61 protein-coding genes (2 of these 61 running past the window's edge) are annotated in these 54,264 nt (G+C 69.1%); 23 read left to right on the top strand and 38 right to left on the bottom strand.

The features are described from left to right. From thrC to C463_RS13460, 4 genes are all read right to left on the bottom strand, one after another. Window positions 1-1,103 carry the 5' portion of a threonine synthase gene (thrC, locus tag C463_RS13475; protein ID WP_008444675.1) on the bottom strand. Its footprint begins 181 nt before the window's first position, so the window shows 1,103 of its 1,284 coding nt (coding positions 1-1,103); it begins with the start codon at window positions 1,101-1,103; its stop codon lies beyond the left edge, outside the window. 79 nt (window positions 1,104-1,182) lie between these two features. Further along, window positions 1,183-1,398 carry a DUF7569 family protein gene (locus tag C463_RS13470; protein WP_008444674.1) on the bottom strand — a complete coding sequence of 72 codons (216 nt, stop codon included), beginning with the start codon at window positions 1,396-1,398 and terminating at the stop codon, window positions 1,183-1,185. 76 nt (window positions 1,399-1,474) lie between these two features. After that, entirely contained in the window at window positions 1,475-2,152 is a 678-nt protein-coding gene (upp, locus tag C463_RS13465; protein ID WP_008444673.1) for a uracil phosphoribosyltransferase, read from the bottom strand. A gap of 93 nt (window positions 2,153-2,245) precedes the next feature. After that, window positions 2,246-2,485, bottom strand: a complete 240-nt coding sequence (locus C463_RS13460; protein ID WP_008444672.1) for a hypothetical protein — start codon at window positions 2,483-2,485, stop codon at window positions 2,246-2,248. 58 nt (window positions 2,486-2,543) lie between these two features. On the opposite strand from C463_RS13460, the gene C463_RS13455 reads away from it, so the two are divergent. Beyond that, complete coding sequence (locus C463_RS13455; RefSeq protein ID WP_008444671.1) at window positions 2,544-2,870, top strand: hypothetical protein; 327 nt, start codon at window positions 2,544-2,546, stop codon at window positions 2,868-2,870. Window positions 2,871-2,943: 73 nt separating this feature from the next. Continuing rightward, window positions 2,944-3,183, top strand: coding sequence for a hypothetical protein (locus C463_RS13450; protein WP_008444670.1), 240 nt, complete (start codon window positions 2,944-2,946; stop codon window positions 3,181-3,183). Window positions 3,184-3,234: 51 nt separating this feature from the next. Here C463_RS13450 and C463_RS13445 read toward each other — a convergent pair whose 3' ends face one another. Then, window positions 3,235-4,545, bottom strand: coding sequence for a CobW family GTP-binding protein (locus C463_RS13445; protein ID WP_008444669.1), 1,311 nt, complete (start codon window positions 4,543-4,545; stop codon window positions 3,235-3,237). Window positions 4,546-4,662: 117 nt separating this feature from the next. On the opposite strand from C463_RS13445, the gene C463_RS13440 reads away from it, so the two are divergent. The 4 genes from C463_RS13440 (at window position 4,663) to C463_RS13425 (ending at window position 8,427) form a co-directional block, all read left to right on the top strand. Continuing rightward, window positions 4,663-4,872: a hypothetical protein gene (locus C463_RS13440; RefSeq protein WP_008444668.1), complete on the top strand. Its 210-nt coding sequence runs from the start codon at window positions 4,663-4,665 to the stop codon at window positions 4,870-4,872. 149 nt (window positions 4,873-5,021) lie between these two features. Beyond that, window positions 5,022-5,318, top strand: a complete 297-nt coding sequence (locus C463_RS13435) for a hypothetical protein (RefSeq protein ID WP_008444667.1) — start codon at window positions 5,022-5,024, stop codon at window positions 5,316-5,318. 28 nt (window positions 5,319-5,346) lie between these two features. After that, entirely contained in the window at window positions 5,347-6,300 is a 954-nt protein-coding gene (locus C463_RS13430) for an ArsA family ATPase (RefSeq protein ID WP_008444666.1), read from the top strand. A gap of 240 nt (window positions 6,301-6,540) precedes the next feature. Further along, entirely contained in the window at window positions 6,541-8,427 is a 1,887-nt protein-coding gene (locus tag C463_RS13425) for a carbon starvation CstA family protein (RefSeq protein WP_008444664.1), read from the top strand. Window positions 8,428-8,475: 48 nt separating this feature from the next. Here C463_RS13425 and C463_RS13420 read toward each other — a convergent pair whose 3' ends face one another. Continuing rightward, window positions 8,476-9,108, bottom strand: a complete 633-nt coding sequence (locus C463_RS13420) for a hypothetical protein (protein ID WP_008444661.1) — start codon at window positions 9,106-9,108, stop codon at window positions 8,476-8,478. Continuing rightward, entirely contained in the window at window positions 9,101-9,484 is a 384-nt protein-coding gene (locus C463_RS13415) for a cupin domain-containing protein (RefSeq protein WP_008444658.1), read from the bottom strand. The genes C463_RS13420 and C463_RS13415 overlap by 8 nt, the downstream gene beginning before the upstream one ends. Window positions 9,485-9,696: 212 nt before the next feature. On the opposite strand from C463_RS13415, the gene C463_RS13410 reads away from it, so the two are divergent. The 4 genes from C463_RS13410 (at window position 9,697) to C463_RS13395 (ending at window position 11,537) form a co-directional block, all read left to right on the top strand. Continuing rightward, window positions 9,697-9,957 (top strand): hypothetical protein, encoded by a 261-nt coding sequence (locus tag C463_RS13410; RefSeq protein WP_008444648.1) that lies wholly within the window; start codon window positions 9,697-9,699, stop codon window positions 9,955-9,957. Window positions 9,958-10,070: 113 nt separating this feature from the next. Beyond that, window positions 10,071-10,757 (top strand): DUF5828 family protein, encoded by a 687-nt coding sequence (locus C463_RS13405; protein ID WP_008444647.1) that lies wholly within the window; start codon window positions 10,071-10,073, stop codon window positions 10,755-10,757. A 111-nt stretch (window positions 10,758-10,868) separates the two neighbouring features. Beyond that, window positions 10,869-11,108, top strand: coding sequence for a hypothetical protein (locus C463_RS13400; RefSeq protein ID WP_008444644.1), 240 nt, complete (start codon window positions 10,869-10,871; stop codon window positions 11,106-11,108). 54 nt (window positions 11,109-11,162) lie between these two features. Further along, the gene (locus tag C463_RS13395; RefSeq protein WP_008444642.1) at window positions 11,163-11,537 is read left to right on the top strand and encodes a helix-turn-helix domain-containing protein; all 375 of its coding nucleotides are present in this window, start codon (window positions 11,163-11,165) and stop codon (window positions 11,535-11,537) included. Window positions 11,538-11,559: 22 nt separating this feature from the next. On the opposite strand, the gene C463_RS13390 is transcribed toward C463_RS13395, so the two are convergent. The 5 genes from C463_RS13390 to C463_RS13365 form a co-directional block, all read right to left on the bottom strand. Continuing rightward, a complete protein-coding gene (locus C463_RS13390; RefSeq protein ID WP_008444640.1) occupies window positions 11,560-13,707 on the bottom strand; it encodes a S9 family peptidase in 2,148 nt (715 codons plus the stop codon). A 97-nt stretch (window positions 13,708-13,804) separates the two neighbouring features. Continuing rightward, the gene (locus C463_RS13385; protein ID WP_008444639.1) at window positions 13,805-14,398 is read right to left on the bottom strand and encodes an IMP cyclohydrolase; all 594 of its coding nucleotides are present in this window, start codon (window positions 14,396-14,398) and stop codon (window positions 13,805-13,807) included. Window positions 14,399-14,739: 341 nt separating this feature from the next. Beyond that, window positions 14,740-15,333: a KEOPS complex subunit Cgi121 gene (gene cgi121 / locus C463_RS13375; RefSeq protein WP_008444637.1), complete on the bottom strand. Its 594-nt coding sequence runs from the start codon at window positions 15,331-15,333 to the stop codon at window positions 14,740-14,742. Then, window positions 15,330-17,804, bottom strand: coding sequence for an ATP-dependent DNA helicase (locus C463_RS13370; RefSeq protein ID WP_008444635.1), 2,475 nt, complete (start codon window positions 17,802-17,804; stop codon window positions 15,330-15,332). The genes cgi121 and C463_RS13370 overlap by 4 nt, the downstream gene beginning before the upstream one ends. Before the next feature lie 481 nt (window positions 17,805-18,285). Beyond that, a complete protein-coding gene (locus tag C463_RS13365) occupies window positions 18,286-18,963 on the bottom strand; it encodes a class I SAM-dependent methyltransferase (protein ID WP_008444634.1) in 678 nt (225 codons plus the stop codon). 66 nt (window positions 18,964-19,029) lie between these two features. Between C463_RS13365 and C463_RS13360 the strand changes: the two genes are divergently transcribed. Then, complete coding sequence (locus C463_RS13360) at window positions 19,030-19,473, top strand: hypothetical protein (protein WP_008444633.1); 444 nt, start codon at window positions 19,030-19,032, stop codon at window positions 19,471-19,473. A 58-nt stretch (window positions 19,474-19,531) separates the two neighbouring features. On the opposite strand, the gene C463_RS13355 is transcribed toward C463_RS13360, so the two are convergent. Then, window positions 19,532-20,107 (bottom strand): magnesium transporter, encoded by a 576-nt coding sequence (locus C463_RS13355; RefSeq protein ID WP_008444632.1) that lies wholly within the window; start codon window positions 20,105-20,107, stop codon window positions 19,532-19,534. Next, on the bottom strand, window positions 20,104-20,676 hold the full coding sequence (locus C463_RS13350) for a magnesium transporter (protein WP_008444631.1): 573 nt from the start codon (window positions 20,674-20,676) through the stop codon (window positions 20,104-20,106). The genes C463_RS13355 and C463_RS13350 overlap by 4 nt, the downstream gene beginning before the upstream one ends. Window positions 20,677-20,952: 276 nt before the next feature. Here C463_RS13350 and C463_RS13345 point away from each other — a divergent pair, with 276 nt between their 5' ends. Further along, window positions 20,953-21,531, top strand: a complete 579-nt coding sequence (locus C463_RS13345; protein ID WP_008444630.1) for a DUF7090 family protein — start codon at window positions 20,953-20,955, stop codon at window positions 21,529-21,531. Between the two features lie 55 nt (window positions 21,532-21,586). Here C463_RS13345 and C463_RS13340 read toward each other — a convergent pair whose 3' ends face one another. Together C463_RS13340 and C463_RS20325 are read right to left on the bottom strand one after the other, a co-directional pair. After that, window positions 21,587-22,459 (bottom strand): DUF7089 family protein, encoded by an 873-nt coding sequence (locus tag C463_RS13340; protein WP_008444629.1) that lies wholly within the window; start codon window positions 22,457-22,459, stop codon window positions 21,587-21,589. Beyond that, complete coding sequence (locus tag C463_RS20325) at window positions 22,459-22,548, bottom strand: hypothetical protein (protein WP_449271967.1); 90 nt, start codon at window positions 22,546-22,548, stop codon at window positions 22,459-22,461. Before C463_RS20325 ends, C463_RS13340 begins: the two co-directional genes overlap by 1 nt. 89 nt (window positions 22,549-22,637) lie before the next feature. Here C463_RS20325 and C463_RS13335 point away from each other — a divergent pair, with 89 nt between their 5' ends. Beyond that, on the top strand, window positions 22,638-23,117 hold the full coding sequence (locus tag C463_RS13335; protein WP_008444627.1) for a hypothetical protein: 480 nt from the start codon (window positions 22,638-22,640) through the stop codon (window positions 23,115-23,117). 13 nt (window positions 23,118-23,130) lie between these two features. On the opposite strand, the gene C463_RS13330 is transcribed toward C463_RS13335, so the two are convergent. The 7 genes from C463_RS13330 to C463_RS13295 form a co-directional block, all read right to left on the bottom strand. Continuing rightward, on the bottom strand, window positions 23,131-23,766 hold the full coding sequence (locus C463_RS13330) for an SOUL family heme-binding protein (protein WP_008444624.1): 636 nt from the start codon (window positions 23,764-23,766) through the stop codon (window positions 23,131-23,133). Window positions 23,767-23,929: 163 nt separating this feature from the next. Continuing rightward, on the bottom strand, window positions 23,930-25,111 hold the full coding sequence (locus C463_RS13325; RefSeq protein ID WP_008444622.1) for an aspartate kinase: 1,182 nt from the start codon (window positions 25,109-25,111) through the stop codon (window positions 23,930-23,932). Between the two features lie 366 nt (window positions 25,112-25,477). Further along, on the bottom strand, window positions 25,478-26,170 hold the full coding sequence (locus tag C463_RS13315; RefSeq protein ID WP_008444620.1) for an OapC/ArvC family zinc-ribbon domain-containing protein: 693 nt from the start codon (window positions 26,168-26,170) through the stop codon (window positions 25,478-25,480). After that, the gene (locus tag C463_RS13310; RefSeq protein ID WP_008444619.1) at window positions 26,171-26,584 is read right to left on the bottom strand and encodes a DUF2073 domain-containing protein; all 414 of its coding nucleotides are present in this window, start codon (window positions 26,582-26,584) and stop codon (window positions 26,171-26,173) included. It abuts the gene before it with no gap. Beyond that, window positions 26,584-27,225 carry an Era-like GTP-binding protein gene (locus C463_RS13305; RefSeq protein ID WP_004599231.1) on the bottom strand — a complete coding sequence of 214 codons (642 nt, stop codon included), beginning with the start codon at window positions 27,223-27,225 and terminating at the stop codon, window positions 26,584-26,586. Before C463_RS13305 ends, C463_RS13310 begins: the two co-directional genes overlap by 1 nt. 257 nt (window positions 27,226-27,482) lie before the next feature. Further along, entirely contained in the window at window positions 27,483-27,920 is a 438-nt protein-coding gene (locus tag C463_RS13300) for a DoxX family protein (RefSeq protein WP_008444618.1), read from the bottom strand. Then, window positions 27,921-28,997 (bottom strand): WD40/YVTN/BNR-like repeat-containing protein, encoded by a 1,077-nt coding sequence (locus C463_RS13295; protein WP_008444617.1) that lies wholly within the window; start codon window positions 28,995-28,997, stop codon window positions 27,921-27,923. It abuts the gene before it with no gap. A gap of 79 nt (window positions 28,998-29,076) precedes the next feature. Here C463_RS13295 and C463_RS13290 point away from each other — a divergent pair, with 79 nt between their 5' ends. Further along, a complete protein-coding gene (locus C463_RS13290; RefSeq protein ID WP_008444616.1) occupies window positions 29,077-30,084 on the top strand; it encodes a TatD family hydrolase in 1,008 nt (335 codons plus the stop codon). Window positions 30,085-30,107: 23 nt separating this feature from the next. On the opposite strand, the gene C463_RS13285 is transcribed toward C463_RS13290, so the two are convergent. From C463_RS13285 to C463_RS13275, 3 genes are all read right to left on the bottom strand, one after another. Then, window positions 30,108-30,923 carry a hypothetical protein gene (locus tag C463_RS13285; RefSeq protein ID WP_049905928.1) on the bottom strand — a complete coding sequence of 272 codons (816 nt, stop codon included), beginning with the start codon at window positions 30,921-30,923 and terminating at the stop codon, window positions 30,108-30,110. Between the two features lie 162 nt (window positions 30,924-31,085). Next, window positions 31,086-32,024, bottom strand: coding sequence for a fumarylacetoacetate hydrolase family protein (locus C463_RS13280; RefSeq protein ID WP_008444612.1), 939 nt, complete (start codon window positions 32,022-32,024; stop codon window positions 31,086-31,088). A 99-nt stretch (window positions 32,025-32,123) separates the two neighbouring features. After that, window positions 32,124-33,479 (bottom strand): amidohydrolase family protein, encoded by a 1,356-nt coding sequence (locus tag C463_RS13275; RefSeq protein WP_008444609.1) that lies wholly within the window; start codon window positions 33,477-33,479, stop codon window positions 32,124-32,126. 110 nt (window positions 33,480-33,589) lie between these two features. Here C463_RS13275 and C463_RS13270 point away from each other — a divergent pair, with 110 nt between their 5' ends. Then, window positions 33,590-34,285, top strand: coding sequence for a TetR/AcrR family transcriptional regulator (locus C463_RS13270; RefSeq protein ID WP_008444608.1), 696 nt, complete (start codon window positions 33,590-33,592; stop codon window positions 34,283-34,285). A 145-nt stretch (window positions 34,286-34,430) separates the two neighbouring features. On the opposite strand, the gene C463_RS13265 is transcribed toward C463_RS13270, so the two are convergent. Genes C463_RS13265 through C463_RS13255 form a run of 3 tightly spaced genes read right to left on the bottom strand, consistent with a single transcriptional unit; the run spans window position 34,431 to window position 37,221 of the window. Continuing rightward, the gene (locus tag C463_RS13265) at window positions 34,431-34,817 is read right to left on the bottom strand and encodes a hypothetical protein (protein ID WP_008444607.1); all 387 of its coding nucleotides are present in this window, start codon (window positions 34,815-34,817) and stop codon (window positions 34,431-34,433) included. Continuing rightward, complete coding sequence (locus tag C463_RS13260) at window positions 34,814-35,896, bottom strand: thiolase C-terminal domain-containing protein (protein WP_008444605.1); 1,083 nt, start codon at window positions 35,894-35,896, stop codon at window positions 34,814-34,816. Before C463_RS13260 ends, C463_RS13265 begins: the two co-directional genes overlap by 4 nt. Beyond that, entirely contained in the window at window positions 35,896-37,221 is a 1,326-nt protein-coding gene (locus C463_RS13255; RefSeq protein ID WP_008444604.1) for a CaiB/BaiF CoA transferase family protein, read from the bottom strand. Before C463_RS13255 ends, C463_RS13260 begins: the two co-directional genes overlap by 1 nt. A gap of 904 nt (window positions 37,222-38,125) precedes the next feature. Between C463_RS13255 and C463_RS13250 the strand changes: the two genes are divergently transcribed. Next, the gene (locus C463_RS13250; RefSeq protein ID WP_008444603.1) at window positions 38,126-39,883 is read left to right on the top strand and encodes a Cdc6/Cdc18 family protein; all 1,758 of its coding nucleotides are present in this window, start codon (window positions 38,126-38,128) and stop codon (window positions 39,881-39,883) included. A gap of 44 nt (window positions 39,884-39,927) precedes the next feature. Here C463_RS13250 and C463_RS13245 read toward each other — a convergent pair whose 3' ends face one another. Beyond that, window positions 39,928-40,902, bottom strand: a complete 975-nt coding sequence (locus C463_RS13245) for a S26 family signal peptidase (RefSeq protein WP_008444602.1) — start codon at window positions 40,900-40,902, stop codon at window positions 39,928-39,930. A 132-nt stretch (window positions 40,903-41,034) separates the two neighbouring features. On the opposite strand from C463_RS13245, the gene C463_RS13240 reads away from it, so the two are divergent. Further along, a complete protein-coding gene (locus C463_RS13240; protein WP_008444601.1) occupies window positions 41,035-42,741 on the top strand; it encodes a DNA-directed DNA polymerase II small subunit in 1,707 nt (568 codons plus the stop codon). Between the two features lie 18 nt (window positions 42,742-42,759). On the opposite strand, the gene C463_RS13235 is transcribed toward C463_RS13240, so the two are convergent. The 4 genes from C463_RS13235 to C463_RS13220 form a co-directional block, all read right to left on the bottom strand. Continuing rightward, complete coding sequence (locus tag C463_RS13235; RefSeq protein ID WP_008444600.1) at window positions 42,760-43,392, bottom strand: IMPACT family protein; 633 nt, start codon at window positions 43,390-43,392, stop codon at window positions 42,760-42,762. Then, the gene (locus tag C463_RS13230) at window positions 43,389-43,883 is read right to left on the bottom strand and encodes a hypothetical protein (RefSeq protein ID WP_008444597.1); all 495 of its coding nucleotides are present in this window, start codon (window positions 43,881-43,883) and stop codon (window positions 43,389-43,391) included. The genes C463_RS13235 and C463_RS13230 overlap by 4 nt, the downstream gene beginning before the upstream one ends. A gap of 12 nt (window positions 43,884-43,895) precedes the next feature. After that, a complete protein-coding gene (gene pspAB, locus C463_RS13225; protein ID WP_008444596.1) occupies window positions 43,896-44,501 on the bottom strand; it encodes a PspA-associated protein PspAB in 606 nt (201 codons plus the stop codon). 63 nt (window positions 44,502-44,564) lie between these two features. Then, window positions 44,565-45,470: an MBL fold metallo-hydrolase gene (locus C463_RS13220; protein WP_008444595.1), complete on the bottom strand. Its 906-nt coding sequence runs from the start codon at window positions 45,468-45,470 to the stop codon at window positions 44,565-44,567. A gap of 92 nt (window positions 45,471-45,562) precedes the next feature. Here C463_RS13220 and C463_RS13215 point away from each other — a divergent pair, with 92 nt between their 5' ends. Together C463_RS13215 and C463_RS13210 are read left to right on the top strand one after the other, a co-directional pair. Further along, the gene (locus C463_RS13215) at window positions 45,563-46,507 is read left to right on the top strand and encodes an NAD(P)H-binding protein (RefSeq protein WP_049905926.1); all 945 of its coding nucleotides are present in this window, start codon (window positions 45,563-45,565) and stop codon (window positions 46,505-46,507) included. Beyond that, complete coding sequence (locus C463_RS13210; protein WP_008444585.1) at window positions 46,504-47,184, top strand: DUF7530 family protein; 681 nt, start codon at window positions 46,504-46,506, stop codon at window positions 47,182-47,184. The genes C463_RS13215 and C463_RS13210 overlap by 4 nt, the downstream gene beginning before the upstream one ends. A gap of 116 nt (window positions 47,185-47,300) precedes the next feature. Here C463_RS13210 and C463_RS19035 read toward each other — a convergent pair whose 3' ends face one another. Continuing rightward, on the bottom strand, window positions 47,301-47,468 hold the full coding sequence (locus C463_RS19035) for a DUF5786 family protein (RefSeq protein WP_006629189.1): 168 nt from the start codon (window positions 47,466-47,468) through the stop codon (window positions 47,301-47,303). 125 nt (window positions 47,469-47,593) lie between these two features. On the opposite strand from C463_RS19035, the gene C463_RS13205 reads away from it, so the two are divergent. Next, a complete protein-coding gene (locus C463_RS13205) occupies window positions 47,594-48,643 on the top strand; it encodes a DUF5784 family protein (protein WP_008444582.1) in 1,050 nt (349 codons plus the stop codon). 107 nt (window positions 48,644-48,750) lie between these two features. Here the strand turns inward: C463_RS13205 and C463_RS13200 are convergent, their stop codons facing one another. Further along, window positions 48,751-49,035: a DUF5789 family protein gene (locus C463_RS13200; RefSeq protein ID WP_008444580.1), complete on the bottom strand. Its 285-nt coding sequence runs from the start codon at window positions 49,033-49,035 to the stop codon at window positions 48,751-48,753. Window positions 49,036-49,182: 147 nt separating this feature from the next. Between C463_RS13200 and C463_RS13195 the strand changes: the two genes are divergently transcribed. From C463_RS13195 to hemB, 3 genes are all read left to right on the top strand, one after another. Continuing rightward, window positions 49,183-50,082 carry a PHP domain-containing protein gene (locus C463_RS13195; protein ID WP_008444579.1) on the top strand — a complete coding sequence of 300 codons (900 nt, stop codon included), beginning with the start codon at window positions 49,183-49,185 and terminating at the stop codon, window positions 50,080-50,082. A gap of 25 nt (window positions 50,083-50,107) precedes the next feature. Then, window positions 50,108-50,272, top strand: a complete 165-nt coding sequence (locus C463_RS19280) for a DUF6757 family protein (protein ID WP_006114727.1) — start codon at window positions 50,108-50,110, stop codon at window positions 50,270-50,272. 84 nt (window positions 50,273-50,356) lie between these two features. Further along, entirely contained in the window at window positions 50,357-51,337 is a 981-nt protein-coding gene (gene hemB, locus C463_RS13190; protein ID WP_008444578.1) for a porphobilinogen synthase, read from the top strand. A gap of 511 nt (window positions 51,338-51,848) precedes the next feature. On the opposite strand, the gene C463_RS13185 is transcribed toward hemB, so the two are convergent. Together C463_RS13185 and C463_RS13180 are read right to left on the bottom strand one after the other, a co-directional pair. After that, on the bottom strand, window positions 51,849-54,119 hold the full coding sequence (locus C463_RS13185; protein WP_008444577.1) for a TRAP transporter permease: 2,271 nt from the start codon (window positions 54,117-54,119) through the stop codon (window positions 51,849-51,851). A 50-nt stretch (window positions 54,120-54,169) separates the two neighbouring features. Beyond that, window positions 54,170-54,264, bottom strand: partial view of a TAXI family TRAP transporter solute-binding subunit gene (locus C463_RS13180; protein ID WP_008444576.1) — the 3' portion only. Its footprint extends 949 nt past the window's final position; 95 of the gene's 1,044 nt are visible here — the last part of the coding sequence; the start codon falls outside the window, past its right edge; it ends in the stop codon at window positions 54,170-54,172.

The raw sequence follows: 54,264 nt of genomic DNA, 5'->3' as shown, positions 1-54,264 counted from the left end.
GCGGAGGCGGGCTCGACGCCGACCCCCTCGCTGGCGAGGTGGCGCTGCGCGGCGGTGATCTCCGGGTCGCTCACGGCGACGGCGGTGCCGCCGGTGTTGCGGATCCCGGGGATGGCCTTCGGCGCGTTGACCGGGTTCCCGATGCGGATTGCGGTCGCGCGCGTCTCGACCTGCTCCCAGCGCCGGATCTCGTCGTTCCCTTCCTCGACCGCTTCGACCATCGGCGCGGCGCCCTCGGCCTGAACGCCGGTGAGCTTGGGGACATCGTCGACGTCGAGCGCGCCCGACTGGACGAGTTCGCGGAACCCCTTGTACAGCGCCGAGGTGTTGCCCGCGTTGCCGACCGGGAGGACGATCCGGTCCGGGAACGTCCCGTGGTCGGCGCGGAACTCCTCGAGGATCTCGAAGCCGATCGTCTTCTGTCCCTCGAGGCGGAAGGGGTTCAGCGAGTTGAGGAGGTACGCCTCGCCGCGGGCGGCCAGCTCCTGAACGATGTCGAGGCAGGCGTCGAAGTTGCCGTCGACTTCCAAGATGCGCGCGCCGTGGAGGCTCGCCTGCGCGACCTTGCCGGCCGCGACCTTCCCGGCGGGGAGGAGGACGAGCGTCTCCATCCCGCCGCGGCCGCCGTACGCGGCGAGCGCGGCCGAGGTGTTGCCCGTCGAGGCGCACGCGAGCGCACCGACGCCCAACTCCTCCGCGACCCGGACGCCGACGGTCATCCCGCGGTCCTTGAACGAGCCGGTGGGGTTCATTCCCTCGTGTTTGATCCGGAGCGCGTCGACGCCCACCGACTCCTCGATGCGCGGGACGCGGTGGAGCGGCGTGTCGCCCTCTGGGAGCGTGACGCCGATGTCGAAGGGGAGCGCCTCGCGGTAGCGCCAGACGCCGCGGTCCGGCCCCTCCGAGGGCGCGCCCGCGCCGAACTCGTCGAACGTCGGCGGGTCGGCGTACCGGACTTCGAGTAGGCCGTCGCACTCGTCGCAGGTGTACCGGACGTCCTCGAACGGGGCGAACGTCTCGTCGCACGCGATGCACGCGAGCCACGTCCCGTCGTCGGCGCAGTCGGGCGCCGCCGGGGCCGGGGCGTCGATGGCGAAGTCCATTACGTCGGCGTCGGTGCCGGCGCGGCTTAAGACGGCCGGTCGGAACGGACGTTGCCGGCCAGAGCGAAGGTGTTCGGCCTCAGTCGACGATGATCTCGGAGTCCGTGTCGCCCTCGTCTCCGCCGGAGCCGAGGCGGTCCTGATAGCGCTGGATCCAGTCGGCGAAGCAGTCGGGGCAGAGCCGCTGCGTGTCGATGTTCGCCCGATCGACGCTCAGTCGGACGGTGCGCGCGAGCGCGTCCGTCGTGGGGTCGCCGCAGGCGTCGCAGGGCTCGGTCGTCGGCGCGTCGCTCATGTCGTACCGGTCGCGTCGCCGGCTCTTAAAAGTACGTCGGCGGACCGGGGAGCGGCGGCGCGGGCGACGAGGGGCCTCAGACCGTCCGGAACGCCCGGTCGCCGGCGTCGCCGAGGCCGGGGACGATGAACCCGTCGTCGTCGAGGTGGTCGTCGATGGCGACCGTCAGGAGGTCCGCCTCGGGGACGGCCTCGCTCACGCGGACGAGGCCGGCGGGCGCGGAGACGGCGGAGAGGACGAACAGGTCCTCGAAGTCGTCGGCCTCGGCGAGGACGTGGTCGAGGACGGCGGCCATCGTCGACCCGGTGGCGAGCATCGGGTCGGCGACGATGACCGTGTCTTCGGGCCGTATCTCGGGGAGCTTCACGTAGTCGATGGTGATGGGGAACTCGCCGTCCTCGGTCATCCCGGCCGCCTCGTCGCGGCCGGCGGAGATGACGCCCTGCTTCGCGCGGGGGAACGCCTTCAGGAGGCCCTCGACGAACGGGGTCGCGGCGCGGAGGACGTTGATGATCACCACGTCGTCGAGCCCCTTCACGCGCTCGCCGGTCGTCTCCGCGAGGGGAGTCTCGACCGGCACGTACTCCGCCTCCATCGCGCCGTCGATGATCTCGTAGCCGCAGATGCGGCCGAGCTTCACCAACCCCTTCCGGAACGCCACCTGCTCCGTCTCGACGTCGCGCAGCCGCGAGAGGGTGTCCGTCGCCAGCGCGTGCGTGATGAGGTACGCGTCGTCGCGGTCTTCGATCGTCATTGGTCGGAATCGCGCCCGGAACGGTATTAAAACGTGGCGTATCCGTGACTCGGCGAGCGGCGATCGATCGCCCGGGTCGTCGCGGGCCGACTCCTACCGGAGCGCGACGACGTACGTCACGGCGAAGAGGATCACGGCGAGCGTCGCGACGTTTCGGAGCGACAGCGTCGCCGTGCCGACGTAGTCGAGCCCCCAGACGACCATCCAGGCGAACCACGCCGAGAGCACGGCGTTCATCGCGAGCAGCACCTTGGGGTCGCCCGAGGAGCGCTCGACGCCCTCGCGGATCCCGCCCTCGTCGCCCCCGCCGTCGGCGCTCTCCTCGGCGCTCATACGCCGACTGGCGGGTGTGCGCCACTTAGCTCTTGTCCGTCGCACACGTACGGCGGGCATGCTCGACCCGCCCCGCCTCCGCAACCGCCGCGGCGAGCCGATCGACCCGGTCCCGTTCATCGTGACCGCGGGGGTGGGGTTCGCGCTGATCTTCTCGTTCGGACCGATATACGGGCTCGCGTACGGGCTGTCGCTGCCGGCCGCGCTGGGCGCGTCGGCGCTCGGGTTCGGCGGGGTGGCCCTGGTCGCGCACCGGCAGCTCGTCCGGTCCGCGCCCCCGGCCGACGCCGGCCCGCTTCCGGCTGACGTCCGGTTCGAGCGGCTGTTGTACGCCGGAATCGCGCTGGGGGCCGCGTTCCTCGCGCTCACGCTGCCGCTGCTGTGAGCCGCCGCCGCGGCTGTGCGAACTGTTCGCACGACACCGAGAGACTAAGATGATCGATGGGGATCGTTACGGTATGGGCATCTTCGACACGGTGACCGACGCGCTGGCGGGCTCGACGGGGACGGCGCCGAGCACCGCCGGGGAGGACGGCTCCGAGGGGGCGTACTGGTGCGACGACTGCGCCGTCCGCGTCCGCGATGTCGACGTCGACGACGAGGGGCTCGACCGCGACGCCGACGGGACGCCGACGTGTCCCGACTGCGGCGACGCGATGCGCTTCGAGCGGGCGACCGGGGGCGGCTGCGCCTGTTGAGGCGTCTGGCGCCCGGGCCGCCCGCGGCCGACGTCCTCGCCGCGCCTCGGGTCAGGGCTCCCGCAGCGCGACCTCGCTCCCCTGCTCGGTCGGGAACGGGGCGGGGTCGACGTCGGCCGGGTCGTCGCCGAGGCCCGGGTCGCCGAACGCGTCGAGTTCGGCGTCGGTCAGCAGGGCGTCGTCGAGCCGTGAGACGAGTGATTCCTCGTCGAAGTCGGTACCGATGACGACGTACTCCGTTCGGCGGTCGCCCCGCTCGTCGTCCCAGTCGAGGTCGGGGCGGTTCGACCGGAGCATGTCCCGCTCGACCGCCGGGACGCTCGCGATCCACGGGCCGAGCGCGGTGACGCGGACCGAGCGGCCCGCCTGCCCGACCTGCTGGCGCTGGTCCGTGCCAGCGACCCACAGCGTCCCCTTCGAGCGGACCACGCCCGGCGGGAGGTCGCGGAGGACGGCGGCGATCCGTTCGGGGTGGAACGGCCGGCGGCGGCGGTAGGTGAAGGAGGTGACGCCGTACACCTCGTCCGGGTGGCGATGGTCGTGGTCTCCGTCGTGGTCACCGTGACCTCCCCCGTGTTCGCCGGTTCCGGCGTCATCGTCGCGTTCGTGGGCCTCGCCGTCGCCGCGGTCGGCCTCGGCGAGCGCGCGCTTCCAACCGGGGAGGTCGCCGAGTTCGCGCTCGTCGAACAGCCCGACATCGAGGAGGCGGTCGGGGTCGACCGCGGAGAACTCCGTGACGACCGTTTCCGCGTCGGGCTGGAGCGCGCCGACGAGGTCGACCGCCTCGTCGATCTCCGCATCGGTACAGAGGTCCGCCTTGTTACACACCACGAGGTTCGAGACTTCGACCTGCTCGACGAGGAGGTCCGAAAGCGGGCGGTCGGCGTCCTCGCCTGCGGCGCCCGCGTCCGGGTCGACGCGCCGCTCCGGCGTCTCGTCGCCCGCGAACGCGTCGAGGAACTGCCGCGTGTCGATCACGGTCACCAGCGCGTCGACGCGGTAGCGGGCCGCCGCTCGCGACTCGGTCGTGAACAGCCGGGCGACCGGCGCCGGCTCGGAGATGCCCGACGACTCGACGACCAAGGCGTCGAACGAGCGGTTCTCGGCGAGCCGAACGACCGCCGACTCCAGGTCGTCCTGGAGCTCACAGCAGATACAGCCGTTCGACAGCTCCGTGACGCCGTCGACGCCGACCTCGGACTCCTCGGCGATCAGCTCCGCGTCGACGTTGACGTCGCCCATGTCGTTGACGAGGACCGCGAGGTCGCGGTCGCCGGCGTTCCGGAGCAGGTGGTTCAGGAGAGTCGTCTTGCCCGCACCGAGCCCGCCCGAGAGCACGGTCACCGGGATGCGGTCGTCCATACGGTTCGGATCGGACACGACGCTATTCAACCCCCGGCACGCGGGAGGCGGCGGGCGCCGGGAGGCGGCTCGGACCGAGCCGATACGTTGATAGGCTGTGGTCGTCGAACCCTCGACATGGTTCTGTCCGCCTCTGCCGTGTCGCTCGTCAGCATCACGGTGACGGTGCTGATGGTCGCCGCGATGCTGTACCTGGTCTGGGGAACGATCGGCAGCGACATCCACGGTCCGAGTCCCGGCAACGAAGACCGACCGGAACTGGACGACGCCGACGACGCCGAGACCGACGACGCGTCGAGCGAACTCCCGGAAGGAAGCTCCGCCTGAGGTTTCGGGCTCGGGTCCGACGATCCGACCGCGAGTCGACGCCTCGGCGGCTCGACTGCGGTTCGGGGCCTCGACGGTTCGGCGCGGATCTGCGCTGCGACGGCTCGACCGCGACAGCTTTTAACCCGGAAGGGTTGTCATGAAGGACGATGACAGTAGCCGATCGGATCGAACGGTTCCGGGCGGTGTTCGAGGAGTGGGCCCGAGGCCTGTACCACGGGATGATAACCCACCCGGCCTACGAGAAGATCGAGAAAGAGGCCGAGGACACCGAAGACGAGTTCATGCTGGCGTGTTTCCCGGACGCCTTCGGGATCCCGTCGCCCGTGTCGTACTACACCGCCGAGCTGCTTCCGTACCTCGAAGACGAGTTCGAGGCGTGGGAGCGCCGGCTGTGGGACCGCGAGAGCCTCATCGAGCGGAAGGGCCAGCAGTACCACTTCTGATGACCGAACGTCGACTCTCCGCCGACTGATGGAGCCGTTCGTCTTCTTCGGCGGCAAGGGCGGGGTCGGGAAGACAACCGTCTCGTGCGCGTACGCCCACCGCTGCGCGCGAGACGGGGTCGAGACGCTCGTCGTCTCCACCGACCCGGCCCACTCCGTGTCGGACGTGTTCGACCAGCAGTTCGGCGACGAGCCGGAGCCGGTCGAGGGCGTCGACGGGTTGGACGCGCTGGAGATCGACCCCGAAGACGAGATGCAGCGGCACCTCGACGAGATCCGCCAGTCGCTCTCCGAGCAGGTGTCGGCGGCGATGGTGTCGGAGGTCAACCGCCAACTGGAGATGTCCCACGGGACGCCCGGCGCGTACGAAGCGGCGCTGTTCGACGCGTTCGTCGAGGTGATGCGCACCGAGAGCGAGCCGTACGACCGCGTCGTCTTCGACACCGCGCCGACGGGTTCGACGCTGCGGCTGCTCGGGCTCCCGGAGTTCCTCGGCGACTGGATCGACCGGCTGCTGTACAAGCGCGAGCAGTCGATCGACCTGTTCGAGAAGGCCGCGATCGGGGACATGGAGCCGCGGCGCCTGCTGGAGGGCGACCCCGTGATCGAGCGCCTTCAGGAGCGCAAGGAGTTCTTCGAGTACGCCGGGGAGACGATGCGGTCCGACGCCGCCTTCTTCCTGGTGTTCAACCCCGACCAGCTATCCGTCAACGAGACGGCCCGCGCCATCGAGGCGTTCACCGAGCGCGACCTCCAAGTGCGGGGGCTCGTGGCGAACAAGCTCACGCCGACGCCCGACGACGACGAAACGGGGCGCGGCGCGCGCTACCTCCGGGAGAAGGTCGAGACCGAGCGCGACCGACTCGCGCAGGTCCGCGAGGGGTTCGAACCGCCGCTCGTCGCGGAGATCGAGTCGCGCACGACGGAGGTCCGCGGAGACGTGCTCGCCGACGTCGCCGCCTCCCTCGACGTCGAGCCCTGACTCGGCGAACCGAGAACCCCGGCCGGAACGGGGAGACGACCCCGGCGGCGTCGCCGAAGGCCGAGCGCGGGCGAGAGGAGTCGGAGGAGGTTTGTAGTGAATTTCACCTATCAACAGGAGTAATAAACTTCGTTTCGACGGCCTGCTCGGTGGGGATTTTCTACATTAACGAACATCGTCATGAACGAAGGTAACGTTTAAGTTTGACATAGTGAACCAGTATCACGAGGCAGGGAACTTATGACAAGTGTAATTTGGATCGTCGTCGCCGTGCTCAGTACGTTCACCGTGGGATACATGGGGTACTCGCGGTACCTCTCTCGGTTCGTCGACCTCGACGACGACCGGGAGACGCCGGCACACAAGTACGAGGACGGACAGGAGTACGTACCGGCGAAGAAGCCGGTGCTACTGGGGCATCACTTCTCGAGTATCGCGGGCGGCGCGCCGATCGTCGGTCCGATCACCGCGGGGGCCATCTGGGGATGGGTCCCGGCGCTGCTGTGGGTCGCCATCGGCAATCCGCTGATGGGCGCGGTCCACGACTTCATCTCGCTGTCGGGCTCGATGCGACACGAGGGGAAGTCGATCGGCTTCATGATCGGCGAGTACGTCGGCGAGCGCGGCAAGAACATGCTGCTGTGGTTCGCGTTCCTCACCATCATCCTCGTGGTGGCGGTGTTCGCCCTGGTCGTCGGGATCGTGTTGAACGCGTTCCCGTCGGCCGCGACCGCGAGCCTCGTGTACATCGCGCTGGCGTTCGGGTTCGGAGTCTACCTCTACCAGCTCGACGGCCCGTTCCTGCCGGGGACGGTCGTGTTCGTCGCCGGCGTGTTCGCGGGCGTCTGGCTCGGGATCCAGTACCCGATCGCGCTGTTCCCGGCGGTGGAGTCCGGGGCGTTCCCCGAGGGGACCATCGTCCTCTTGGAGTTCCTCGGTAACGGCGCGTGGCTGCCCGGGGCGGTGGTGAGCGCTGACGCCATCCTCCAGCCGAACGTCGCCGCGTGGGTGCCCGTCATCCTCGTGTACGCGACGCTCGCGAGCGCGCTCCCGGTGTGGGTACTGCTCCAGCCGCGCGACTACCTGTCGTCGTTCCTGCTGTACTCGGGCGTCGGCGGCGCGCTGCTCGCGATCATCGTCGGGACGCTGCTCGGTACCTCGGCCCAGCCGCTGACGATCGACTCGTCGATCGGCGCGTACATGGGCTTCTTCGGCAGCGACCTGGCGATCGGGGAACGCGGGATCACCCCGCTGTTCCCGCTGCTCTTCGTGACGATCGCCTGCGGGACGATCAGCGGGTTCCACTCGCTCGTGTCGTCGGGGACGACCGCCAAACAGCTGAACAAGGAGAGCGACGCCCGCCTCATCGGCTACGGCGGGATGCTCGGCGAGGGGCTGCTCGCGTCCGTCGCCATCTCCACGCTCGCGGTGGCCGGGGCGACCACGGCGGCCGCGGGCGGCGGCATCGGCGGCGCGCTGCCGAACTTCGCGACCGGCGGCGGGATCATCCTCACCAGCCTCGGGATTCCGCAGAGCTTCGGCGCGCCGTTCATGGCGCTCGTGCTGGTGAGCTTCCTGCTCACCTCGACCGACACCGCGGCGCGGCTCGGTCGGTACATGATGGAGGAGATCGTCGGCACCCGCGGGAGCGGGACGACGACCGGCTTCTCCGCCGACCTCGGCAGCATCGCCAAGGGGCGGTACACGAACCCGGTCATTCAAATATCCATCGCGTACCTGCTCGTCATCTCCGGCGAGTGGGTGACGCTGTGGGCGCTGTTCGGCGGCGCGAACCAGTTGCTCGCGGCGCTGGCGCTGCTCGCCGGCACCGTCTGGCTCGCGAACTGGGACGAGTCCAAGCAGCTCGCCTCCACGGGCGTCCCGATGACGGTCATGGTGACGATCACCGTCCTCGGGCTGTCGTGGGTGGCGCTGTGGGATAACTTCTACCAGAAGCTCATCCTCGGGAACGTGTCCGGACTCAGCGGGCAGATATCGGCGGTGGTCCAGATGGGGCTCGCGTTCGTCCTCATCTACCTGGCGCTATCGCTGGTGCGGATCGGCTACGACAACATCACGACCGTGCGGAGCAGTAGCGGAGCGGCCGCGGAACCGAGCGACGACTGACCGACGGGAGTCGGATCGGTGCGGATTTTTTCGAGTGACGGCCGACGCTCAGCGCCAGAAGCGCTTCGCGAACCGGGAGAAGAACCCCTCGTCCGGCCGGTCGACTCGTTCCCACAGGCGAAACGCGGCCGCGGTGTCGGCGTTCTCGCTGGCGACGAGCGACTCGCGGTCGGGCGCGACGACGACGAGGTTCACCTCGTAGTGGCCGTAGTAGCCGAACTTCAGCAGGGTTCGGTCGCGGAACCCCGCGACGAAGTCGGCGACCCCGTCGGGAATCCGGTCGGCGACGACGACGACGGTGACGTCCGTGCCGTAGTGTTCCTCGTGGGCCTCGACGCGGTCGTCGGCCACGTCGTGCGCGAACTCGACGAGTCGCTCCATCTCGGCGGCGCTCGGGGTCGAGACGCGGCGGACGAACACGTGCTCCCGCATGTCGTGGTCCGCGTAGCTCAGCGCCGGGTGGAGGAACTGCTTCTGGTTTCTGACCCGCATCTCGGCGGTCATCTCGAACCGCTCGCCGTCGACGACGACGTCGCGGTCGAGGTCGTAGCTGTACATCAGCCGGTCGGAGACGCGGTCGAGGTACTCGTCGTCGTAGTCGGGGACGGCCTCGCGGACCTCCGCCGGCAGCTCTCCGGGGTCGCGGCGGGCGCCCTCCCCGGGCTCGGCGTTCTCACTCATCGCCGTCGGGGTCGTACGCGGCGGCGTCCCCCGAGGCCGGCGGGGCGCCGATGGCGAGCACCGTCACCGCTCCGTCGGCGTCCGCGGGGTTGTACGCGCGCTGCGGGCTCTCGGGGTCGACCACGAACAGGTCGTCGACCGGGACCTCGTAGGTGCGCTCAGGCGTCTCGACCGCGAGCGTCCCGTCGAGGACGTAGAACGCCTCCTCCTGGGTCTCGTGGTAGTGGTACGCGAGCGGTAGCTGCTCGCCGGGCTCGGCGCGGAAGCGGTTTATCGCGGCGGCGTCGAGGCCGCCGGGGTCGGACAGCTTCCGGCACTCACACGGTCGGTCCGGCTCCGGCTCGACCGAGTCGACGTCGACGACGCGGTATCCCATGCTAACGAATTCCACGGGGTGAGTAAAAGGGCGTCGGGAGCGGCACCGACGGCCACCGGAGCGTCACGCCGCGCCAAGACGTGTGGGACGGCGCGCCGAAACGGGGACGAGACGACGTCCTCGGCGGCGCTCGCCCGCGTTCCGAAACGGCGTCGAGCGGAACCGAGGCGCGGATTTAAGGAGCAGAACGTCGTAGTGAGGCGTGAGAGAGCATGACAGACGAGTCGAACCAGCCGGATGGGACCGACGGCGGCGTCGAGGCGGAGGCGTGCGGTCGCTGTTCGATGTCGACCGTCGTCGGCGCGGTAGCGAAGGACCAGTCCCCCGAGGAGCGGGCCGAGCGCGACCCGTTCGCGGGCGAGCGGATCGAGGTCGACGAGTCGTCGTTCAGACGGGTCTCCCCGTCGGTGGCCCTCGGCAACCTCAAAGAGCAGCTCGACGCGGTGGCGCGGCGGATCGCGTACGGGGAGTGACCGACGCGCGCGCCCGGTAGCTCAGCCCGCGCGTCCGGCGGCGGGACCGCGCTCGGGCCGTCACGTCAGTTCGGGGAGACTTATACGCGTTCGTGTCGTAACGTGGGCAAGCGATGGAAGAGAGCATCTCCGGCTTCAAGGTGCGCGGGGACTGGGGCGACGTCGTCGAACACGGCGAGCGGATCGCCCTGGCGCTCCGCGAGGTCGGCGTCGACGGCGACGCCTACTACGAGTTCGACGAGTGGCGTCCCAAGACCCACGAGCGCATCGACGAGGACGTCTCGGAGAAGACCGCGGCGCAGGCCTCCGTCGACGAGGGCGAGGGCGAGCGCGCGGGGGAATCGCCGGGCGACGACCTCCAGACGGCCGGCGAGAAGCTCACGGAGTCCTACGAGAAGGTCGAGGAGAACGACACGGAGAGCGCCCGCGAGAGCTGGGGGGAGTCGATCGAACACGTCGCCCGCGCGGCCGACTCGGCCAGCCGGAAGGCGCTCCGCAAGGTGGAAGACGCCGTCTACCGGAACGTGATGACCCAGATGGCGCCGTACTACTTCGACAACGAACTCGTCAGCGCCAACATCCAGGAGGTCGCCCGCGCCGAGGACGGCGAGACGTTCGTCTTCGAGGTGAACGTCAACGACGACGAACTGAAAGGCGAGGTCTCCGAGGTCCTCGACGACTACGAGTCCGAGATCGACCGCTGGCACGTCGAGACCGAGAAGCGGACGGACGAGGTCGCGGCCGCCGAGGGCGTCGAGCCGCCCGCCGAGGAGGGCGGCCCTGACTCGACGACGACGTGAACGGGCGCGAGTCCGCCGACATCGCCCGGCGAACCGGCCGCGCCGAGGGCGCGGCGTCGCGGGCGGAGACACATCGGTCGGCTTTAACTCGCCGACCGTCGAATCACACCCATGAGCGAGGTACTCCGAGTCGAGGCGGGCGAACTGTCCGTCGACGAACTCATCGACGCGCTCAACGACGGGCAGCGGATCCTCGTCGACGTCGAGGTCGCCGGCGCGAGCCACGAGGTCGCCCTCCGCTACGACGGGGAGACGTACCACTGCGACACGCCGACGAACCTCCATCGGCACGCGGACGAGTCGGGGATGCGGGGCTGTATCGACCAGATGGGGTACGCGACCGAGGAGTGACGCCGTCGACCGCGGAAACCGACATTTAACCTCGCCGCGCGCGAACCGGGTCCCATGAGCGATTCCGAAATCGAGGACCTCGTCGGCGACACCTCTCCCTCTTTCGAGCACGTCCTCTCCTGCGTCTTCGGCGTGCGCGACCACGAGAGCCGGGCGTACCTCGAACTGCTCGAATACCCGGGCAGCACCGTCGCCGAACTCGCGGATGCGCTCGACCGTGACCGGTCGAACGTGAACCGGTCGCTGTCGACGCTCCGGGAGAAGGGACTCGTCGAGCGCCGGCGGCGGCTGCTCGACTCCGGCGGCTACGTCTACCAGTACACCGCGATTCCGGTCCCGGAGGCCAAGCGCCGCCTCCACGACGCCCTCGACGAGTGGGTGGCGGACGTCCACGACGCCATCGACGGGTTCGATCCCGACGAGCGCTGAGCCCGTTCGGGGGGGGAGAGCCTTACTTCTCGGACTCGTCGTCGGACTCCTCGCCAGCGGTCAGCCCGTCGTCCTCGGGGCGGTCGAGCGCGCGGTCGGCGTCGTGATACTCGGAGTAGCCGTCGAACCAGCGGGCGATCCGCTCGATGCGGTCGACGACGTGGGCGGGCTCGCCGGACCGGGAGAGCTCGTGCCCCTCGCGGGGGTACCTGACGAACCGCGTGTCGACGCCGTTCTTGCGGAGGATCCGGTGGTACAGCTCCGCCGTACAGATCGGGGTCCGCGTGTCGTCCTCGGAGTGGATCAGGAGCGTGGGCGTGTCGACCGCGTCGGCGTGGCCGGTCGGCGACTGCTCCCACAGCCACTCCGGCTCCTCGGACGGGACCGTGTCGAAGTCGCCCTCGACGAGCTTGTAGGCGGCGTCGGTCGAGCCGTAGAAGCCGGTGAGGTCGTAGACGCCGCGCTGGGAGACGGCCGCGCGGAAGTAGTCCGTCTGGCCGACCGCCCACGCGGTCATGAACCCGCCGAAGGAGCCGCCGGTGACGAACGCGTTCGAGTCGTCGATCTCCGGGCGGTCGGCGACCGTCTCCACGCCCGCCATCACGTCGCGGAGCGTGACCGCGCCCCAGTCGCGCTCGATCGCCTGCATGTACTCCTCGCCGTAGCCGGTCGAGCCGCGGGGGTTCGACCAGAAGACGGCGTAGCCGCGGGCCGCGAGCGTCTGGAACTCGTGCCACATCGTCCCCGCGGTCGACCACATCGCGTGCGGGCCGCCGTGGATCTCGACCGCGAGCGGGTAGGGCTCGTCGGCGACGGCGGACTCGCCATCGTCGCCGGCTCCCCCGGAGTCGACAGCGGATTCCGGCGGCGTCAACAGCCACCCCTGAATCTCGACGCCGTCGTCGGACTCGAAGCGGATCTCCTCGGGCTCACCGACCGCCCGCTCGGCGAGGTAGTCGGCGTTCAGCTCCGTCAGGCGGGTCGTCTCGTCGGCCGCGGCGTCGTAAGCGAACGCGTCGCCCGGGTGGTCCCACTCGCTGGCGGCGAACGCGATGGTGACCGACTCGGGAGCTGCGTCGGCGTCGCCGCCGACCGTCGCGCCGGAGACGGTTCCCGGGCGGAGCAGGCGCTCGGGGTCCGCGCTCCCGTCGGCGGGGACGCGCCACAGCGACGTCTTCCCTTCGTCCGGCGTCGCGAAGTACAGCGTCTCGTCGGCCGGCCCCCACTGCGGGGTCGTCCCGCGGCCGAGGCCGCGGTCGATGCCGCCGGTGAGGTCGGTGACAGCGCCCGATTCCGCGTCGAGGACGCGGAGGGCCGTCGGCTGCATCGACACCTGCTCCGGCTCGGCGTGCGTGAACGCGACGCGGCCGTCCGCGGTCGCCGCGAGGGCGGCGCCCCACCCGGTCGTGGTGTGGACGCGGTCGGCCTCGCCCGCGTCGAAGTCGTGCGCGTGGATCGCGATCTCGACGGAGTCGTCCGGATCGTCGCCGACCGCCTCGGTGTAGTACAGCGTGTCGGCGTCGCCCCACGACGGCGCGGCGAAGTCGGCGTCGCGGTCGGTGACTCGACTTACCGCGCCGGACTCGGCCGGGTCGGGGTCGGTGACGCCGCCGACCGTCGCGTCCGCGCCGACGACGTACACGCCGGGGCGGCGGCCGTCGAAGTGGCGCTCGGCGGCCCGGTAGACGGTCCGGTCGATGACGCGCGGGTCCGGGTGGTCCTCGGGCTCGTAGTCGTCCGGCACCGCGAGGTCGCGGTCGGCCTCGCGGTCGTCGGCGGTCACGGACTGAACGAACGCGATCCGCTCGCCGCCGGGCGACCACGCGATAGAGGAGACGCCGCCGACCACGTCGGTGACGCGGCGGGCCTCGCCGCCGTCGAGCGGGAGCACCCACAGCTGCTGGCGGTCGTCGGCCGCGCCACGGGTGGAGGTGAACGCGATGCGGTCGCCCGAGGGGCTCCAGCGCGGCTCGGCGTCGGCGCCCTCAGGGATGGTGAGCCGGTGCGGCGCGCCCTCGCCCGCGGCGTCGACGACGTACACCGTCGTCTCGTAGGAATCGTCGTCGTTCGGCTGTCGGCGTACGAAGGCGACGCGGTCGCCGTCCGGGGAGATACGGGGGTCGGACGGGACCGCGATGTCGCGGTAGTCGGCGGCGGTGATCGGCTCCATGGGTGTGGGTCGGACGGGGGAGGCAAAAGGCGTCGGGAGGCGGAAAGGCGGGCGGCGGCGGGGACGGGGAGCGGCGAGTCGGGCTCGCCGTCGTCGCTCAGTCGTCGGCGTTGTCGAACGCCAGCGAGACGCCGCCGTGGTCGACCGTCGCGCCCGCGGCGCAGACCGGGTGTTCGAGGTCGGCGCCCAGCAGTTCGGTCGCGACGGACTCGGCGTCGGTCGCGGTCAGGTCGTACGGCTCGGGGGAGTCCGTCTCGTAGGTCGCGACCACGGTGGGCTCCTCGACGGTCTCGACGAGCAGCGCGTCGCGGCGGACCGTGCCGATAGTCGCCGACTCCGCGCCGACGACGCCGGCGACGCGGGGCGTGTCGTAGTCGTCCTTCTCGAAGTCGAGCGCGAGCAGCGCCGACGCGAGCGCGTCGCGGGCGGGATACCCGCGCTCCAGTTTCTCCGCGATCGGGTCGACGTGCGAGCCGTTTCCGAGGGCCGCGAGCGGCTCCCCGGTGGGAGTCTCGACCGCCCGCGCGCAGTTGTACGAGACGTAGGGGTTGTCGGTGTCCGGCGCGTCCGGGGTCGGGCCGACGGTGAGCGTCCCGCCACGGTCACGGACGCGGCGGTTCGGGAACGAGCGCGAGGAGACGCGGTAGCCGCCGGTCCCGGGCGCGACGACGACGAATCGTCCGACGTACATACAGCTTCGTGCGGATTGGGTCGTATAAAGCGCGTCGATGTGCGCACGAACGCGATCCGCGGGTGGTGCGGACCGCCTCGTCGCGGCCGCGGCGTGTCACGGTCTCGTCAACCGATCGCACGGCGGGCGCAACGCGCAACGCTTACAAAGACGTACTGGCTATCGACGAGTGCGCAGTCCATTGGGGTAGTGGCCAATCCTGTTGCCTTCTGGGGGCAACGACCCTGGTTCGAATCCAGGATGGACTACTTCTCTCGTCTCGCTTCACTTGGAACAGAGAGGCGTCCCCGTCCCACGGTCTCCAGTCGAAACGAAGGGGTAGCCAGACGGCGGGCCTCCCTCTACTTCTCGACGTCCAGCAGCGCGACGCGCTCGCGGACGACGTCGGCGAGGTCGCCGGTGGTCGCGGCGAGTTCCCGGTCGGTGACGCCGTAGAACTCGCGGACGCGGCCCTCGTCGAATCCGGTCGACAGGTTCTCCCCGTCCGGAACTTCGGTCGAGTCGGTCGCGATGGATCGGACGGCGTCGACGGCTCCGTCGAGGTCGGCGGCCGAGCGCTCGACGCCGGACACGTCTCCGAAGTCGGTGACGAGGACGGCAGCGCCCCGCTCGCCCTCCGAGACGCCGAGTTCGAGCGCGCGGTCGATCTGTCTGCGCCCGGCCGCGTACAGCAGGATCTCGACGCCGGGGTCGCGCGCGACGGCCTCGCCGCGAGCGATCGCCCGCGCGGCCAGCCGCGCCGCCTCGCGGAGTTGCGTCGCGGAGACGACGAGGGCTGCGTCGAACGCTTGGACGACCGCGCCGGTCTCGGCCGCGATCGCGTCGAGGTCGCCGAGAAACGCGTCGAGGTCGTCGATCTCGAAGGTGCCGGTGACGAGTCTGACCCCGGGATCGGGCGCTGGCGCCCCGTCGCCGCCGGCCGCGGAGTCGGTCATCCGAAATCACCCAGGCTGGCCTGTCCGTCGCCGTCGCCGTCGGCGTCTGCGCCCGCAGTTGCCGCCGCGGAGGCCGAGCTATCGGGGTCGACGCCGTCGAGGGAAGGGTCCTCGCGGCCGGCGTTCTCCAGAATGCGCTCGGCGGTGCGCTCGCGGCCGCGGAGCGCGCCCAGCACGACCGCCTTGTCGGCCTCGCGGAGGTCGGCGCGGCTCTCGATGCCGGCCTCGTAGAGGCGGCGGGCGCGCTTGCGGCCGACGTTGCGGACGCCGGCGAGGTCGAGCAGCTCCTCGCGGACGCCGTACTCCAGCCGCTTGCGGGCCTCGCGGACCTGAACGACGACGTCGCCGTCGATCCCGTCGACGTCGCGCGCGAGCGTCTCCGCCGCGCGGAGGAGCCACTCGGCGGTGTCGACCTTCCCGCGGATGTCGCCCGGGCCGACGCCGTACCGCTCCGCGATCCGGTCCTCGTCGACCTCGTTCGCCCAGTCCTCCAGCAGGCGGCCCGTCTTCAGCGCGGCGAGCCAGTCCTCGAAGCGCACGTCCTCGTACTCGGAGGGGACGTCGCCGAGGAACTCCGCCTCGCGCTCGTAGCAGACCTCGGTGTACTCCTCGCGGTCGCCCGACTTGAGGTACAGCTCGTAGGTGTCCGGGGTCCGGCTGACGAGGTGATAGAGGCCGAGCGGCGTGACGGGGGGACTGGTGTCGTCGGAGTCGGCCGATTCCGCCGCCGGCCCGTCGGCGTCGTCCGTTTCCGCTTCGCCGGCGCGGGTGTACGTCGTGAACCCGGGGTCCTCGGCGTCGGCGTCGGCCGCCGGGTCGTCGGCCGCGACGAACTCGCCGTCCGCGCCGTCCGGGGAGGCAGCGGCACCCGCCCCGTCGTCCGCCACGGTCCGGAGGCCGTCGAGGATCTCGGCCGCGCTCATCGGGTCGAGGTAGAGCCGCGAGACGGTGTGGCCGATCCCGGTCGCGGCGAGGCCCTCACTCCCGCCGTCGCGGTCGCGCTCGACGAACCCGTTGGCTTCGAGGTAGTCGAGGACGGTGTCGGTGACCGCGGCGAGGCGGCCCTCGTCGTCGGTCTGCGTGGCGTAGAGGGTGTTGTCGAGGAACGAGAGCAACCCGTCGCGAGTGGCGGCGAAGCCGGAGGCGACCGTCGCGAGGACGTGGGTGCGGAGCGCGGGCTCGGCGGCGAGTTTCGAGCGGACCGGCTCGGCCTCGGCCCAGACGTAGCGCTCGAACAGCTCCTCGCGGGTGTCGGCGCTGTTCGCGAGCAGCACCGCCTCGCCGTACGGGTCGAGGCCGGGACGCCCCGCGCGGCCGCACATCTGGTGGACTTCGAGGACGTCGAGCGGTTGCATGCCGCCGAATTCCCCGTCGTAGCGCCGCCAGTCGCGGACGATCACGCGGCGGGCGGGGGTGTTAACGCCGGCGGCGAGCGTCGGCGTCGCGGAAACGCACTTGATCAGGCGGTCGCGGAAGGCGTCCTCGATCAGGCTGCGGTGCTCGCTCGCGAGGCCGGCGTGGTGGAACGCCGATCCCTGCTCGACCGCGTCCGCGAGGTCCTCGGAGGTGTCGGTGTCGGAGACGCCCCGGATCTCCTCGGCCAACTCGCGGAGGCGGTCGCGATCGTCCCCGGTCAGTCTGGAGGCGGTGACCTCGCCCAGCTTGCGGGCCGACGACTCGGCGTTGCGCCGGGAGTTGACGAAGACGAGCGAGGAGCCGCCCTGTCCGTCCTCCTCGGTGTCGAGCGCGTCGGCGACGAGCCGCGCGGTCTGGTCCTCCCCGCGCTCGACGGGCACCTCGCGCTGGCTCCCGTCGTCGAAGTTGATCGCGTTGCCGAAGTGGACGCCCGTGTGAAGCTCGATGGGCCGCCAGTCGGACTCGACGAGTTCGGCGTTGAGCCACTCCGCGATGACGTCGGCGTTGCCGACGGTCGCCGAGAGCGCGACCGTCTGGAGGCCGGGGTTCACCTTGCGGAGCTTCGCGAGGGTCACTTCGAGGGTGGGGCCGCGGTGGGAGTCGTCGACAAGGTGGACCTCGTCGCTGACGACGCATGTGAGGTCGTCGATCCACGGCGCGCCGTTGCGGATCAGCGAGTCCACCTTCTCCGAGGTGGCCACGATGATGTCCCTGCTCGCGAGCCACTCACCGTCGGAGTCGTAGTTGCCCGTCGAGACGCCGACGGTGACACCGAACTCCTCCCAGCGCTCGAACTCCGCCTTCTTCTCGCTGGCGAGCGCGCGCAGCGGGACGATGTACAGCGCCTTGCCGCCGCGCTCGACGGACGACAGCATCGCCAGCTCCGCGATCAGCGTCTTGCCGGACGCGGTCGGCACGGCCGCGACGAGGCTCTCGCCGTCGACGACGCCCGCGTCGACGGCCGCCTCCTGGGGCGGGTACAGCTCCGCGACGCCCTCCGCTTCGAGCGCCTCGCCGACGCCCGCGGGGAGCCCGGAGAGCGAACTCGGTTCCATTACCGGAGTCTGGGCCCCGCCTCGATTTAAACCGTCGGAAGGAGCCTCTCCGCGTTTTTAAGCAGAAATGTAGACGACGCAAAGCGGTCGGCGCGTGCCGACGAGCGGCCGGAAGGCCGCGAGTCGCACGCGCGAGGGAGTCGGTCGCCGAAGCGAAGCGAGGCGACCGACGAGGCTGGGGAGGCGTGAGGCNGAGCGAAGCGAGCGGGAGCACGGAAGTCGCAGCCCGCGCAGCGAAGCGAGCAGGAACGTCTTCCGGAGGGGCGGGACTCGAAGGGGCGGCCGCGAGGACGAAGACGCGCGACGCAAGGACCGCAGACGCGAACGGAGTGAGCGACGAGGACCGCAGCGAGCGCATCGAGTCCTCGCGGCCGGGGCTTCGGAGGTGTTCGCCGTCGACTCGCGGATGATCGTTTAGAAACGCTCGATCAGAAATACGGAGACGCCTACCGGATCACAGTTGGACAATTATAATTCCGAGTCAGGGAGCGACGCCGACCGTCAACAGCGTCCCCCACGTCCGGTAGCGGTCGACCATCGCCTCGCGGCTCTCGTAGCCGTCGACCGGGAACTCCGACGCCGCCGGAATCTCGACCTCGCGGTCCGGAATCGCGTCCTGCTCGGCGACGTACAGGCCGGCCTCCCGGAACGCCGCGCGGTACTCGTCGCGCGACCACAGCGTCATCTCGACGGCGATGTTCTCCTGCCACGCGTGGGTCGTCTCGCTCTCTTCGAAGTAGTTGACGGCGCAGTAGAAGGTGCCGCCGGGCTTCAGCACGCGGCGAACCTCCTCCAGCGTATGAACCGGGTCGGCCGCGTAGTAGAACGCCTCCATCGAGAAGACGTGGTCGAGCGAGTCGTCGGCGAAGGGCAGCTCGTCGAAGTCGCCGACGAGGTAGCCGACCGCGTCGTCGTCGGTGTACTCGCGGGCGTTACGGGCCATCTCCGGCGCGCCGTCGAGGCCGTAGCCGCGGCCGATCCCCCGCTCGCGGAGCGCGCGGAGCGCGTAGCCGGAGCCGGTGCCCAGATCGAGGACGGCGTCGCCGGCCTCGACCGGCATGCGCGCCAACACGTGTTTCGCGGTGTGCCAGTGGCGGTCTTCCATGCCGCGGTCCTTCCCGCTCGCCGCCCACTCGTCGAACTCCTCGCGGACGCTCATACCGGCCGGACGGGGAGAGCGGTGAAAAACGGCGGTGTTTTACCGGCTCCGCTCCCGGTCGTGGGTATGAAACGACCGCGAGCGCTCCGCCGACCGAACTTCCGGGTGGCCGACATCGCCCAGCAGTCGGTCGGGGGCTTCCTGCTCGCGGGGCCGTTCGTCGTCACCGCGGAGGTGTGGGAGCTCGCCGCGGGGATGAACTGGATTCAGGCCGCCGTGACCGCGGCGCTCGTCGGACTGATCGGGTACGCGGCGCTGTACCGGGCCGACACCGGCCGCGACGTCGACGAGGAGCCGGACCTCGTCGGGATCCCGACCCGCTTCGTCTCGCTGATGACGGTGTCGTTCGGGTCCGTACTCCTGCTCGCGCTGATCTTCGACGCGCCACAGACGTTCCTCGTCGAGGGCGGGATCGGCGACGGCGCGGTGGTGGCGACGACCGCGAAGGCCGTCGCCGTCGGCGCGATGTTCAGCGTCGTCGGCGCGGCGACCGCCGACAGTGTGTTCTGAGGGCGACGCGGTCGGGCGGATGCGCCCCCGGTCGCGGCGCCGCGACCCGCAACCGCCCTCACAGCACGACCGAGACGACCGCGAAGAGGATCAGCACGCCAGCGATGTCACAGAGGTTCGTCACCACGGGGATCGTCGTGTCGTCCGGGTTGAGTCCGACGCGGTAGGACACCTCGACGGCGGCGACGCTGGCGACGACGACGAGGACGGCGAGACACAGCCCGGAGACCAGCGAGATCAGCAGCACGCGGCCGAGTGCGAGCGACCCGCCGAGCGCGAGCCCGATCGCCCACGCGGCGACGCCTACCGCGCCGAAGACGGTCGCGGCGAGCGCGAACACCGCGCCCGCGTTCGCCCGGAGCGCGGGGTTCGAGGCGCTGAACTCGTAGGTCCCGAGGTACAGCTGGGTCGTGAGCCGCGAGCAGGTGATCGACGCGAGGTTGCCGGCCGTCCCAATCTGGACGGGCACCAAGACGAGCAGCGCCGGGTAGCGCAGGAGGACCGCCTCGTAGGTCTCCAGAACGGTTCCGGAGACGAGCTGAAGCACCGACAGCGCGGCCAGAAGTGGGATCATCGTTCGAACGATCCGCCCTATCGACCACTCGTCGACCGCCGTCGACTTGGGATCCGTCACGAGACGGCCCCCACGGCGGCGACGCCGACCAGGAGGAAGAACACGCCGAACACGTCGCCGAGCGTCGTCACCACCGGCCCGATGACGTTGTCGGGGTCGAGCCCGCGGCGGTAGCCGAGGAAGATGACCGCGATGAGCACCGTGATCATGATCACTGCGGAGAGGAAGCCGGCGACGACCATCACGCCGACCAGCTGGAAGAGGCTCCCGCCGTCGCCGAACAGGACGAGCGTCGCGTAGGTGACGACCGCGATGAACACGGAGACGGTCATCCCGTTCAGGAAGGAGGCGACGACCGCGTTCGTGAGCCGGCGGTCGAGCCGGAACCGCGGTTCGATGATCCCCTGGTGGAGCCCGGTCGAGAGCCGCGCGCCGAGCGAGCCGTACACCCCGCCGCGGGTGGCGAGGAACGCCGGGAGCAGCAGGAGGAGCCCGGGGACCTCCGCGATGTTCGCGCGCATCGTCTCGGAGGCGAGGATCGTCCCCGCGAACAGCCCGGCGATCAGGCTGACGGAGATAACCGGGAGCGCCTGCCGGTAGATGTCGCGCGCGGAGTCGTGCCCGGGCATCGAACGGACCGATGACGGGCGGGGCAAAAAAACCGACCGCCGCGTCGGTGGCCGGCGTCGATCCGCCGAACGGCCGGCGTCGGTTCACCGACTGACTGCCGCCGGTCCGCCGAGCGACGGTTCCGTGCGTGTCAGTATCTCCAGATGAAATGATGGGGAGTCGGCGGTGGATGAACGAGACGCCGACCGAACGCGGCGGGGACGACCCGACCCCGTCCGACGGTCTCGGCCCGCTCCGGCCCGCACCGTTAAGTCTGTCCGGCGAGTGCCGATCCCATGGACTACTCCCTCGCCGTCGAGAACGGGCCGGAAACGATACCGGGCGGGACCGGACTCCTCCTCGTCCACCCGAGCATCGGCGAGACGGACCGGATCGACACGGACTTCCTGAAGACCGACACCGACGCGTTCCTCGTCGTCTCGACGCGGACCACCGCGCGCGAGGTCGAGCAGAAGCTGGAGTACTACGACGTCGACGAGACGAAGGCGACCATCCTCGACACGCTCTCCGTCGAGCGCGGCTACTCGCGGCGCACGTCCGACGACGTCTACTACGTCTCCGCGCCGGACGACCTCGACGGCGTCGTCGACCGCGTCGAGCGGTTCCTCACCGAGAACGAGGGCAAGCGGCGCGTCTCGGTCGACTCGCTCACCGAGATGGCCTACTACGCCGACGACGACGCGGTGTACGACGCCGCGGCGGAGATTCTCGATCTGCTCGACGAACACGACGCGGTCGGCATCTTCCACCTCTCCGAGGAGGTCCATGAGGTGGCGACGCTCGACCGGTTCCGCGAGCTGTTCGACGGCGTCATCGAACTCAACGGCGAGGGTGACGTCGTCGTCGACGTCTGAGCGACGGAACGTCACTGCGTCCGACCGCCGCCGCGTCCGACCGCCGCCGCGTCCGCTATTCCTCGTCGACGAGCGCCGCGAACGTCTTCTCCGCCCACGCGACGGCGTAGGCAGACCCGCGCTCCCGGTAGGCGGTCGTGTCGAGCGCGCCGTACGGCGCCGGGAGGTCGAGGTCGTGTTTGACCGCCGAGCAGGCGTATTCCGTCGCGGCCGGGAACTCGGTGTCGCCGCGCGCGACCTCGCCGGAGAGGCCGCCGAGCCGGCCGGAGAGTCGTTCGCCGGCGTCGGCCCACGCGTCGAACAGTCGGGGGTACTCCCCCTCCCACGAGGCGAACGCGTCGCGGGTGTGGAGCCCGACCCACGCGTCGAACAGCGCGTTCGCGACCTGGAACACGTCGGTCGGGCCGAATCCGGTCGTCGACGCCCCCGTCTCCGGATCGGGACGGCGGATCGCCGCGTCGAGGTCGCGGTAGCGCTCGCCGAAGAAGGGGAGGAACGACTCGGGGATGGCGGGCGAATCGGCGGTATCAGCGCCACCGACCGCGCCCGGCGCTGGCTCACAGCCGATCTGGACGAGCCGCTCGGCGACGAGGAAAGCGAGGAACTCGTCCGGGGTCCCCTCCGCGCGCCGCTTGACGAGGACCGCCGGCGGGTCGGTCTGGGTCGTCCGGACGACCGTCCCGTCGCCGGGGAGCCCGACGGTGAACGCCGGGCCCGCGTGCTTCCGGAGCAGGTCCGGAACCGCCTCCGGGAGCCACTCGGCGGGGGACGACGCGGGGTCGAGCGCGTCGACGAAGAGACCGAGGTCCTCCGCGGCGGCCGGCGGGAGCGTCTCGAAGTCTGAGTCGACGTCGAGGACGGGCGAATCCGGCGCGTACCGATCGCGGACCGCCGCGATGTCATCGTCGAGCGACCGGGGCGAGAACATCAGCCGAGGACGTACGAGAGGATGATGAGCACCGAAAGGGCGGCCGAGACGCCGACCGTTCCAACCACGATCTGGGTCGATTTGGACATGCGAGATACTGCGTCCGCCGGTCGTTAAAATCAACCGGTCCGCGGCAAGCGCCCGGCGATTTTATGTCGCCCGGCGAGAGTTCAGAGGTATGCGAGTTCGCGACGCGGTCGAGGCCGACGCCGCGGCGCTCGGGTCGATGACGGGCCGGCCCGAGGGGGTCGCCCGCGACATGATCCACGACCGATCGGTGCGCATCGCGGTCACGAAAGGGGTGGCCGACGACGACGACAACACTGCCGACGCGGCCGACGAGGCGACGCCGGCGGGTCGAAGCCCCGACGACGACACCCCGGTCGACGCGGTGGGGGGGTTCGTCTCGTTCGACGTTCGCGACGGCGTCGTCCACGTGACGAACGTCGAGGGCGACGCCACGGCGGTCGGGCGGCTGTTCGAGGAGCCGGTGCGGTTCGCGACCCGCGAGGGAATGTCCGTCGAGGCTGTTCTCCCGACCGACGGAACCGCCGAAGCGGCGGCCGAGGCGGCCGGATTCGAGGCGTTCGGCTCCGGGCCGCGGATCGACGGCGCGTCGACGACGCGGTACCGGTTCGACCCGGAAGAGAGCGGCTGAAGGTCTGAGACAGTTACTCCGCTTCGGCCACCGCCACCGCTACTTCGTTTCGTCGCATGAACGGGGGTGTCCACGGGTCGTTGTACCGGAGGAGAGAGGGGTCGCCCACCGGGTCGATACCCTCGCGTTCGAGCGTGGCGCGGAGTTTCTGCGTCCGGCGTTCGACTCGCCACGCGGGGGCGTACCACGAGAACCGGTCGACGGCGACTCGCTTCGGGGGCTCCGTGACGAGCGACACGTCCGACGCCGTCGGTTCGGGCGCCGTTTCGGGACTGTACTCCGCGGGAAGATAGAACCCCATTCGGACCGCGTCGGAGTCCGTGTCGGCCGTCTCGGACCGAACGGGGGCGGTCATCGAGATGGATTCGCCGGTCCGCGTCTGGACGGGGGCAGTCATCGATATCGACTCGTTCCCCCGGTTGTCTCCGGAGATGTACGCAAAGAGTCGTCGGAACGCAGTGCGCTGCTCCGGGGCCGTCGTTTCGGCGAGAACCGTCCGGGGATACCGACGGATCTCGACGCCGTTCAGCGTTCGGAGCCGTTCGTACGGCACCGATTCCGCCTCGCTGGTTGAGTAGATACCCCAGCCGACCCAGCCGGCGAACAGCGCGCCGCCACCGACGAGTATCGCCTTCGTGAGCGGTCTCATACGACCCCTTCGTCGCCGAGGGAGATGAATCGACTGCCGCGAGGGGTCGACGAACCGTCGACCGTGCCGGACAGATGCTCCGCCTTCGGTGGCCTGTTCTACCGGTTCCGAACGAGTTCGACGGCTTCGAATCGGGGTGTAACAGCATAACACAGGGGTTCGATCAGTCGAAGCGGTCCTGAACGATTTCGAGCGCCTCCTCACGGTCGTCCCAGTCGACGAACACCGCGACGGAGGTCGCGCTCGTGATCAGGTCGATGATGTTGATCCCGGCCTCCGCGATGGGCGCGATGATGTCCTGGATGACGCCCGACTGGTTGGGGAGTTCGCCGCCCGTGACGCGGATCACGGCGATGGGGTCGGCGACGGTGACCGAGGAGAGCGCCTCGTCGGTGACGACCGCCTCGTGGAGCAGCGCCTCGGCGGTCTCCGCGACGTCGACGTCGACGTAGAAGGTGACCGAGTCCATCCCAGAGGCGACCGCGTCGATGTTGATCTCCTCGGCGCGGAGCGCGTTCGCCAGCTCGGAGAGGATTCCCGGTCGGTTGCGGATCGCCCGCCCCGCGATGGTGAGGCACGCGAGCGGCTCCTCGCGCATGTCGATCAGGCTCTCGAACTCGCCCTCGATCCGGGTGCCGCCCCGGAGCAGGTCGCCGTGCTGGTAGTGGACGACCCGGACCGCGAGCCCCTCGTCCTTGTACGAGAGCGCGGAGGGTGCGACCACCTCTGCGCCGCGGAACGAGAGGTTTCGGAGCTCGTCGACGGTGATCTGACCGACGTTGCGCGCGCCCTCGACCACCCGCGGGTCGCCGGTCATCACGCCCTCCACGTCGGTGACGATCACGACCTCGTCGGCGTCCATGTAGTTGCCGAGCATGACCGCGGTCGTGTCCGAGCCGCCGCGGCCGAGCGTGGTGACGTTGCCGTCGTGATCCTCGGCGAGGAACCCGGTGATGATCGGGACGACGCCGTCCATCTCGGCGGCGATCTTCTCGGCGCGCTTCTTCGTCTCCGCGACGTCGACCTCGCCGAGCTCGTCCGTGACGACCGGCCAGTCCGGGTGGCCGGGCTCGAGGAAGACGGCGTCGACGTCGCGGACGGACAGCGCGGCCTTCAGCATCCGAACGCTGGTTCGCTCGCCCATCGAGACGATCTCCGCACGGTCGGCGTCGTCCGTCTCGAAGGTGATGTCGTCGAGGAGGTCGTCCGTGGTCGACCCCATCGCGCTCGCGACGACCGCGATCTCGTGGCCGGCCGCGACCGCGCTCGCCACCGAGTCGGCGGCGCGCTCGATCCGGTCGCCGCTGCCGAGGCTCGTGCCGCCGAACTTGGCGATTACGCGCATGGGGCTACCCCGTCGTGCGTCCGGGACGCTCGGTCACCCGCGGACGGTCGCGCCGGTCGGTCTCCGACGGACGGTCGGCGGCGAGCGAGCGGGACGGCGCGGTCCGGACCGCGGCCGGAGTCCCGGCGCGGTCGACGGTGATCGGTAAACATGCGACTCCGTAGCAGAGGAAGCCGGATAACAGTATCTTCTTCGACAAGGGTCGCCCGAACCGCCGAACCGCACGAATCGGCGGCCGCGCGGCGGTGAAAACGGAACGAACGATCAGCGTATTTCGGACCCGCAGGACAGGGTGTGTGAGGGGACGCGCGGGGAGGGCAAGACGCGCGGAGAGGACGGGACGCGCGGAGAGGACGGACGGAGGCGTTACTCCTCTCCGATGCCCCAAGCGTCGGGCATCTCGATGACGTAGCGGCCGTCCTCTTGCAGGGAGATGATGTACTCCTGTCTGTCGTACAGCTCCATCAGGTTGAGTTCGTACTGCCCGGGGCTGACGATGCGAATGCTCTCGAACTGGTCGTTCAGCTCGTCGCGGAGCGCGTCGATACCCGGCTGCGGCTCCTCCTCGGCCGGCGGCGTCTCGGCGGGGTCAACGTCGCGGCTCGCGCGGTCGAGTTCGTCCGGCGACACCACCTCGGACCGCGCGCTCGCCTGCGCGGTGTCCTCGTCGCTCCGGTCCGCGATCTGTTCCGTGCCGTCGGTCGCGGAGTCGGGGCTCGCGGCGGCGTCGCTCGGCGTCGGGTCCGCGGAGTCGGCGGGTCGACGGTCGGCCGCGCGCTCGTCGGGCGTCGGCTCGGACTCGTCGTTAGCGACCGGCGCAGACCCCTCGGCGGGGGTCGGCGGCGTCCGATCGGACTGGTCGGCAGCGGACCCGGACGGTCCGGCGGCAGAGCCGGGCGCTTCGTTGCCCGAGTCGGCCGCGCCGCCGGAGTCGGCGTCCGCCGTCGCGCCGGCGGGCTTGAACTGGAACTTGTTCCCGCCGCAGTCGGGACAGCCCGACAGCATCTCCTTGGAGCCGTCGGGGAACGTCCGCCCGCAGGAGGTACACTGGTGGGGCATCTACTTGCGTGAGACGAGCGTGCTGATGAGGTTCTCGTCCTTGTGGAGGGTCTCGATGCGGTTCGCCGGGCCGATCACCGTGAGCTTCTGGGTCGACTCCCGGCCCATCAGCTTGTCGAGGAAGCTCTGGTCGCCCGCCTCGGCCTTCGGGTACGTCTCGATCTCGATGCCGGTGAAGTCGTCGGGACTGATCTCGGTCATCGTCACCTCGATGAGCCGCGACTCCTCGTCCGGGGAGAGGCCCTCTTCGAGGATGACGATGTTGCCGTCGCGGACGCCGTCGAGGATGAGCCGGATCTTCTCCATGGTCGTGAGCCCCTCCATCCGCGCGCCGCTTATCATGTCGATGCGGACGCCGTCGTCGCCGTCGTCCGGGTCGTCCGCGGCGTCGACGTTGGCTTTCGGACCGGCCATTAGCCGAAGTACTCCGCTATCTTGGTGTACACTTCGTCCATGTTGTCGCCCTCCAGCGCGGACAGCGGAATCGTCTCGTGTTGCGGGAAGGCGTTCGCGATCTGCTGGACGTCCGATCCCGGCAGGTCCGTCTTGTTCGCGAGGATGAGCGCGGGCAGGTCCTGCGACTCGATGATCCCGATCAGCATCGTGTTCACCTGCGTGAACGGGTCCGTCGTGGAGTCGAGCACGTAGATGACGCCGTCGACGTCCTCGCGGAGCCAGTGCATCGCCTCCGCGACGCCCTCGGTCGCCTCGCGCGACCGGCGGACGGCGTCGTCCTTCTCCATGTCGTGGTCGAGGAACTCCTTGTAGTCGACCTTCGTCGTCACCCCGGGGGTGTCGACGATGTCGATGGTGACCGTCCGCCCGTTGCGTTCGATCTCCACGTTCTCCTTCCGGCGGGCCCGGCGAGTCTCGTGGGGGATGTGGCTCTCTGGGCCGACGGCGTCACCCGTCCAGTCGCGTGCGATCCGGTTTGCGAGGGTCGTTTTACCGGCGTTCGGCGGTCCGTAGATCCCGATCCGCTTGGGCTCGTCGGCCGCGAACAGGCCGTCCGTGACCCGCGATATGCTGTCTCTGAGATTCGTGAGCAGTCCCATCCTGACCTCCTGTCCGTGTGGGTTACCCGAACACCGCTGTCGTTTCGCGGCACCGTTCGATCCGTGCGCTCGACGCCCGTTCGGGGAATTACGGTACGCTCCTCGCCGCTCTCACTTAAGAACTGCGTCAGACATCGCCGATCCGGAGCGTCGACGCCCGACGAACCCGAAATTCGGCGTCGGAGGGGATCCGGGTCCGGACTGCTCCTCGTGGTGCCCGCGTTCCTCGTCGTTCGCGTCCGCCGCGTCGATCCGCGTTACTCGTCGGTCGCTTCGTCGCCGCTCGCGGCGTCGAGGAAGACGATGGCGCCGCCGAGCAGCGCGAGGTTCTTCAGGAAGTTGATCTTGTTCCCCTGTCGCTCTTTCCCCTCCATCGTCCAGAAGTCGTGGATGGCGGGAGTGGTCCCGAGGAAGAAGACGACGAGCGCGCCGGCGGCCGCGCGCGGGAGCCGCCAGAGGACGATGCCGAGGTTGGCGACGAACAACATCCCGGTGACGAACGGGACGAGGAGGTCGGGCATCGGGACCCCCTTCTCCTCGGCGATCGCGACGCGCTTGTCGTTGCTCTTGAAGCCGTCGAGGGCCATGTACGCGAGGACGCCGCCGTACAGCGAACGACCGAGCAGCGAGGGGGCGTCGCGACCGGCGTCCGTCTCCGAATACGACCCGTCTGCGGAAGCGGTCTCGTCTCCCATTCAGACCACCTCGATCCGGCTGACGTTCGCGTCGACGCGCCCGACCGTTTCGTAGGTCAGTCCGTCCTCACCCGTCTCGCCGTCGGCGCTCCCGTCGACGCGCCGCATAATTCGGCCTTCGACGTCGTCGCGCTCGTCGGGCACGTCGAAGAGCCCGGAGCCGCAGACCACGTCGCCGTCGTGGACCGCCCACGTCTCGATGATCTCGTGGGGCTCGCCGGGGTACTCGACGCGCTCGAAGTCGCGGCCGAAGTTCGTCGACTCGAATAAGGCGACCTCGTGGTCGTCGTTCACCCACGCCGGCGGCGCCTCCTCGCCGCCGCAGAAGATCACGCGGCCGTCGTGGACGAACACGCGGCGAATGTACGAGAAGTCGTTGCCGACATCGAGCCGGTCCCACGTCTCCCCGGCGTCGGTCGTCCGCCACAGGCCGCCCTCGCCGACCGCGTGGCCGAGGCCGAGGTTCTCCAAGTCGTGGTCGAGGTAGCCGGTCGTCGCCAGCCAGACGTCCTCCGATATCGGGTGGATCTGGTGGACGTCGTCGACGATGGCGTCGCGGTGATCGGACCACGTGCGGCCGCCGTCGCGACTGACGTGGATCCCGCCCGCCTCGACGCCCGCGATCAGGTGCTCGGGGCGGCCGGGGACCGCTTCGAGCGCACGGAGGCGGGCGTAGTGCGGGTCGATCGGCGACTCCCAGTGGCCGCGGGAGGGGAGTTCGCGGAACCCCTTCTGCTCGGTCCACGTCTCCCCGCCGTCGACCGACCGGAAGACGTAGGGGTCGTTGGTGCCGGCGTACAGCGCGCCGTCCGCGGTCGCGAGGATCGACCACACCTCGCTCTGTCCGGCGTGCCAGAAGCGGTCGCCGAGCGGGACTTCGAGGTCGGTCCACGTCTCCCCGCCGTCGAGCGAGCGATACGCGCCCGTCGAGGAGGCGACGAAGACGCCCTCGGTGTGGGCCCACGACTTCACGGCGGTGACGACCCCGCAGTCGAGGACGGCGTCGAGGTCGTCGCGCTCGAAGGGAACGTCGTCGGTTCGGTACAGTCCGGAGTCTGTCCCGATCAACAGTGTCATATCCGTGAGTGAGTCGGAGGGACAATAAAGTTTTACCAACCTGTAAAACGCTAAGTGGCCGGGGGACGACGAGGGAGCCATGACCGCGCCACACGCCACGGTCCGCCCGACCGACGCCGCGCACCTCGACGAGTTAGAGCCCGAACTCCCGACCGAGCTGTTGAACATCCCGTGGATCGACCCGCACAACCACGCGCACACGCTCTCGTGGGAGGACCGCGAACGGTACGCGCTCTCGGGCTGCCGGTCGATGGTGATGGTCTCCTCTGGATACCATTGGACCCCCTACAAGCCCGTCGAGGCCAGCGACATCCGCTTCCTGTGGGACGACGCGATCAACCGCCGTCGGGCCATCGAGCGCAACCACTTCTTCGAGGCGAAGTTAGGGCTGGGGATCCACACCGGCGTCCGGATCGAGAACCCCGACGAGCTGTTGGCGGCGATGGACGACTACTGCGCGCTCGACGAGGTCGTCGCGGTCGGCGAGACGGGCGTGACGCCGAGCCAGCACGTCGAGCGCTGGGACATCGACGAGCAGCAGGCGGTCGTCCAGGCGCAGATGGAACTCGCGGACGACCACGACCTCCCCGTCCTGCTCCACACGCCGAACACCACGCCCGACGCGAAGCGCGAGTACCGCGACGACCTCGGCGTCAGCCCCGGCTACGAGAAGAACGCCGGGCTCGGGAGCGAGCCCGTCCTCGACGGCGAGAACCCGGCGCTGGAGGCTGTCGAGCGCGACGTTCGAGCCGCGCGCGACGCCGGCCTCGACGAGGAGCGCGTCGTCGCCTCGCACGCGGACGCGAACAACACCGCGTATCTGATGGACGAGACGGACTGCTACCTGAGCTACACCATCGGTCACTCGTGGCTCGTGGGCGTCGACGCGGCCGACGTGGCGGACGCCATCGACGAGTACGGTCCCGAGCGGATCATGATCGACACCGACACCGCGAACGTGCTGCGCACGGACCCGTACGCGGTGAAACGGGCGATTTTCGAGCTGTACCGCTACGGCATCGACGTCGACGACATTCGGACCGTCGTGTACGAGAACCCGCGCGACGTGTTCGGACTGGCGGCGTAGGAGGTTATCAGGACAGGCCCCCGTCAGATCTCGACGCTGGCGTCGACGAGGAACTGCCGCTTCGCTCGTTCGGTCTCGGGTCCCTCGGCGACGAGGCCCGGTGTCGACGGCTCGTCGTCGAACCGGTCCCGGTCCGGGGAGAGCGACTCCAGAATCTCGTGGAACGTGGCGCCCTCTCTCCCGGTGACGTGGACGAACCCGCCGTACCGGCGCTGTTCGAACGGAGTCGCGTCCGGGTCCGGGACGGCCTCTCGAATACAGTCGGTCTTCTCCCGGAGGTAGTTCGCGGCCTCGTGCTGCGACCGCTGGCAGTCGGCGTACAGCTGTTGTTGCGCCTGATCGTCCAGGTCGGCCTCGACGTGTTTAGCGGACTCGTATCTGACGGCGTCGGGGCCGAAGTCGCCGGTGAGGAAACTGAGGTTGACGGTGAAACAGTTCTGGTATCGCAGGATCACCAGGAAGAAGATCTGCTCGTCGACCGTGTAGCGCTCCTGTAAGCGATAGTAACACTCCAGGTAATACGCCGCGAGCGCGCCGACCCAGTCGTCGCGCTCGCCGTCGAGGTACGCGGTTGCGGTGTCGTAGTAGTTCTCGCCGGCGACCTGCTGGAGGCGGTGTTCGAAGCTCTGTCGCATCTCGGCCAGCTCGTCCTCGTAGACCTCCGTCAGCGGCACGTCCGGGTCGTCGAGCAGCTCGCTCTTTCGGTCCCCGGCGGCCGCGATTCGCATCATGTTCCGGTGGAAGGACCGCTCCGCCTCCACGTCCGGGAGTGGAATCCGCACCGCCTGACCGCGCAGAATTTCCGAACTGGATTCGAAGCGTTCGCTCCAATCACTCACGGAGCCACCGAGAAGTCGTTGAAAAATCAACGTTTCGGTGGAACGGTCTTTTGATTCGCACCGTTCGGCGGGCGACCGTTTCGGACGAAGGCGGGCTGAAGAGGAAACGTCACCGAGGCGCTGCGCCGGTAATCGGCAGCGAATTCCCACGATTCGCCGGGCCTACTCCGTCTCGAACTCGGTCGTCAGTTCGCCGACGCCCTCGACGCCGACGGTGACGGTGTCGCCGTCGCCGAGCAGCACCGGCGGGTCGCGATAGACGCCGACCCCGGGCGGCGTGCCGGTGAACACGAGGTCGCCGGGTTCGAGCGTGAACGCCTGACTACAGAAGGATATCAGGTCGTCGACGCCGAAAATGAGGTTCTCGGTCGACGACTCCTGGAGGCGCTCGCCGTTGACCTCGGCGAAGATGTCGAGGTCGTGGGGGTCGCCCACCTCATCGGTCGTGACGAGGTCGGGGCCGGTCGGGGCGAACGTGTCGAGGCTCTTCCCGCGCACCCACTGGCCGTCGCCGTGCTGGAGGTCGCGCGCGGAGACGTCGTTGCCGACGGTGAAACCGGCGACGTGGTCGAGCGCCTCGTCGGGGTCGACGCGGCGGGCGCGCTCGCCGATGACGGCGACCAGTTCCGCCTCGTAGTCGACCTTCTCGGTGTACTCGGGGTCCCAGCGGACCGCGTCCTCCGGGCCGACGACCGACGTAGGGAACTTCGAGAAGAGGACCGGCTCGTCCGGGATCGGGTTGTCGCCCTCCTCGGCGTGGTCACGGTAGTTCAGGCCCACGCAGACGACCGTCTGCGGGTCGTCGACGGGCGCGGCGCGGTCGAGGTCGGCGGGGTCGCGCAGGCCGACGCCGGTCGACTCGGCGTACTCGACCGCGAGGTCGGTCTTGCGGCGCCACTCCCAGTCGGCCAGCAGGTCGTTGGTCTTCGGGCCGAGGTCGACGCCGGCGGCCGCGCCGGCGGTCGCGAGGTCGACCACGCCCTCGTCGGTCGCGACGCCGACCCACGGCTCGGTCTCTGCGGCGTCGGTGGTCGGGTCCGCGGAGGCGGACGAGTCGGCGGTTCGTCTCGTGTCGGTGTCGGTGTATTGTCCGATTCGCATTTGGTTGTCGTGTCGTCGTGTCTGGCGGGCGATTCTGAACGGGTGATCGGGAGGTGTTTCGAGTGGAATCGAAACGGAGCGTGCGTCGATCGACGCGCGTTACACGTCGATGCCGGCCTCGTCGAGCAGGCGCTCGCCGGAGGCGACGAAGCGGTCGAACTCCTCGTGGACCTTCGGGTTCGTCAGTTCGCCGTCGCGCTTGACGACCTCGCCGTCGACGAGGACGGTGTCGATCTGCGAGGGGTCGGCCTGGAACACGACGGTCTGGACCGGCGAGTGCGAGGGGGCGGTCATGAAGTCGCTCGCGTCGAACAGGACGAGGTCGGCGCGCTTGCCGGGGGTGATCGTCCCGATCTCGTCGTCCATGCCGAGCGCCTTCGCGCCCTCGATCGTGGCCATTTCGAGGGTGTCGCGCGCGGAGATGCTCACCTCGGTGACCTCCTCGTCGCATTCGAGGACCGCCTGGTTGTCGAACATGCGCTGGAGCTGCATCCCGATCCGCATCTGGCTCCCCATGTCGCCGCTGACGTTCGAGCAGACGTCGACGCCCCACGTCGGGCGCCCGCCCGCTTCGAGCACTTTCTCGGTGACGGGGATGCCGTGACCCATCTGTATCTCGACCTCGGGCGTCGAGGAGAAGGAGACCCCGTGCTCGACCGCGTGGTCGATGTCCTCCTGCGAGAAGTGGTTCCCGTGGGCGACGTTGACGTCGGGACCGAGCATATCCTCGAGACAGCCGAATCCCTGGTAGTCGTCGCCGTACTCGGAGGACGGCCACAGCGCGGCGCCCATGTGGATCGTCGAGAGGACGCCGAGGTCGCGAGCGAGTTCGAGGTCCGCCCGAGCGGTCTCGTCGGTACAGAAGTCGGGACCGCGGAGGCCGAGCGCGAGGCTGAGCAGGTCGTCGTCGCGGATCGTCTCCTCGCGGAGTTCGCGGATGTTCTCCTCGGGGAGGCCGACGTCGCTCTCGTACCACCACTTCGCGGAGTCGTCGCCCGGCGGGCCGTACGTGTACACGGCGCGCAGGCCGCTGTCCTGTAGGGCGTCGACGGCGCGTTCGCCGTGTTCGAGGGTGTTAGGATACGACCAGTCCAGCGCCGTCGTCGTCCCGGTGTGGAGCTTCTCGAACGCGCCGAAGAGGCCGCCGAGGTACATGTCCTCCGGCCGATAGAGCCCGGTGATGTTGCCGAGCATGTGGTCGAAGTACTCGCCCATGAGCGACCAGTCGCCGGCGATCCCGCGTACCTGCGTCTGCGCGAGGTGGATGTGCGAGTCGACGAAGCCGGGGACGACGATCTTCCCGGACGCGTCGATCTCCTCCGCGTTCGACGCCGACAGTCCGGTGCCGACCTCGATTATCTCCCCGTCCTCGATCAGGACGTCGGCCTCGTCGAACTCCCCCACGTCCGGGTCCAGCGAGACCACGGTCCCGTTTCGCACGATCGTTTGTGTCATGTTCGATAATAGGGTTTGACCAAGGGGTTAAAAATTTACCGGGCAGTAAATTTAGTGGAAAGACGAAAACGGAGCAATCGTATTATGTACCTCACACGTAGAGTATGCGTATGAGCGAATCACAGGGCGGATCGGCGAGCGAATCCGTCGAGTCCCCGACCGACGACGGCGCCGACGGCTCGGACCCGGATGGGTCCAGCGGCGAGGAGACGGTCTCTTCCAAGGACACCAAGGAGGTGATCATGGAGGCGACGTTCCGCGCGCTGAGCAAGCACGGGTACAAGGACCTCTGGATGCGCGACATCGGCGAGGAGATGGACCTCACCCGGCAGGTGATCCACTACCACTTCGACGGGAAGTACGACCTGCTGTCCTCGTTCCTCGAACACATCATCGACCAGTACGAGGGCAGCGTGGTCGTCGACGGGGACGCGGACCCGCGGACCGAGCTCCGCGCCCGCGTCGACCAGTGCCTGTTCGGCCCCGAATTCGAGGAGTTCAGCCACTGGGACCGGATGAAGGTGTACCACGAGCTGTACACGCAGGCGCAGAACGACGGCGACCACCGCGAGGTGTTCAACGAGCACTACGAGCGCATCCGCGGCGGCATCGTCGAGGTCGTCGAGGAGGGGATCGAGGAGGGCGTCTTCCGCGACGTCGACGCCGATCGAATGGGCCAACTGGTGACCGACGTGATCCACGCCGCTCGCGGACGCCGGATCTCGCTCGGTCACGAGGACGCCCCCGAGGAAGCCCGGACGGCGATAGACGAGTTCATCCTCGAATCGCTCGAACGGACCGAGTAGGTCGAACTCCCGGAAGGCGCGCGACCCGAGACGGTCGGCGGTATTTTCGCGATCGCTACGGCTCCTCGACCGCGACAAGCGGCGGCTACGGCTCCTCGACCGCGACAAGCGGCGGCTACGGCTCCTCGACCGCGACAAGCGGCGGCTACGGCTCCTCGACCGCGACGAGCCGCGGATCGGTTCGTTCGCGCCCGTCGCGGAGTCGATGAGAGCCGTCGAATCGGACGCGATCGCCGGGAGAGACGTCGGCGTCCGCCGCCTGCGCGATCAGCTGGACGTCGTCGAACCGGACCAGCGCGAGGTGGTTCGGCGTGCGGACGTCCGGGGGCGTGGTCTCGACGGTCGTCGTCGCGACGACCGCTCCCGTTTCGAGTCGAACCGTCGAGGCGTCGGCCGACGAGCGGCCGCACTCCGGGCAGCGCCGTCGGTCGTAGTACCAGCGTCGGCCGCAGTCGTCGCAGACGAAGGTACGGTCCGCGGGGAGGTCGCGGTCGTCTGAGGCCGTGCGATCGGGATGAGGTCGACCCGTCACGCGCGCAACACCGTACAGACGCTGTTGTTTCCGAACCCCGCGACGTTGATCGCGAACGCCGTCTCCGCGCCGTCGACGCGGCGGCTCTCCGGGAGGTCGCCCCGTAGCTGACACACGAGTTCGACGATCTGCGAGAGGCCGGTCGCGCCGAGCGGGTGGCCGCGGGCCTTGAGCCCGCCGCCGGGGTTGACCGGGAGGTCGCCGTCGAGCGCGGTGTCGCCGTCGAGGGTCGCCTCCCATGCGGTCCCCGTCTCGTAAAATCCCAGTTCCTCGAGTTCGATCAGTTCGAGGACGGTGAACGCGTCGTGGATACAGGCGACGTCGACGTCGTCCGGCCGGATTCCGGCGCGGTCGAAGACGCGCTCGCCGGCGGTCCGGACGGAGTCGATAGAGAGGGGATCCGGGCGCTCGGCGACAGCGTGGGTACCCGTCGCGCTCGCGGTGCCGGCGACGCGAGGTTCTGTGGCGGGATCGGCACCGGCGGCACCGGGCTCCTTGTCGCCTCGGATCAGGACCACCGCGGCGGCACCGTCCGACATGGGACAGCAGTCGTACAGTCGGAGCGGCGCGGCGACGACGGGCGAGTCGAGCGCGTCCTCGACGTCGATCGACTTCCGGAACTGCGCGACGGGGTTGTCGACCGCGTTGGCGTGGTTCTTCGCCGCGACCGCGGCGAGCGCCTCGCGGGGCGCGTCGTGGCGGTCGAGGTAGGCGCCGGCGGCGAGGCCGCCGAAGGATGGGAGCGTGATCCCCTGCGCGTACTCGCGGCGGTGGACGAGGCGGCTGATCGCCTCGGTGACGCGCCGCGTGTCGCCCGCGGACATCTTCTCGGCGCCGACGACGAGGGCGACGTCGGCGTCGGAACTCTCAACGCGATCGACGCCCCGGTGGAAGGCGCTCGCGCCGGTCGCACTCGTGTTCTCGATCCGGTCCGCGGCGGCGCCGTTGAGGCCGAGGGCGGCCGCGAGGGCGCGCTCGGCGGCGGTGGCGGCGAGGTCGATGAGCGCTCGTTGGGAGTCGCTCTCGAACGGAGTCGTCCCGACGCCGCTGACGCGGACGTCGGTCGCGCTCGGATCCATCAGTCGTCGGCGTCGGCGTGGTCTCCGCCGTCGCCGTCGTCCGCCTCGTCGCCGAACACGCCCAGCTCGGCGAGGCAGTCGACTTCGGCCTCGGAGTAGCCGCGCTCGCGGAACACCTCGCGGTTGTGTTCCCCGAGCAGCGGCGGCGGGAGTTCGAAGCCGCTCTCGGCGTTACGGAACTTGAGCGGGTGTTCGATCACGGGCACCTCGCCGAGTTCGGGGTGTTCGATCTCGGTGATCGTGCCGCGGGCTTCGATCTGCGGGCTTTCGAGCGCCTCCTCGACGCTGTACACCGGACCGGCGGGGACGCCGGCATCCTCGGCGATGACCTCGATCCACTCGTCGGTCGTCTTGTCGGCGAGGGTGGCCTCGATCTCGGCCTCCAGTTCGTCGAGGTGTTCCACGCGGTCGGCGTTCTGCTCGAAGCGGTCGTCCGCGGGGAGGTCGGGTCTGTCGAGCGCCTCGCAGAGCTCGCCCCAGAGCTTCTCGTTGAGGATACAGATGTTGATGAACCCGTCTTTCGTCTCGAACGTCTGGTACGGGGCGAGGACGGGGTCTTTCGTCCCCATGCGCTTCGTCTCCTCGCCCGCGAACACCATCCCGGCCTGCTTGGTGAGCCACGGCAAGGTTGCCTCCAGCATCCCGAGGTCGATGTACTCGCCTTGGCCGGTCTGCTCTCTGCGGTAGAGAGCCGTCGTCGCGCCGAAAGCGGCCCACATCGCCGTGATCAGGTCCGTCATCGGCAGGCCGACCTTCACGGGCTGGCGGTCCGCCTCGCCGGTGACGCTCATGATCCCGCTCATCCCCTGGATGAGGAGGTCGTACCCGGAGCGCTCGCGCCACGGTCCGGTCTGTCCGAACGCCGAGATGGCGAGGTAGATCAGGTCCTCGTTGTGGTCGGTGAGCGTGTCGTAGTCGACGTCGAGTCGCTCCGCGGTGCCCGGACGGAAGTTCTGGATGAAGATGTCCGCCTCCTCGGCGAGTTCGTACAGCGCCTCCGTCGCGTCGTCGTTCTTCAGGTCGAGTTCGAGGCTCTTCTTCCCGTAGCTCAGCGTCCAGTAGTACGGCGACTCGCCCTCGATGAACGGCGGACCGGAGTGGCGGACTGCGTCGCCGTAGTCCGGCTGTTCGATCTTGACGACCTCAGCGCCCTGGTTCGCGAGCATCGCCGAGCAGAAGCCGCCGGTGACGAACGTCGAAAGGTCGAGAACCGTGACGCCGTCTAAGATCCGTCCGCCGCTCGCGGGGCCTTCCGTGCCGGTATCTCCGGTTTCGCTGTCGCGCGTCCCGCTGTCATCGGTTTCGGTGTCCCCGGTATCGGTCATCGAACCACCTCGTTCGACGTGCGGAGTTGTCTCATGGGTGTGGATACAGTTCGTTTACCGGGTGGTAAAACTATCGGCGTCGACCGTGATATACGGGGGGCCCGCCGAAATCGATCGGAGCGGTCCGACAGTCCAGTGCCGACTGTCGCTACCGGTCGTCGGTCTGTCGATGTTGTTCGGGAGCCCCCCACCCCTTCGTTTCGGGTGGAACTCCACAACCTGCCGGGGGTTGGGCGGGTGGTCGAGGTCGATTCGGTTGCCGGCAGATAATTCTATACCGATCTCTATATAAAACAACCACAATAAAACAAATAATCTAGCAGAGGGGTTTAACAAGGGTACTGTTGTGTATATGGAGTTATAAAACCACCGCTATTAAGATAGCCCCTCACGACCCCCTCCCCACCCTGATCGGCGTTCCACCCGAAACAAAGGGGTGTGGGGGTATCCCGGATCGAGTCGGCCCAACGGAACCGGAAGTGGGGAGCAGAAGTTACCAAAGCGAAACCGACAAACCGAACTGCCAGTCCGAATACGGGTAGTCACGCCGCAACCACGTGATCAGTAAATCAACGATATCAGCGGCTGAAACCCGTTAGAACACGAGGTAATCTCTCAGGGGATACGATATCTCTACGTTCGTCGTTCGTATCCTCTCGACTACTCAACCTGTTCGACCGTCCCGTCGATCGGTTCGAATCGCCTCGCGATCTACCTGACATCTCGTGAAAGGGGGGCGTTTCAACTCCAGAGAGGAACACTTTTGTACCGTCTCTTCATCTGGTTCGAGTGTATCAACTGGACGTGGTCGGTCTCGATTCCGACCGCGAATGCGTATTTCCGACGGGAGACGGCGTCTCAAGCGATATACCCGACCGTCTCCACCTGAAACAGAGGGGTTCACATGTACGAAGGCGATCACACACTGCGGGCCGACGGCGGCATCGACCCGGACGACGGCGACAGATCGGGCCACAGTAGCAACTCCGAGGACGAGGCCTCCGAGGCCGAGGACCCCGATATCGAGAATTTCGACGCAGACGCTCCAACCGAAACCGTCCCCGATGGCGATCGCGACGTCGACGACGGTTCCGACCTCGATACGTCGGATGTCGAAGCCACCAACTCGGACGCCGACACGGCTCCCCCCTCGACCGACGCTCGACCCGAAACGACGGGGATCGACAACGGCGGTCGCGACCGGTCGTCGCCGGACGTCGACTTCGACGGCGTCGTCCTCGACGACGACGAGGATAATCAAGGGCTGTTCGACGACCTCCTCTCCGGCGAACCGATATTCGAGAACAAGGAGGTCCTCCGCCCCTCGTACACCCCACACGAGCTCCCGCACCGCAACGACCAGATCAACCGGATGGCGACTATCCTCGTCTCCGCGCTCCGCGGCGAGACTCCCTCCAATATCCTCATCTACGGGAAGACGGGGACCGGGAAGACCGCCTCCGCGAAGTTCGTCTCACAGGAGCTGGAGTCCACCTCCCAGAAGTACGACGTCCCCTGCGAGGTCGAGTACATCAACTGCGAGGTGACCGACACCCAGTACCGCGTCCTCGCACAGCTCGCGAACACGTTCATCGAGGAGAACCAAGCCGTGATCGCCGACCGCTTGGAGCGCCTCGAAGACCTCCGCGATGACGCGACGGAGGCCGAGGAAACCGCCGGCCGAAACGCGGCCGCCGCCCTCGCAGACACCGAGTTCGAGTCCGTCGAAGAACTCGACGACCGCATCGAAACACTGGAGGAAGACGCCGACGAGATGGAGGAGGTTCCGATGACGGGGTGGCCGACCGACCGCGTCTACTCCACCTTCTTCGAGGCGGTCGACTACCACGAGCGCGTGGTCGTGATCATGCTCGACGAGATCGACAAGCTCGTCGAGAAGAGCGGCGACGACACCCTCTATAACCTCTCGCGGATGAACTCCGAGCTCGACCGCTCGCGCATCTCGATCATGGGGATCTCGAACGACCTGAAGTTCACCGACTTCCTCGACCCCCGCGTCAAGTCGAGCCTCGGCGAAGAGGAGATCGTCTTCCCGCCGTACGACGCCAACCAGCTCCGCGACATCCTCCAGCACCGCGCCGACACCGCGTTCAAACCCGACGCGCTCACCGACGACGTGATCCCCCTCTGTGCCGCCTTCGCCGCGCAGGAACACGGCGACGCGCGTCGCGCGCTCGACCTCCTCCGCACCGCCGGCGAACTCGCCGAGCGCTCGCAGGCCGAGATCGTCGCCGAGAAACACGTCCGGCAGGCGCAAGACAAGATCGAACTCGATCGCGTCGTCGAAGTCGTCCGTACCCTCCCCACCCAGAGCAAGATCGTCCTGTTCGCCGTGATACTCCTCGAAAAGAACGGCGTTCACAACATCAACACCGGCGAGGTGTTCAACATCTACAAGCGGCTCTGCGAGGAGATCGACGCCGACGTCCTGACCCAGCGCCGGGTCACCGACCTCATCAGCGAGCTCGACATGCTCGGGATCGTCAACGCCGTCGTCGTCTCGAAGGGGCGCTACGGCCGCACGAAGGAGATGGGCCTCTCCGTGCCCGTCGAGGAGACCGAGGCGGTCCTGCTGTCCGACTCGCGGCTCGGTGACATCGAGAACGCGCAGCCGTTCGTCCAAGCGCGGTTCGACAACTGACGCCTTCTCTCCGACGCTACCTTACCCAGTCACTCAAACCGACCTCACGCCGCGGCGGTCGCGGTCCCGGGGACTGACGGCGCCGTCGGAAGGCCGCTCCCCACCGCCTCCGCCATCGCCTCGTTCAGCTCCACCTGTCCCGTCGCGATCAGCCGGATGTAGCCCAGATACGGGACCCGGAGGCGCGCCACGCCGTTCACCCACTCGGCCCTGACGGGCGGCGAGAGCCCGCTGGCCTGGTCGTAGGCCCCGTTGTTGTCCCCGAGCGTGATGTACCCGTCGTGCGGCGCGGGGCAGTTGGCCAGCGACTCGCAGTCGACGGCGTTGTGGTAGCGTTCGTCGGCCCGGTCGTACCAGTTTTCGCCCTCGGTGACATGGAACATGGCCCGGTGGATGATCGGCGACCCGGTCCGACCCGGAGGCGCGTATATCATCACCGAGCCGTGGGAGCCGAACGTCCGGTAGTCGACCTCCTGACCCACCTCGTGGGTGACGACGCCGACGCCGTTTTCGGCGGCGTCCGGCGCGAGCCGGCCGGGCTCGGTGACGAACACGAGGTCACCGACCTGCATGTTCGGCTCCATGCTCCCCGACTCGACGGCGACCATGGGCGGCCACACGCCGCTGACGCCGAACAGCAGCAGTCCGACGAGGAGGACGACGGCGACGCTCGCCAGCATCTCCCGGACCCACATCAGCGCGCCTTCGCGGTCGTGACGGAACCGGTACAGCAGCGACTCGTCCGCCGCCGTCTCTGCCGCCTCGAACGCCGGCTCTCCTCCCGATTCCGGTGCGCCCTGTGCCTCGCCCCCGGCGTCGGAATCACCGAACGCGTCGGAACCGCCGGCCTCGTCAATTCTCTCAGGTGACCCGGCCTCGTCTCTGGGGTCGACCCGGGGCTCGTTATTTATCCGTTCGTCCTCCGAGCCACCGGAAGCTACGCCGTCCGACCCGTCTTCGGTCGCCTCGTCTCGACCGGCCGACCCGTCGGCGTCCGTCGGCCGATCCCCTTCGTCCATTACGTCGGCTTTGGGGGGTTCCGTTCATAAGCTTCCGGGTCCCGCGGGATCCGCCCCCGCTCGCGTCTCCGCCTGCGGACCCCGCCCGACGCCTCCGGAACGGTTTTGCCCGCGACCCCCCTTTCGGGTATCGTGCCGCTGGAGTCGAACGCCCGGATCGCGAAAGCCCTCGCCGAGCGCGGCTACAACGCCGAGCGCGAGGCGGTCACCCTGCTCGCGGGCGCGGCCGATCCGACCGCCGCCGTCGCGGCCGCCGTCGACCGCGCCCCGGACGACGCCCTCCGGGTCACCGCCGACCACGTCCGCGACGCGATCGACGAGACCGACGGATCGGCCGCTTCCCCGGACGAACCCGGACAATCTCCAGTCGAAACGGAGGGGTCCTCCGATCGAGAGTCGGGAGCAGCCGAGGCGGGTTCCGCGACCGCGGTCGACGACGCCGATCCCCCGTCCGCGGTCGACGACGCCGATCCCCCGTCCGCGGTCGACGACGCCGGTCTCGCGACCGTCGACACCGATCCCGCGTCCCCGGTTGACGACGCCGGTCCCGCATCCGCCGACACCGATCTCGGGTCCCCGGTTGACGACTCCGATCTCGTGTCGACCGATTCCACCCCATCCCGCGACCCCGACCTGCGCGACATAGCGGTCGGCAACGACATGACCGGTCGCAGCACCGGGACCGGCGAGTACAGCGACTTCGTCACGACGTTCCGGGACCGCTACGAGCGTCTCTCGAAGATCCTGCGCGGCCGCGTCAACCACCGGCCCGCCGAGGCGATCGCGAACATGCCGGGCGGCAGCGACGCCGCGATGATCGGCCTCGTCAACGACGTGCGCTCCACGAAATCGGGTCACTGGCTGGTCGAACTGGAGGACACGACCGGGACCTTCCCAGCCCTCGTAATGAAAGACAAGGGCCTCGCCGACGTCGTCGACGAGATCCTGTTGGACGAGTGTATCGCGGTGGAGGGAACGCTCGCCGACGACGCCGGCATCCTCTTCGCGGACTCGCTTCACTTCCCGGACGTCCCCCGCACCCACCGCCCCGGCGGGGCCGACCGTCACGTTCAGGCCGCGCTGATCTCCGACGTCCACGTCGGCAGCGACGAGTTCATGGCCGACGCGTGGCACAGCTTCACCGACTGGCTCCACACGCCCGAGGCGGACCCCGTGGAGTACCTGCTGCTCGCCGGCGACATGGTCGAGGGCGTCGGCGTCTACCCCGATCAGGACGAGGAGCTGGATATCGTCGACATCTACGAGCAGTACGAGACCTTCGCGGAACACCTCAAGGAGGTGCCCGCGGACACCGAGATCGTGATGATCCCGGGCAACCACGACGCGGTCCGGCTCGCGGAGCCGCAGCCGGGATTCGACGACGAGATCCGCGAGATCATGGACGTCCACGACGCGAAGATCGTCTCGAACCCGGCCACGGTCTCCGTCGAGGGCGTCGAGGTGCTGATGTACCACGGCGTCTCGCTCGACGAGGTGATCGCGGAGCTCCCGGAGGAGAAGGCGAGCTACGACGAGCCGCACAAGGCGATGTACCAGCTACTGAAGAAGCGCCACGTCGCGCCGCAGTTCGGCGGCCACACCCGCGTTGCGCCGGAGGAGCGCGACTACCTCGTCATGGAGGATGTCCCTGACGTGTTCCACACCGGCCACGTCCACAAGCTCGGCTGGGGGAAGTACCACAACGTGCTCGCGGTCAACTCCGGCTGCTGGCAGGCCCAGACCGACTTCCAGAAGTCCGTCAACATCGACCCCGACGCCGGCTACGCGCCTATCCTCGACCTCGACTCCCTCGAAATGACGGTCCGCAAGTTCTCGTAACCCGACCGACGCGGTCCCTTACCGGTCGATCTCCACTCGCCCGCTCGTCGCGTCGTTGAGCCGCTCGCGGAGTTCCTCGACCTCCGCGACCGGCACGCGGAGGTCGAACCGGACCCGCTCGCCGTAGTCGGCCTCGAACTCGACGCCCGTCGACTCGATCACGCCCCGGACCGTCCCGGAGTCATCGTACTCGGTCTCGACGACGAGGCTGCGGTGCGGGCGCTCCTCGACCACGCCCGCCGCGTCGACCCCCTCTTTCATCGCGCGCGAGTAAGCGCGCGCGAGCCCTCCGACCCCGAGGTTGGTCCCGCCGTAGTACCGCGTCACAACTGCGGCGACGTTCCGGACCTCGCGCTGCTGGAGGACGTTTAGCGCCGGCTTGCCCGCGGAGCCGGTCGGTTCGCCGTCGTCCGACGAGTACTCTCTGAGCATCGGCTCCGAGCCCGGCGTGCGCTCGGAGGGCTCGCCCGCGGGAACCCGGTACGCCGGCACGTTGTGGGTCGCGTCCGCGTACTCGTCCCGGACTTCCTCGACGAACGCCTCCGCCGCCTCGACCGTGTCGACGGGCGCGACGTGGCCGAGGAACTCGGAGCCTTGGACCTCGAACCGCGCCGTCGCGCGCTCGCCGACCGTCCGGTACGCCTCGGTCACGGCGTTCGGTCCTCCCCTTCCCCGCCTCCGTCCCCGCCTTCTTCTCCGTCCGATTTCCCCTCGTGCCGGCGCTCGAGGACGACGCTCGTCGGCGGCGCGAGGCGGAACAGCGCGAGGAAGGCGACGACGCCGGCGACCTCGACGATCACCGCCACGACCGCCAGCGGCTCCGCCGCCAGCGACGCGGCCGCGTCGCCCCCGTGCCACGCGAGGAACCCGCCGAGGAACGTCCCGAGGGTCCCCGCACCGAGCGCGTACAGCCGGCGGTACTCGCCGCCCCGGAGCGTCGCGACGGCGACGGCGACCGCGAGCGCGCTCCCGGCGACGAAGAAGTAGGGCCGCGCGTCCGGCGGCGACCCGAGCCGCGGCCACGCCCACAGCAGGTGGACCGCGGCCGCGACGGCCGTCGTCTGGACGGCGATCGCTCGCAGCAGTCGCTTTTTCAGGGTGTTCCGTCCCGCGGCCGCCTCCGTCGTCCGCTCACCGTTCATTCCTGCGACCTCTCATTCCCACGGGTGCTTCCCGCGCGCGTCGGGCCACAGCGGGTACCAGTAGGACTCGTCGTCCTCCAAGCCGAGTTCGCCGTCGAGGACCGACTGGAGCTTGAACTCGATCCGCTGGTTGCGGTCGCTCGTCCCGCGGGGCGCGAACGGGTAGTACGCGCCGCGCCGGAACGAGTAGATCCAGTACACCGGCCCGTCGTCGTTCTCGAAGCCGAACACGGCCGCGAGCAGCCGCGAGCCGAACCCCTCCTCGATGAACTGGTCGGCCGCGAAGTGGACGCTCGTCACCAGGTCCTCGGGGTCGTCGTCCTCCAAGACGAACCACTGGTAGCCGTGGTCGTCCTCGTGGCGGTGGAAGCCGGTGCCGGTGTCTATCTCGCCGGCCTCCAGGATGGCCTCGACGGTCTCGACCGCCTCGTCGAAGCGGGTGCTGTCCATGCCGGAGAAGCAGAGCGCGGCCTCGCCGCAGTGGTCGTAGCGGAGGTCCGCCTCCATCGTCATGTACGCGGTCGACATCCCGAAGAGGTCCTCGGGGTCCGCGTCGCGGGTCGCGTCGGTCTCGGCGCTCGTCCCGAGCACGGCCCGGATCGTGTCGAAGATGCCCATCTGGTCGGACCTACGGGCGGCGGGGTTTAGGGCGTTTCTCTCGGTGCCCCCGCCGCGTCGGCCTCACTCCCCGCGGTCGAGGTACGCCAACACGCCGCGCGCGTTCAGGCTCGTGTTCGCCTCGGCGCGCTCCGGGTTCCAGTAGTCGATGTCGCGGCTCGCCGCCTCCAAGTGGTCGACGACCGCCTCGTCGTCGCCGAGTTCGGCGCGCTTCCGCCGGACCCGCTCGACCCACTCGACGTACGCCCGCTTCGCCTCGCCGAGCAGGTCCGCGTCGCAGTCGCGCGGGCCGAAGTGGCCGAAACAGACCGTGTAGGGGTCGAGACCCTCGATCAGTCGGATGTCGTCGAGGCACTGCTCGAAGTCGAACTGCGGCGGCGGCGTCGTCGGGGTCACGGCGTCGATCTCGGGGACGTAGATGCCGGCGGCGTCGGCGGCGAACACGACGTCCGCGTCGGGGTCGTGGTACACCGCGTGGTGGGGCGCGTGACCGGGGGCGTCGCGGACGACGAGTTCGCGGTCGCCGAGGTCGATCCGGTCGCCCTCGCTGACGCCGTCGATGCGGTCGTCCGGTACCGGTCTCGGCTCCGCGTAGTACTCCCACTGCTCCTCGACCGCCGACTTGGTGCCGGCGACGAGCGCTTCGGGGTCGGCGAGATGGCGGACGCCCTTCTCGGGCACCCGAACCTCGGCGTTCGGGTAGCGCTCCGCGAGGTAGCCCGCCCCGCCGGCGTGGTCGAGGTGGGCGTGGGTCGGGAGGATCCACGCGAGTTCTTCGCGGCCGATCCCGATCGCCTCGACCGTCTCGAAGAGCGCTTCCCGGTTCGCTCCCGTCCCGGTGTCGATCACGATCGGCCGCTCGGCGTCGTACACGTAGACGGCGCCGTACTCGTCGGTGTCGAACATGCCGGTGTCGTGGACGTACAGGTCCTCGACCCCGCGGACCGGTTCGAACTCGCCTGCGCGCATACCGGACGAGGGACGCGGGGGCACTTCTAGCGATCGGTCCGCGGGCCGATCCGCGGGGCCGGGCTTATGGTCACTCCGCCCGAGGGAACGGTATGCGAGTGCTCGTCACCGGCGCGACCGGGTTCGTCGGGAGCCGGCTCATCCCGACGCTTCTCGAGCGCGGCCACGACGTGGTCGCGCTCGTCCGCGACGCCGACGGCTACGACGCGCCCGACGGCGTCTCGGTCGTCGAGGGCGACCTCTTGGAACCGGAGACGCTCCCGCCGGCGTTCGAACTCGACGGCGAGACCGTCGACGCCGCGTACTACCTCGTCCACTCGATGGACGGCGGCCCGGGGTACGAGGAGCGCGACCGCAACTGCGCCCGGAACTTCGCCGAGGCGGCTTCGGCCGCGGACGTCGACCGCATCCTCTACCTCGGCGGGCTCGGCGAGGACCGCGACGACCTCTCTGAACACCTCCAGTCGCGACGCGAGGTGGAGCATATCCTCGGCGACGCTGACCCGGCCCTCACGACGCTCCGGGCCGCGATCATCATCGGGGCCGGCAGCGCGAGTTTCGAGGTGATCGCCGGGCTCGCGCGACGCCTCCCGGTGATGATCACCCCGAAGTGGGTCGACACGCTCTGTCAGCCGATCGCGGTTAGCGACGTGGTCACGTACCTCGCCGGCGTCCTGGAGGCGCCGGACACGGCCGGCGAGACGTTCGAGATCGGCGGACCGGAGGTTCTCACGTACGCCGAGATCCTCCGTCGGACCAGGCGACAGCTGGGCGGCGGCCTCCGGATCGTCCGGGTGCCCGTGTTGAGCCCCGGGCTGTCGGCGCGGTGGCTCCGACTGGTCACCGACGTGAACCCGTACCTCGCTCAGTCGCTCGTCGAGGGGCTCCGTAACACCGTCATCGTCGAGGACGACCGGATCGGCGAGTTCGTCCCGATCGAGTGTACGTCGTTCGAACTGGCGGTCGCGCGGGCGCTGACCGAGTCGCGAAACGCCGAGGCGTCGCGACTGGCGGCGATCCCGGGGGTCTCCTCGTGAGCCGAGAGTACGGCGAGACGTGGGTGTACGAGAGCCTCGTCGGCGGCATCCCCGGGCTCGGGATCTCCCGGTCGCTGGCGGTCGCGCTCCAGTTCGTCATCTTCGAGGTCGGCGTGTTGGGCCTCGGCTGGTACTACGGGACGTGGAACGCCGTGGCCGCCGGGACGGTCGCCGTCCTCGTCGCGGCGATCGGCAGCGTCGAGATGCACCGTCTGGGCGCGAAGAACCGACTGCTCGGGACGCCGCCCGAGCACAAGCGGCTGCTGTTCGGGTCGAGCATCGAGATCGTGTTGGGCGTGCTCGCGTTCATCGCGCTGATCACGTACCTGTTCGCGTGGGAGGGGACCGCAGGACCGACGCTCATCGACCGCCTCTTCGGCTCGGAGCCACCGCTCCCGGTCGTCTACCTCACGCTGCTCGTCCTCTGGGACCTGACGTATCGCATCGGCACCTCCTGGTGGAGCGCCGTCGTCGCGCTGTGGCGCGCGGTTCACGTCGATCTCTCGCCCGACGAGCGCGCGACCGTCCGGCGGCTCGACGCCGAGAACATCGGCTTCTCGGTGATTCAGCTCGCGCTCGTGCCGTTCATCCTGACCGAGCCCATCCTGCTCGGCGCGGTCGTCGGACACGTAATCGCGGTCGCGGTCGTCTGCGGCGCGGCGATCCTGTTCACCTGAGCGCCGTCGCTCGCGAGTACTGTCGCTGTCGGGCGGTATCGTCGCTGTCGGCGCGGCGCTGTCGCTATCGGTGTTTCGAGAACGGAGTCAGTCGACGCGGCGTCGTCGCGGCCGCGTCACTCGCCCTGAAGCTCTTCGAACTTGTCGAGGAGTGCCTCCGTCGAGTCGCCCGAGTCGTAGGTCAGGGAACCGGAGTACTCGGGCCGCTCCGCGTCGAAGTCGGCGTCGACTTCGCTGGTCTTCTTCTCGCGACGCTCGTGTTCGGCCTCGTCATAGGCACCCATTGACATGGTACGCCTACACTTGGCCGTTTCCTGTAATATACCTGTCGATAAATGTATCATAGATCATGAAAGTTCTCCTCGGCTCACCGGAATCGATTAACCCCGCGGCGTGATACCAAGCGCGCGTGGCACAACCGCTCCGCTTCAGGCGCTCGCCCGGTCGGTGGACGGCCGACCGAGTCCGGTCGCAGATCGGCCGCCCCCTCGACGAGAACCTCGGAGCGACGGCCGGCGACCCGTGGTTCGCGCCGCCGCCCGGCTACGAGGCGCGTCGCTTCGACATGGACGACGGCTCCTTCGCGCTGTTCTGCTGGACCGACGACGACCCTGACCCGCCGTCCGGCGCCGACGGCGGCCCGGCCGGGTACTGGCTGGGCAACACGGAGACGCCGAGCGAGCTCTGGCGGACGGACAAGTACGGGTTCGACGAGGCGCCGTACCCGGTCTCGCGGTGGGCCCAGCGGGAGTTGCTCGCCGGACTCCACGACGACGAGCCGTGGCTGGCCGACTACCCGCACGTCTCGTGGTTCTTCCTCCCCGTCTTCTGCTCGAAGGACGGCGCGGCGACCAGCCGGGCGTTCTTCCGCGACCACGGGGCCGGGTTCCCGGACGCGACCCGAGACCCGGGGACCGGGTTCGTCGAGGAGTCCCTCCGATCCGGCGTCCTCGACGACTACCGCGAGACGATGGCGGGGAAGCTCGGCACCTCCGCCTCGCGGGACCTCGTGCGCATGAGCGCGGCGATAGCCGAGTTCACCGCCGCCCGGCTCCTCACCGACGCGGGGTACGAGGTCACCCCCGAGATCGAGGTGACGACGGGACACTCGCTCGACTTCCGCGCGACGGACCCGGCGACGGGCGACGGACACCTCGTCGAGGTGACGCGCCCGCAGCCGACCGCCGGCCGCTCCGCGAACGATCCCGTCGCGGCCGTCCGCGACACCGCCGAGACGAAGACGAGCGGTCAGCTCGCGGCCCACGCCGGCGGCGTCACGCTGTTCGTCGACTGCTCGTCGTTCCCCGCCGACGAGTGGGCCGCCGTGCGCGAGGCCGAACCCGCGGTCCGGCACAAGCCCGCGGTCGTCTACCGCGCCGAGCCCGACGGCTCCATCGAGGGGTATCGGAAGGGGTCGGTCCCGCTCGACCTCTCCGGCATCGTCGACGGCGTCTCGTAGTCGCGTCGCTCCCGGGACGACGCGGACGCCCTCGTCACCGACCGATATCCGGCACTCTTCGGTCGGGCTTGGAAAAAACGGGTACGGACTCCGCGCGGTTCGACGCGTCAGAACGAGACCGGCGAGGGCCCCTCTTCCGCGTCGGTGGTCGGGTCGCGGTCCGAGTAGAACCGACGACCGACGCCGCGGTGACAGACGCCGGCTCGGAGCGTGGTGAACACGTCCTCCGCGTCCTCGAACGTCTGGTCGCCGAACCGCTCCAAGACGTCGCCGAGCCGCTCGGACCCGTTCGCGAGCTCTACGGTCGCGTTGCCGTGAGCCGCGATGATCTCCTCAGAGGTGGTCGGGTACTGGTGCCGTTCGAGTCGGTCGTCGACGCCGTTCAAGCGCATCGACAGATGGAAACCGCCGATGGTTGTTAATGATTGTCCATGTACGACCTTAGTCGGAGGGGATACCTTATACGACCTTATACCCGCTTCTACTCGGAGACGCGACGGACCGCCGCCGCTTAGTGTCGGGCGCGGCTATCATGCCTCATGACCGCCGATTCCGCAGAGTCCGCCGAATCCGCCACCCCCACCGATCCCATCGTTGCCGACCTCCACGCGCACACGGACGTCTCCGACGGCACGCTGACGCTCGACGAGGTGCCCGCGGCCGCCCGCGAGGCAGGCGTCGACTGGGTCGCCGTCACCGATCACGACCGGATCCACCCGGGTCTCGACGCGCCCGTCGTCGAACGCGACGGCGTCCGGATCGTCCGCGGGATCGAACTCCGTGTCGACGCCGGCTTCGAACGGCTCGACCTCCTCGGCTACGGCGTCGAACACACGGACGCGCTCGACGCGGAGATCGACCGCCTCCAGCGCGACCGCCGCGAGCGCGGCGCCGCCATCCTCGACGCGGTCGAGGAGCGACTGGGCGTCGACCTCGACGTGGAGCCGCGCGCCGGACTGGGGCGTCCGCACATCGCTCGCGCCATCGACGAGTCGGACGCGCCCTACGACTACGCCGGGGCGTTCGACGAGCTGATCGGGAACGACGGGCCCTGCTACGTCGCGCGCGACGTGACGGCACTCGACGAGGGGCTCGCCCTGCTCGCGGACGCCTGCGCGCTCGTCGGCCTCGCGCACCCGTTCCGGTACGGGAGCGTCGACGAGGCGCTCGACGTCGCCCGCGAGTCGGCCGAAATCGACGCGATCGAACGCTTCTACCCGTACGGCCGTGCCGTCGACGACGAGCGAATCGATCGTTTCGCCGCCGAGAACGACCTCCTCAGAACGGGCGGGACGGACGCGCACGAGCGGACGCTCGGCGTCGCCGGGCTGACGGAATCGGCGTTCGAACCCGTCCGCGAGCGGCTGCCCGATCCGGTCTCGGTCGAGGCGTTCGCGGCCGGGGACGCCCCCGTCGCCGCCCCCGACGAACAAGATTAAGCCCGCGCCGACCGGAGTGGCACGTATGCGGTGTCACTACTGCGACCGGGAGGCCACGTACGAGGCGGAGCAGCGCGGCGTGGTCGTCGGCCTCTGCGAGTCCCACTTCAAACAGCGCGTCGAGGAGCTCGCCGAGTCGGACGAGCTCGCGGAGCTCCGCGACCGGATCGACATCGAGTCCTCGGAGTAGCTTCCCCGTCCGAACTCCGCTCTCCACCGGGCGATCGCCGCGCCGAGACGAACGGTAAAAGGCCGCGGGGGGCCAACCCCCGGTATGGACCTCACGGACCGGCCCCGCCGCCTCCGGACCGACGGCGTTCGCCCGCTCGTCGCCGAGACCGACCTCTCGGCGTCGGACCTCGTCGCGCCCGTCTTCGTCGACGCCACGACCGACGAGCGCGTCCCCATCGAGACGATGCCCGGCCACGAGCGCGTCCCGGTCGACGAGGCGGTCGACCGCGTCGCCGAGATCCGGGAGACCGGCGTCGAGGCCGTGATCCTCTTCGGGGTCCCCGAGTCGAAGGACGCCTCCGGGAGCCGGGCGTACGCCGACGACGGCGTCGTCCAGCGCGCGATCCGCCGGATCGACGCCGAGACCGACGTCACCGTCATCGGGGACGTCTGCCTCTGCGAGTACACCGACCACGGCCACTGCGGCGTCATCGAGGAGTCGGCCGAGTCGGACCCGACCCTCACCGTCAAGAACGACGAGACGCTCGACCTGCTCGCGCGTACCGCCGTCTCGCAGGCCGACGCGGGCGCGGACGTCGTCGCTCCCTCGGCGATGACCGACGGGCAGGTCGGGGCGATCCGCGAGGCGCTCGACGACGCGGGCCACGAGGAGGTCGCGATCCTGAGCTACGCCGCGAAGTACGAGTCCGCCTTTTACGGCCCGTTCCGCGACGCGGCCGACGGCGCGCCCGCGTTCGGCGACCGCCGCCACTACCAGATGGACCCCGCGAACCGCCGCGAGGCGCTTCGAGAGGCGCGGCTCGACGCCGAGCAGGGCGCCGACGTGCTGATGGTGAAACCCGGGCTCCCGTACCTCGATATCGTCGGCGACCTCCGGCGGGAGTTCGACTGCCCCATCGCGGCGTACAACGTCTCGGGTGAGTACGCGATGCTCCACGCCGCCGCGGAGAAGGGTTGGCTCGACTTGGAGACGACCGCGCTGGAGTCGCTCACGGCGCTCAAACGCGCGGGCGCGGACCTCATCATCACGTACTTCGCCGAGGACGTGGCCGACCACTTATAAAAAGACTCGGGAAGGACTCGACGCGTTTCTCCAACTGTTCACCTCGGCGCGCGCCTCCGAGCGGTCGCCACCGGCGGCCGCGAGGAGCGCGTGCGAGGGAGTCGCGAGCGTAGCGAGCGACGAGGCTGGGGAGGCGTGAGGTGCTGTGCGGGGTGGGACTCAAAGGGGCAGCCGGGAGGGCGCCGTAGGCGACGCAAGCACCGCAGAGAGTGAGCGGAGCGAACGACCGAGGAGCATGGTTCGAGACGCCTTCGGCGTCTCGTCATCACGAAAGGCGCTCCGCGCCTTTCGAACGACAGCGAGCGTACGGCGCCCTCCCGGCTGGGGCTTTGGAGGTGTTTGCCGTCGATCCGCCGGTGACAGCTTACAAGTGAGCGGCAGGGGCTTAGCCGTGTTCACCGCAACACGGTCGGTCGGGAGTCTCGAAACACGTCGCAAGAAGCGGACTGGACGAGTCGAAATTGCCGCGTCAGCCGATTGAGAAAAGAATCCGCCAGCGAATCGCCGTCCCCTACCGCTTCCGGCCGGAGAAGACGCCCGCCGCGCCGCGCAGGGTGCCCAGCGGGTTCGGCCGGCCGATCACGGTCTGGAGGCCGTACAGCGCGAGGACGGCCGCCAAGGCGCCGAACTGGACCATCTGGCTCGGATGGACCATCGCCACCACGCCGGCGACGAAGAACGCGACCCGCAGCCCGTACGTCTGTCCGCGGCCGAAGACGAACCGATAGTTGATCCCGTGGATGATCGCGAGCGAGCCGAGCATCGCGAGCACGCCCGCGGACAGCGAGGCGTAGTCGAACGTCCCGGAGACGAGTTCGGGGTGGTAGGCGAACGCGAACGGGAGGACGAACAGCGGCGCGGAGATACGCAGCGCCTCCTTACAGCTCCCCCAGAACCCGCCGCCGGAGATGCCGCAGGTGACCGCGACGCAGGTCGCGATCGGCGGCGTCAGCCCCGCCAAGATGGCGGCGTAAAACACGAAGAAGTGGCCCGCGAACTCGGGCACCGCGAACTGGTTGATCAGCGTCGGGGCGACGAGCAGCGCCACGACGGTGTACGCGGCGGTCGTCGGCATGCCGAGGCCGAGGATGATACAGATGATCATCGCCAGCATGAACGCGATGATCGCGATGCCGCCCGAGAGGTCAAGCAGCGTGAGCGAGATGGCGGTCGGGACGCCAGTCGCCATCAGGATGTCGACGACGCCGTTGATCGCCGCGAGGATGATCGTCACCGGCGCGACGACGAGGATCCCCTCCCGGAAGCCGTCGACCGTCTGTTCGAGCGTGCCGACGAGCGCCTCGCGGTTGCTCTCGCCGTCGAGGAGCGCCTGAATCTGCGGGATGCCGATCCCGAAGGCGATCATCGAGATGACTGTGTACAGCGCGGCCGTCATCACCGTGTACTGGAGCACCCCGAGCACGTAGATCAGGATGGCGAGCGGGACGCCGTACTTCACCGCCTCCAGCACCACCGTTCGCGTCTCCATCGCGTCGCCGATGAGGCCGTCCATCTCGGGGTCGTCGATCTGCGGGGCCGCCACGTAGTGGACCGCCATCGCGATCGAGACCACGAGGACGGCCGCCGGGATCAGCCCCGAGATGATCACGTCGACGTAGGTGGCGCCGCTGATGAGCTGCGCCATGATGAACGCGCCGGCGCCCATCACGGGCGGCAGCACCTGCCCGGCGGTCGAGGCGACCGCCTCGATCCCGCCGGCGGTCTCCGGTTTGATCCCGTTCTTCTTCATCAGCGGGATGGTGAACGAGCCGGTCATCCCCGCGTTCGCGGTCTGGCTCCCGTTTACCGAACCGATGACCGCACTCGAGATGACCGCGGTCTGTGCGATCCCCGAGTCGACGTACTTCGCCGAGCGGACCGCCAGCCGGAGGATGAGGTCGAACGCGCCGTACGCCTTCAGCAGGCCAGCGTACAGCAGGAACAGGGCGATCCACGCGGCGACGAGCCGGGTGAGGAACCCGTAGAACCCGTCGACGCTCACCACGAGGATCCGGAGGATCCGCGATGGGCTCAGGCCGCCGTGGGCCAGCGGACCGGGCATCTGCGGGCCGGCCAGTCCGTAGCCGATACCGACCAGCACGACCGCGAGGAACGTGATCCCGAAGGAGCGCCACGTCAGGTAGATGAGGGCGAGCGTGAACACGAACGCCATCAGTATCTGCGGCTCGGTCGCGCGACCGACCGTGTCGATCGCGACCTGCTGGTAGTTCAAGAAGAGGTAGCCGCTCGTCCCGAGCGTGATCAGTCCGGAGACGACGAGCAGCGCCGTCTCGACCCAGTTACCCTCGATCAGCGGCTCGTCCAGTTCGGAGAGGACGTACAGGCCCAAGATGCCGCCGAGGAAGGCGACCGCGTACCGCCCCCGCGGCATCTGCTGGGTGCGCGCGTACCACATGACGATCATCCAGAACGGGATCGAGTAGGAGACGAGCGCCATGCGGAGCCGCTCTTCGATACCCGATCCGAGCCAGAGGACGGCCGCCGCCACGCCGATAACGCCGACGACACCGCCGACGCCGAGGATGGTCGCCGACCCATCGATTTCGCTGACCCCGAGGAGCGCGGGCGCGATCACCGTGGGGCCGAAGACGACGGCGGCCCAGAACGGTAGCGAGAGGAGGTACAGCAGGAGCTGTTTCCTCCCGCGGTTGCCTTCGGCGAGGTCGAGCGACTCTTCGTCGCCGAGCAGGCCGTCCTCTGCTGTCTCGGGGTCGGTCGGGGGGTCGGTCGGATCGGGTGGAGTGTCGGGGTTAGTGGCCATCCGTCAAAGGTGAAAGGGGGTGGTTGGTTGGTTCGCTGCTGTCGTGCGAGTTACTCGTCGCCGCGACTCCAGGAGTCCTCCCAGACGTCGTTGTCCTCGAAGAAGTTTGCCACGCCGGCGTGGATGTCGATCTCCGGGATGACGG

Origin of the sequence: Halorubrum californiense DSM 19288 (assembly GCF_000336875.1) — an archaeon.
Taxonomy (GTDB): domain Archaea; phylum Halobacteriota; class Halobacteria; order Halobacteriales; family Haloferacaceae; genus Halorubrum; species Halorubrum californiense.
Note: the sequence above shows the minus strand (reverse complement) of the source record. Positions and strands in the feature narration are given on the sequence as shown.

Coding starts and splice junctions, on each gene's coding strand:
- C463_RS13470 (WP_008444674.1), bottom strand. CDS start 1,398: ATGAGCGACGCGCCGACGACCGAGCCCTGCGACGCCTGCGGCGACCCC.
- upp (WP_008444673.1), bottom strand. CDS start 2,152: ATGACGATCGAAGACCGCGACGACGCGTACCTCATCACGCACGCGCTG.
- C463_RS13460 (WP_008444672.1), bottom strand. CDS start 2,485: ATGAGCGCCGAGGAGAGCGCCGACGGCGGGGGCGACGAGGGCGGGATC.
- C463_RS13455 (WP_008444671.1), top strand. CDS start 2,544: ATGCTCGACCCGCCCCGCCTCCGCAACCGCCGCGGCGAGCCGATCGAC.
- C463_RS13450 (WP_008444670.1), top strand. CDS start 2,944: ATGGGCATCTTCGACACGGTGACCGACGCGCTGGCGGGCTCGACGGGG.
- C463_RS13445 (WP_008444669.1), bottom strand. CDS start 4,545: ATGGACGACCGCATCCCGGTGACCGTGCTCTCGGGCGGGCTCGGTGCG.
- C463_RS13440 (WP_008444668.1), top strand. CDS start 4,663: ATGGTTCTGTCCGCCTCTGCCGTGTCGCTCGTCAGCATCACGGTGACG.
- C463_RS13435 (WP_008444667.1), top strand. CDS start 5,022: ATGACAGTAGCCGATCGGATCGAACGGTTCCGGGCGGTGTTCGAGGAG.
- C463_RS13430 (WP_008444666.1), top strand. CDS start 5,347: ATGGAGCCGTTCGTCTTCTTCGGCGGCAAGGGCGGGGTCGGGAAGACA.
- C463_RS13425 (WP_008444664.1), top strand. CDS start 6,541: ATGACAAGTGTAATTTGGATCGTCGTCGCCGTGCTCAGTACGTTCACC.
- C463_RS13420 (WP_008444661.1), bottom strand. CDS start 9,108: ATGAGTGAGAACGCCGAGCCCGGGGAGGGCGCCCGCCGCGACCCCGGA.
- C463_RS13415 (WP_008444658.1), bottom strand. CDS start 9,484: ATGGGATACCGCGTCGTCGACGTCGACTCGGTCGAGCCGGAGCCGGAC.
- C463_RS13410 (WP_008444648.1), top strand. CDS start 9,697: ATGACAGACGAGTCGAACCAGCCGGATGGGACCGACGGCGGCGTCGAG.
- C463_RS13405 (WP_008444647.1), top strand. CDS start 10,071: ATGGAAGAGAGCATCTCCGGCTTCAAGGTGCGCGGGGACTGGGGCGAC.
- C463_RS13400 (WP_008444644.1), top strand. CDS start 10,869: ATGAGCGAGGTACTCCGAGTCGAGGCGGGCGAACTGTCCGTCGACGAA.
- C463_RS13395 (WP_008444642.1), top strand. CDS start 11,163: ATGAGCGATTCCGAAATCGAGGACCTCGTCGGCGACACCTCTCCCTCT.
- C463_RS13390 (WP_008444640.1), bottom strand. CDS start 13,707: ATGGAGCCGATCACCGCCGCCGACTACCGCGACATCGCGGTCCCGTCC.
- C463_RS13385 (WP_008444639.1), bottom strand. CDS start 14,398: ATGTACGTCGGACGATTCGTCGTCGTCGCGCCCGGGACCGGCGGCTAC.
- cgi121 (WP_008444637.1), bottom strand. CDS start 15,333: ATGACCGACTCCGCGGCCGGCGGCGACGGGGCGCCAGCGCCCGATCCC.
- C463_RS13370 (WP_008444635.1), bottom strand. CDS start 17,804: ATGGAACCGAGTTCGCTCTCCGGGCTCCCCGCGGGCGTCGGCGAGGCG.
- C463_RS13365 (WP_008444634.1), bottom strand. CDS start 18,963: ATGAGCGTCCGCGAGGAGTTCGACGAGTGGGCGGCGAGCGGGAAGGAC.
- C463_RS13360 (WP_008444633.1), top strand. CDS start 19,030: ATGAAACGACCGCGAGCGCTCCGCCGACCGAACTTCCGGGTGGCCGAC.
- C463_RS13350 (WP_008444631.1), bottom strand. CDS start 20,676: ATGCCCGGGCACGACTCCGCGCGCGACATCTACCGGCAGGCGCTCCCG.
- C463_RS13345 (WP_008444630.1), top strand. CDS start 20,953: ATGGACTACTCCCTCGCCGTCGAGAACGGGCCGGAAACGATACCGGGC.
- C463_RS13340 (WP_008444629.1), bottom strand. CDS start 22,459: ATGTTCTCGCCCCGGTCGCTCGACGATGACATCGCGGCGGTCCGCGAT.
- C463_RS20325 (WP_449271967.1), bottom strand. CDS start 22,548: ATGTCCAAATCGACCCAGATCGTGGTTGGAACGGTCGGCGTCTCGGCC.
- C463_RS13335 (WP_008444627.1), top strand. CDS start 22,638: ATGCGAGTTCGCGACGCGGTCGAGGCCGACGCCGCGGCGCTCGGGTCG.
- C463_RS13330 (WP_008444624.1), bottom strand. CDS start 23,766: ATGAGACCGCTCACGAAGGCGATACTCGTCGGTGGCGGCGCGCTGTTC.
- C463_RS13325 (WP_008444622.1), bottom strand. CDS start 25,111: ATGCGCGTAATCGCCAAGTTCGGCGGCACGAGCCTCGGCAGCGGCGAC.
- C463_RS13315 (WP_008444620.1), bottom strand. CDS start 26,170: ATGCCCCACCAGTGTACCTCCTGCGGGCGGACGTTCCCCGACGGCTCC.
- C463_RS13310 (WP_008444619.1), bottom strand. CDS start 26,584: ATGGCCGGTCCGAAAGCCAACGTCGACGCCGCGGACGACCCGGACGAC.
- C463_RS13305 (WP_004599231.1), bottom strand. CDS start 27,225: ATGGGACTGCTCACGAATCTCAGAGACAGCATATCGCGGGTCACGGAC.
- C463_RS13300 (WP_008444618.1), bottom strand. CDS start 27,920: ATGGGAGACGAGACCGCTTCCGCAGACGGGTCGTATTCGGAGACGGAC.
- C463_RS13295 (WP_008444617.1), bottom strand. CDS start 28,997: ATGACACTGTTGATCGGGACAGACTCCGGACTGTACCGAACCGACGAC.
- C463_RS13290 (WP_008444616.1), top strand. CDS start 29,077: ATGACCGCGCCACACGCCACGGTCCGCCCGACCGACGCCGCGCACCTC.
- C463_RS13280 (WP_008444612.1), bottom strand. CDS start 32,024: ATGCGAATCGGACAATACACCGACACCGACACGAGACGAACCGCCGAC.
- C463_RS13275 (WP_008444609.1), bottom strand. CDS start 33,479: ATGACACAAACGATCGTGCGAAACGGGACCGTGGTCTCGCTGGACCCG.
- C463_RS13270 (WP_008444608.1), top strand. CDS start 33,590: ATGAGCGAATCACAGGGCGGATCGGCGAGCGAATCCGTCGAGTCCCCG.
- C463_RS13260 (WP_008444605.1), bottom strand. CDS start 35,896: ATGGATCCGAGCGCGACCGACGTCCGCGTCAGCGGCGTCGGGACGACT.
- C463_RS13255 (WP_008444604.1), bottom strand. CDS start 37,221: ATGACCGATACCGGGGACACCGAAACCGATGACAGCGGGACGCGCGAC.
- C463_RS13250 (WP_008444603.1), top strand. CDS start 38,126: ATGTACGAAGGCGATCACACACTGCGGGCCGACGGCGGCATCGACCCG.
- C463_RS13245 (WP_008444602.1), bottom strand. CDS start 40,902: ATGGACGAAGGGGATCGGCCGACGGACGCCGACGGGTCGGCCGGTCGA.
- C463_RS13230 (WP_008444597.1), bottom strand. CDS start 43,883: ATGAACGGTGAGCGGACGACGGAGGCGGCCGCGGGACGGAACACCCTG.
- pspAB (WP_008444596.1), bottom strand. CDS start 44,501: ATGGGCATCTTCGACACGATCCGGGCCGTGCTCGGGACGAGCGCCGAG.
- C463_RS13220 (WP_008444595.1), bottom strand. CDS start 45,470: ATGCGCGCAGGCGAGTTCGAACCGGTCCGCGGGGTCGAGGACCTGTAC.
- C463_RS13215 (WP_049905926.1), top strand. CDS start 45,563: ATGCGAGTGCTCGTCACCGGCGCGACCGGGTTCGTCGGGAGCCGGCTC.
- C463_RS19035 (WP_006629189.1), bottom strand. CDS start 47,468: ATGGGTGCCTATGACGAGGCCGAACACGAGCGTCGCGAGAAGAAGACC.
- C463_RS13200 (WP_008444580.1), bottom strand. CDS start 49,035: ATGCGCTTGAACGGCGTCGACGACCGACTCGAACGGCACCAGTACCCG.
- C463_RS13195 (WP_008444579.1), top strand. CDS start 49,183: ATGACCGCCGATTCCGCAGAGTCCGCCGAATCCGCCACCCCCACCGAT.
- C463_RS19280 (WP_006114727.1), top strand. CDS start 50,108: ATGCGGTGTCACTACTGCGACCGGGAGGCCACGTACGAGGCGGAGCAG.
- hemB (WP_008444578.1), top strand. CDS start 50,357: ATGGACCTCACGGACCGGCCCCGCCGCCTCCGGACCGACGGCGTTCGC.
- C463_RS13185 (WP_008444577.1), bottom strand. CDS start 54,119: ATGGCCACTAACCCCGACACTCCACCCGATCCGACCGACCCCCCGACC.